Source organism: Neobacillus niacini (assembly GCF_023715785.1).
GTDB lineage: Bacteria > Bacillota > Bacilli > Bacillales > Cytobacillaceae > Neobacillus > Neobacillus niacini_E.
This window is the reverse complement of record NZ_JAMBOX010000026.1, coordinates 1-41,369: the sequence shown is the minus strand read 5'-3', so window position 1 is coordinate 41,369 and position 41,369 is coordinate 1. Positions and strand designations below refer to the sequence as shown.

At 45.0% G+C, this 41,369-nt stretch carries 36 protein-coding genes, 8 tRNA genes and 1 rRNA gene; 3 read left to right on the top strand and 42 right to left on the bottom strand.

Annotation, left to right across the window (positions count from 1 at the left end):
* Nucleotides 1-252: 252 nt before the first annotated feature.
* Complete coding sequence (locus M3234_RS27075; RefSeq protein WP_262307643.1) at nucleotides 253-1,341, bottom strand: CotH kinase family protein; 1,089 nt, start codon at nucleotides 1,339-1,341, stop codon at nucleotides 253-255.
* Nucleotides 1,342-1,540: 199 nt separating this feature from the next.
* Here M3234_RS27075 and M3234_RS27070 point away from each other — a divergent pair, with 199 nt between their 5' ends.
* Entirely contained in the window at nucleotides 1,541-1,864 is a 324-nt protein-coding gene (locus tag M3234_RS27070) for a CotG/ExsB N-terminal domain-containing protein (RefSeq protein WP_262307642.1), read from the top strand.
* A gap of 92 nt (nucleotides 1,865-1,956) precedes the next feature.
* Here the strand turns inward: M3234_RS27070 and M3234_RS27065 are convergent, their stop codons facing one another.
* From M3234_RS27065 to eutL, 16 genes are all read right to left on the bottom strand, one after another.
* Entirely contained in the window at nucleotides 1,957-3,492 is a 1,536-nt protein-coding gene (locus M3234_RS27065; RefSeq protein WP_262307641.1) for an amino acid permease, read from the bottom strand.
* 23 nt (nucleotides 3,493-3,515) lie between these two features.
* The gene (locus M3234_RS27060) at nucleotides 3,516-3,653 is read right to left on the bottom strand and encodes a hypothetical protein (protein ID WP_262307640.1); all 138 of its coding nucleotides are present in this window, start codon (nucleotides 3,651-3,653) and stop codon (nucleotides 3,516-3,518) included.
* 48 nt (nucleotides 3,654-3,701) lie between these two features.
* Nucleotides 3,702-4,523 carry an ethanolamine ammonia-lyase subunit EutC gene (gene eutC, locus M3234_RS27055; protein WP_262307646.1) on the bottom strand — a complete coding sequence of 274 codons (822 nt, stop codon included), beginning with the start codon at nucleotides 4,521-4,523 and terminating at the stop codon, nucleotides 3,702-3,704.
* A 63-nt stretch (nucleotides 4,524-4,586) separates the two neighbouring features.
* A complete protein-coding gene (locus tag M3234_RS27050; RefSeq protein ID WP_262307639.1) occupies nucleotides 4,587-5,948 on the bottom strand; it encodes an ethanolamine ammonia-lyase subunit EutB in 1,362 nt (453 codons plus the stop codon).
* 16 nt (nucleotides 5,949-5,964) lie between these two features.
* Nucleotides 5,965-7,395 carry an ethanolamine ammonia-lyase reactivating factor EutA gene (locus M3234_RS27045; protein ID WP_262307638.1) on the bottom strand — a complete coding sequence of 477 codons (1,431 nt, stop codon included), beginning with the start codon at nucleotides 7,393-7,395 and terminating at the stop codon, nucleotides 5,965-5,967.
* A 57-nt stretch (nucleotides 7,396-7,452) separates the two neighbouring features.
* On the bottom strand, nucleotides 7,453-8,031 hold the full coding sequence (locus M3234_RS27040; RefSeq protein ID WP_464515108.1) for an ANTAR domain-containing response regulator: 579 nt from the start codon (nucleotides 8,029-8,031) through the stop codon (nucleotides 7,453-7,455).
* On the bottom strand, nucleotides 8,021-9,457 hold the full coding sequence (locus tag M3234_RS27035) for a sensor histidine kinase (RefSeq protein WP_262307637.1): 1,437 nt from the start codon (nucleotides 9,455-9,457) through the stop codon (nucleotides 8,021-8,023). Before M3234_RS27035 ends, M3234_RS27040 begins: the two co-directional genes overlap by 11 nt.
* Before the next feature lie 108 nt (nucleotides 9,458-9,565).
* Entirely contained in the window at nucleotides 9,566-10,009 is a 444-nt protein-coding gene (locus M3234_RS27030; RefSeq protein ID WP_262307636.1) for a EutP/PduV family microcompartment system protein, read from the bottom strand.
* Complete coding sequence (gene eutS, locus M3234_RS27025; RefSeq protein ID WP_262307635.1) at nucleotides 10,006-10,347, bottom strand: BMC domain-containing protein; 342 nt, start codon at nucleotides 10,345-10,347, stop codon at nucleotides 10,006-10,008. The genes M3234_RS27030 and eutS overlap by 4 nt, the downstream gene beginning before the upstream one ends.
* Before the next feature lie 21 nt (nucleotides 10,348-10,368).
* Nucleotides 10,369-10,650, bottom strand: coding sequence for a EutN/CcmL family microcompartment protein (locus tag M3234_RS27020; protein WP_262307634.1), 282 nt, complete (start codon nucleotides 10,648-10,650; stop codon nucleotides 10,369-10,371).
* Nucleotides 10,647-11,429: a hypothetical protein gene (locus tag M3234_RS27015; RefSeq protein ID WP_262307633.1), complete on the bottom strand. Its 783-nt coding sequence runs from the start codon at nucleotides 11,427-11,429 to the stop codon at nucleotides 10,647-10,649. The genes M3234_RS27020 and M3234_RS27015 overlap by 4 nt, the downstream gene beginning before the upstream one ends.
* On the bottom strand, nucleotides 11,422-12,207 hold the full coding sequence (pduL, locus tag M3234_RS27010) for a phosphate propanoyltransferase (protein ID WP_262307632.1): 786 nt from the start codon (nucleotides 12,205-12,207) through the stop codon (nucleotides 11,422-11,424). Before pduL ends, M3234_RS27015 begins: the two co-directional genes overlap by 8 nt.
* Nucleotides 12,208-12,215: 8 nt before the next feature.
* A complete protein-coding gene (locus M3234_RS27005; protein ID WP_066321758.1) occupies nucleotides 12,216-12,503 on the bottom strand; it encodes a BMC domain-containing protein in 288 nt (95 codons plus the stop codon).
* A 17-nt stretch (nucleotides 12,504-12,520) separates the two neighbouring features.
* Complete coding sequence (locus tag M3234_RS27000; protein ID WP_262307631.1) at nucleotides 12,521-14,011, bottom strand: acetaldehyde dehydrogenase (acetylating); 1,491 nt, start codon at nucleotides 14,009-14,011, stop codon at nucleotides 12,521-12,523.
* On the bottom strand, nucleotides 14,001-14,450 hold the full coding sequence (locus tag M3234_RS26995; RefSeq protein WP_262307630.1) for a BMC domain-containing protein: 450 nt from the start codon (nucleotides 14,448-14,450) through the stop codon (nucleotides 14,001-14,003). The genes M3234_RS27000 and M3234_RS26995 overlap by 11 nt, the downstream gene beginning before the upstream one ends.
* 16 nt (nucleotides 14,451-14,466) lie before the next feature.
* On the bottom strand, nucleotides 14,467-15,123 hold the full coding sequence (gene eutL / locus M3234_RS26990; protein ID WP_262307629.1) for an ethanolamine utilization microcompartment protein EutL: 657 nt from the start codon (nucleotides 15,121-15,123) through the stop codon (nucleotides 14,467-14,469).
* Between the two features lie 205 nt (nucleotides 15,124-15,328).
* Here eutL and M3234_RS26985 point away from each other — a divergent pair, with 205 nt between their 5' ends.
* Nucleotides 15,329-15,760, top strand: coding sequence for an acyl-CoA thioesterase (locus M3234_RS26985; protein WP_262307628.1), 432 nt, complete (start codon nucleotides 15,329-15,331; stop codon nucleotides 15,758-15,760).
* Between the two features lie 360 nt (nucleotides 15,761-16,120).
* Here M3234_RS26985 and M3234_RS26980 read toward each other — a convergent pair whose 3' ends face one another.
* The 3 genes from M3234_RS26980 to M3234_RS26970 all read right to left on the bottom strand — a co-directional run bounded on the left by M3234_RS26980 (nucleotide 16,121) and on the right by M3234_RS26970 (nucleotide 23,375).
* The gene (locus tag M3234_RS26980; protein WP_262307627.1) at nucleotides 16,121-19,327 is read right to left on the bottom strand and encodes a UvrD-helicase domain-containing protein; all 3,207 of its coding nucleotides are present in this window, start codon (nucleotides 19,325-19,327) and stop codon (nucleotides 16,121-16,123) included.
* Nucleotides 19,320-22,268, bottom strand: coding sequence for a PD-(D/E)XK nuclease family protein (locus M3234_RS26975; protein WP_262307626.1), 2,949 nt, complete (start codon nucleotides 22,266-22,268; stop codon nucleotides 19,320-19,322). The genes M3234_RS26980 and M3234_RS26975 overlap by 8 nt, the downstream gene beginning before the upstream one ends.
* Before the next feature lie 114 nt (nucleotides 22,269-22,382).
* Nucleotides 22,383-23,375 carry a helix-turn-helix transcriptional regulator gene (locus tag M3234_RS26970; protein ID WP_262307625.1) on the bottom strand — a complete coding sequence of 331 codons (993 nt, stop codon included), beginning with the start codon at nucleotides 23,373-23,375 and terminating at the stop codon, nucleotides 22,383-22,385.
* 143 nt (nucleotides 23,376-23,518) lie between these two features.
* On the opposite strand from M3234_RS26970, the gene M3234_RS26965 reads away from it, so the two are divergent.
* On the top strand, nucleotides 23,519-24,250 hold the full coding sequence (locus tag M3234_RS26965) for a hypothetical protein (RefSeq protein ID WP_262307624.1): 732 nt from the start codon (nucleotides 23,519-23,521) through the stop codon (nucleotides 24,248-24,250).
* 42 nt (nucleotides 24,251-24,292) lie between these two features.
* Here the strand turns inward: M3234_RS26965 and M3234_RS26960 are convergent, their stop codons facing one another.
* The 22 genes from M3234_RS26960 to M3234_RS26860 all read right to left on the bottom strand — a co-directional run.
* Entirely contained in the window at nucleotides 24,293-25,021 is a 729-nt protein-coding gene (locus tag M3234_RS26960; protein WP_262307623.1) for a CBS domain-containing protein, read from the bottom strand.
* 80 nt (nucleotides 25,022-25,101) lie between these two features.
* Nucleotides 25,102-25,944: a deoxyribonuclease IV gene (locus tag M3234_RS26955; protein WP_262307622.1), complete on the bottom strand. Its 843-nt coding sequence runs from the start codon at nucleotides 25,942-25,944 to the stop codon at nucleotides 25,102-25,104.
* 67 nt (nucleotides 25,945-26,011) lie between these two features.
* Entirely contained in the window at nucleotides 26,012-27,436 is a 1,425-nt protein-coding gene (gene dacB / locus M3234_RS26950) for a D-alanyl-D-alanine carboxypeptidase/D-alanyl-D-alanine endopeptidase (protein ID WP_262307644.1), read from the bottom strand.
* A gap of 121 nt (nucleotides 27,437-27,557) precedes the next feature.
* Nucleotides 27,558-28,823, bottom strand: coding sequence for a glycosyl hydrolase family 18 protein (locus M3234_RS26945; protein WP_262307621.1), 1,266 nt, complete (start codon nucleotides 28,821-28,823; stop codon nucleotides 27,558-27,560).
* Between the two features lie 138 nt (nucleotides 28,824-28,961).
* Complete coding sequence (locus M3234_RS26940; protein ID WP_262307620.1) at nucleotides 28,962-30,440, bottom strand: SulP family inorganic anion transporter; 1,479 nt, start codon at nucleotides 30,438-30,440, stop codon at nucleotides 28,962-28,964.
* Nucleotides 30,441-30,703: 263 nt separating this feature from the next.
* Nucleotides 30,704-33,283 carry a DEAD/DEAH box helicase gene (locus M3234_RS26935; protein ID WP_262307619.1) on the bottom strand — a complete coding sequence of 860 codons (2,580 nt, stop codon included), beginning with the start codon at nucleotides 33,281-33,283 and terminating at the stop codon, nucleotides 30,704-30,706.
* A 201-nt stretch (nucleotides 33,284-33,484) separates the two neighbouring features.
* Entirely contained in the window at nucleotides 33,485-33,568 is an 84-nt protein-coding gene (locus M3234_RS29790; RefSeq protein WP_396953998.1) for a putative holin-like toxin, read from the bottom strand.
* A gap of 107 nt (nucleotides 33,569-33,675) precedes the next feature.
* Nucleotides 33,676-33,867 carry a YbxH family protein gene (locus M3234_RS26930; protein ID WP_066321787.1) on the bottom strand — a complete coding sequence of 64 codons (192 nt, stop codon included), beginning with the start codon at nucleotides 33,865-33,867 and terminating at the stop codon, nucleotides 33,676-33,678.
* 210 nt (nucleotides 33,868-34,077) lie between these two features.
* Entirely contained in the window at nucleotides 34,078-36,747 is a 2,670-nt protein-coding gene (ppdK, locus tag M3234_RS26925; RefSeq protein ID WP_262307618.1) for a pyruvate, phosphate dikinase, read from the bottom strand.
* 4 nt (nucleotides 36,748-36,751) lie between these two features.
* Nucleotides 36,752-37,567 carry a pyruvate, water dikinase regulatory protein gene (locus M3234_RS26920; RefSeq protein WP_262307617.1) on the bottom strand — a complete coding sequence of 272 codons (816 nt, stop codon included), beginning with the start codon at nucleotides 37,565-37,567 and terminating at the stop codon, nucleotides 36,752-36,754.
* 17 nt (nucleotides 37,568-37,584) lie between these two features.
* Nucleotides 37,585-38,253 carry a helix-turn-helix transcriptional regulator gene (locus M3234_RS26915; RefSeq protein ID WP_285858814.1) on the bottom strand — a complete coding sequence of 223 codons (669 nt, stop codon included), beginning with the start codon at nucleotides 38,251-38,253 and terminating at the stop codon, nucleotides 37,585-37,587.
* Between the two features lie 152 nt (nucleotides 38,254-38,405).
* Nucleotides 38,406-39,215: a bifunctional DNA-formamidopyrimidine glycosylase/DNA-(apurinic or apyrimidinic site) lyase gene (gene mutM, locus M3234_RS26910; protein WP_262307615.1), complete on the bottom strand. Its 810-nt coding sequence runs from the start codon at nucleotides 39,213-39,215 to the stop codon at nucleotides 38,406-38,408.
* A 73-nt stretch (nucleotides 39,216-39,288) separates the two neighbouring features.
* On the bottom strand, nucleotides 39,289-40,044 hold the full coding sequence (locus M3234_RS26905) for an NUDIX domain-containing protein (RefSeq protein ID WP_262307614.1): 756 nt from the start codon (nucleotides 40,042-40,044) through the stop codon (nucleotides 39,289-39,291).
* A gap of 131 nt (nucleotides 40,045-40,175) precedes the next feature.
* Nucleotides 40,176-40,246 (bottom strand) — tRNA-Trp (locus M3234_RS26900).
* 3 nt (nucleotides 40,247-40,249) lie between these two features.
* A tRNA-Tyr gene (locus tag M3234_RS26895) sits at nucleotides 40,250-40,334 on the bottom strand.
* 17 nt (nucleotides 40,335-40,351) lie between these two features.
* Nucleotides 40,352-40,444: transfer RNA gene (locus tag M3234_RS26890), tRNA-Ser, on the bottom strand.
* Between the two features lie 18 nt (nucleotides 40,445-40,462).
* A tRNA-Met gene (locus tag M3234_RS26885) sits at nucleotides 40,463-40,539 on the bottom strand.
* A gap of 90 nt (nucleotides 40,540-40,629) precedes the next feature.
* Nucleotides 40,630-40,703 (bottom strand) — tRNA-Pro (locus M3234_RS26880).
* A 9-nt stretch (nucleotides 40,704-40,712) separates the two neighbouring features.
* Nucleotides 40,713-40,801, bottom strand: a tRNA-Leu gene (locus M3234_RS26875).
* Between the two features lie 7 nt (nucleotides 40,802-40,808).
* A tRNA-Gly gene (locus M3234_RS26870) sits at nucleotides 40,809-40,880 on the bottom strand.
* A 10-nt stretch (nucleotides 40,881-40,890) separates the two neighbouring features.
* Nucleotides 40,891-40,977 (bottom strand) — tRNA-Leu (locus tag M3234_RS26865).
* Between the two features lie 265 nt (nucleotides 40,978-41,242).
* Nucleotides 41,243-41,369: ribosomal RNA gene (locus M3234_RS26860) — 23S ribosomal RNA — on the bottom strand; the annotation flags it as partial.

Genomic DNA, 41,369 nt, shown 5'->3' with positions numbered 1-41,369 from the left:
ATATGGAGTCCTCCTTGGTTATCAAATTAGGGGTCAATTCTGCAGATTTGACACCCCGCATCATACCAAGAGGGCTTTTTTTGTTCAAGTCCCCGAAAATCCTTCTAACAGGAATGCTCCCTTTTTACCTTTCTGCACACATAACGATGGAAGGTGGTGGTTTGTGACCAAAACACAATAAAAAAGGTGAAAATACAGCAAAGGGTGTCAGGCACCATGTGAAATTTTCACAAGGTGCCTGACACCCTTACTCTAATCCAATTTATACAGCCTGCTCTTTAGGTAGTTTCTTCTTTGGTTGATGTAGTTTGTGATGATTTTGAGTTCTTGGTCGAATTGGTCGATGGTTTGGTTTTTGTAGGGGTCCTTCATGATAAAGGGGCGGATGGCTTGGAGCAGTGCTTCGGCCCGCGGTGTTATATATTCTACGGTAAATTGCTGGTTCATGATGTCAACCAACAGCTTTTGGTACTGCTTGCGAAACACGTCTACGTCGAGAATTCTTGCCGTTAAGGTATTGAACCCTGTTATGGGCACATAATCAGCCACCATCATTTTCCCGTTCACGTCCCTGCCCCAGGTGGCATCATAATCCCACGGAATCATTTCGAATAGTCCGCTGTGCCCATTCCGGTATAACGCATAATTATGAACAAAGCCATCGTAATTCGAGGTGAAAATGATCCCGGCCATCCAGCGCAAGTATTTCTCCACGTCTATATATTTAGGGATATCCCGTCCAAATTCTTGTCTAGGAATCGTATTTATGTTATAAATCAGTCTCTCCAGGTAAACATCATCAGAGGCTGCACCAAACTTTTTTTCATAGCCCTGTTTCAATGATTTTTTCGTTCCCTTATCGAGGTCGCTCATCAGGGAAAAATTCGCATCGCCATCGATTGCATAATAAATGCTGCCTTTCGGGAGTCCTCTTCTGGTTAAGAACCCCTCATCGACTGACTCGATTTCCAAATATACTCCTTCCACTCCACCATTCAATGTCAAAAAGACGTGGCGCGATTTTGGCGCCAATGAGCCAATGTCAGCAAAAAAATCAAAGGAAAGCTTATTGCGGATCATCGATGGATCTTTAAACTCGGCATTTAAATGAATCTCTCGTGACCCGCGATATGTTTTTGGTTTATAAAAATAAAACTGATATGACTTTTTGGGAAACTTGCGGATATGGGACCCACGGTAGGCGAGGTCCACCTCCAGTTTTTTCCCATCAATCGTTAACTTGGCCGGCAGCGGTTCATCAATCCAGATATCCCGCCTTAATTCCTTGAGGTCGATAGGATTAATGAAGACCTTATAATGCGGTAGTTTGACATTGTCCATCTTTAACACCTCCCTCCCCTTATTTTTATGTTGAAAAAGGGGCAACGTCACGTTTTCCATGCATTTTTTCACCTCTTAGGCTTTTGTCCGATACAAAAGCAGGAAGATATACGTAAATTGGTAAAAGAGGAGTGGGTTTCTAACCGAATGAAACATGACGCTTCGTACTCCCTTTTCTATTTTAAAAGGAGGTGCAAAAATGGCAGAGAGAGAATTTTCACCCGAAGATATTCAACGTGGTGCAGATGAAGCAAGACTCAGTGGGTTCGGCGATTTTATGTTCATGGACCCCGGAAGGCATCGCGGCACATCAAGGCAGCGCCGGACTTCAAGTTCCATGACAACAAGGCGCCGAACTTCCAGCAGCCACCGCCACACTTCAAGAAAAAGAACATCCCGTCATCACCTTAGCGGTTTAAGCTGCAGCCCTTGGCGGAATACGGCCAACGGCAGACATCAGGCTAAAGGCTGTTGGAAGGGCGGGAATATGTGGGTATATAGAAAACGGAAAAGAAGATGCTAATGTGTTTGGGAAAGGAGAATGAGCCCTTTCCCATTTTTTACTTTTTCACAAAAAACAAAGTGCCCGTTTAAGCTTGACGGGCACTTCATCTTTTAATGGTTTTCGTGTTCGAATTCATCCTCTAATCTTCTAATCTCCTCCAGCGATTTTTCAAGGGCAGCCTGCGGGCCTTTGAAGTGTTTCTTGTAATAGGCAAGGTCCATGATTATCAAAATAATAAACATTCCGGCAAGGGCATAGGCCGCCATTTGGTTTGGCGGAATAATCATCATGATGGAGATGAAAATGATCCAAATAATGCTGAGGACATTGATTGGTTTGCTCCATTTCCCAAGGCTCCACGGACCATAATGCTTAGGCTTAAAGATTCCCTTGGCCTCGGCCTCCAGTTTCAAGTAAATCGGAATGCCATAGGCGATATATAGCCCAACCACACTAATCGCAGTTAAGAAGGCAATGGTGGAATAGCCGGCATCAGGATTAAGCAACTTCGTTACGTAATCAATCAGGGCCAATATGAACGACAGCACAACCGACAGCCAAATCGCTTTTGCTGGTGTCCGGTATTTGCGGCTGATTTCGGCCCAATGGCGGCTTAACGGCATGCCGTTATCCCTTGAAAAAGCATACATCATCCTTGAAAAAGAGGTAATCGACGACAGGCCGCAGAAGAACATGGCAAAGGTAACCAGCCATAACACAATCGACCCGAAGGTGCCGCCCAATGCTTGACTGATGACAAAGATAAAGGCATTATCCGAGTTAACTGCACCGGCCGCATCCGTGATCGATAGCGTGACAAAGGAGAGCATAATGAACCCAAAAACAAACGAAAAGGCAACTGAATTAAAAATCCCCCATGGTGCGCGAACGCGTGGGTGAACCGTTTCTTCAATTGTATGGGCAGAAGCATCATAGCCCGTGAAGGTCCACTGGGCCTGCAATAATCCAATCAGGAAGGCAAGAATATAGGGCTTGTCGGAAAAAGTCTGCCCAACCTGGAATAAATACTCGATTGGCTGCAGGCCGTTTTTTGTAAAAAAGGCCAAGCTGACCACCAGGATGGCAACAACCACCATATGATACCAGGCGGAGAAATCATTTAATCTGGCAACGATTTTAATACCCACGTGATTGAGGATTCCGTGCAATAGGAGAATGACGCCAAAAACGACTAGAGTAGTGGTTTCAGTAGAGGTATAACCAAAAACGGCTGCTAGGAGCGGATCAGCGAATAAGGCGCAAGAGTAATCAATTCCGGCAACAATACCAATTTGTCCAATTAAATTAATCCAGGCTGTATACCAGCCAATCCGGATGCCCTTAAGGGTCGCAGCCCAGTGGTATAGGGCCCCTGCGGTTGGAATCGCCGATGCGAGTTCGGCAAGCGAGGCGGCTACTAGCATGACGAAAAAGGCGACGATTGTCCAGCCAAACCCCATCATTCCCGGTCCGCCGTACGTTAACCCGTGCCCATAAAGGGAAACGGCACCGGTTAATATCGAAATAATCGAGAATGAAATCGCAAAGTTTGAAAAACCGCCCATGTCACGCAAGAGTTCTTGGGCATAGCCATACCTGTTCAGCTGTTTCCTATCTTCCAACATTTGTTGGTCTTTATTTTTCATTCGGTTTTCCCCTTCCTTCCTGGTTATTTGTCATTTTGGCCGACAAAAATTTCATGCTCTTCTTCTTTAAAGGCTCTTACATTCTTATTGGCATTGATGCCAATTGCCGTACCTGTCAACAGCGTGATAATCACTAAGGCAAAGCCGATCACAACCTCCATCCGCGCCCCCTCCTTTCTTAGAATCACTCTTTTGACCAAGGCTGCTCACTATAATTCCAATTTGACACCACTCAGTTTTTGTTCCAGCATTTTTCGTAGCACTGTGCCGATATGGGCCCCTGCTTCGATTGGTGGTGTGCCTAGCGGGTGGATATTAGAAATCACATTGCGGTCAGACTCGACAATTCCCTTCCGCGGCCGATAGCACATGTAGGCACTCAGCGAACTGGCGGAAACAAGCCCAGGCCGTTCCCCGATCAGCAGCACGAGCACCTCCGGCTCGAGAATCTCGCCGATATGATCCATACACGCAACCCGGCCCCCCTTGACAAAAAAAGGCGTTCCCGGGGTGAGATTGTTGATTTTCAGTGAATCTAGCAAAGCCGGGTACACATCCTTCAAATTGGTTTCCACGGCACTAGCACTTAGCCCGTCGGAAACCACGATTTGCACCTGTGGCCGGTGCATGCATTTTTCTTTAATGGTTTGGACGGCAGCGTCTGTCAATACCCGGCCCTTGTCGGGACGCTTTAAATAAACCTCCTTGTTTTCATAGCACGTCTCCACAGTAAATAAATCAAATTCCTGCAGCGTTTTTTCCAAGACCTCACCGCCTACCGCATCAATTGCTGCCGCATGGTCAAACTGAAGTTTCAGCATCGTTTTGGTCAACGGGCGGGTCCCGGCTCGCCACACCCCAATCCGTGCCGGAGTCGATGATGTTAACTCGGAAGTCCCCTCTTGATAGACGGGTTTCGGTATTGAAGTCTGCCAGTCCTCTTCTGTAAAAAACAATCCTGTTGTCTCTGTAACAGGTTCTGGCGTAACCGTTTCCGGAGCCGCCGGAAATTGTTTTTGCAGCTGTTCCATTACTTTTTGGACAATAAATTCAATTTGTTTATCCTGCAACTCTGAGCCTGCCTCCCTTCTGTTTTAGATAAATAAGGTCGGGTCCCCCGCCCGCACTGTCAATTTGCCGTCTTCCATAATCCCCATTTTCTCCAGCCATTTCTCAAACAATGTCGCCGGTCTTAAGCCAAGGACACTTCTCACCGTTGCAATATCATGGAAGCTTGTCGATTGATAATTGAGCATACAGTCGTCAGCCATCGGCACGCCAATTAGGAAGTTGACCCCGGCAGAGCCAAGCAGAACGGCGAGGTTTTCCATATCATTTTGATCAGCTTTCATATGGTTCGTGTAGCAAACATCCACTCCCATCGGAATGCCCTGGAGCTTCCCCATGAAATGATCCTCGAGCCCCGCCCTGATGACCTGTTTGCTGTTGTAGAGGTACTCAGGACCAATAAAGCCGACAACCGTGTTGACAATAAACGGGTTATATTTTTTCGCAAGACCGTAGCATCTTGCCTCTAGCGTCACCTGGTCAATCCCATGGTGTGCATCGGATGACAGCTCCGACCCCTGTCCGGTTTCAAAATACCACAGGTTCGGACCGGTACCAGTTCCTTCTTTTTGAATCAGCTCATTTGCCTCGTCTAGCAGGGCAACGCTAATGCCAAAAGCATTATTTCCTGCCTCAGTCCCGGCTAGGCTTTGAAACAGCATATCCGACGGAGCACCATTTTTAATTGCCCGCATTTGCGTCGTAACATGGGCTAGAACACAATTCTGCGTCGGAATTTGAAAGCGGTCGATTTCCTCCCGTGTCATTTGCAGAATCTGTTTCACGCTCTCGGCAGTATCAATCACCGGATTGACACCAATGACCGCATCTCCAATCCCATAGCTCAACGCTTCATAAAGCGAAGCCCTAATTCCTTGAATGCTGTCGGTGGGATGATTGGGCTGGGCCCTACCGGCAAGCGTCCCTTTATGGCCGATTGGATAATTGCACTGGGTGACGACCTCAATTTTTGAAGCTGCCTGAATCAAATCGAGATTGGACATGATTTTTGCGGCCGCAGCGACCATCTCGCTTGTCAGCCCTTTGCGGATTCTCATGATTTCCTGGTTGGTTGTGTTTGTGTCAAGCAGGCTTTCACGCAGGTCACTGATAGTCCAATTTGCAATAGATTGATAGATTTTTTCATTGATGGATTCCTCAATGATCCGTGATACCTCATCCTCTTCAGGCGGGAGCACCGGGTTGTTGCGGATATCGCTCAAGGTTAACTGTGACAGGAGATGCCTGGCGGCGAGCCGTTCCTGGGCATCATTTGCCGAAATGCCCGCAAGCTGATCTCCGGAGCGCTCCTCATTTGCCTTTGCGAGGATTTCTTTTAATCCGGAAAACTGATAGGTTTTATGAAGCAGTGTAATTTGGGTTTTCACTTTTTTCACCTCCTGCCTATGAAAACGCCAATGTTTTAACCACTACAGGGACCATTGTGTCATGAAGCGGTTCGCCGATATCGATGTAATCACCATGGTCAATGACAATTTGATCAATACAGATAACATCAATCGCGGACACTGAATATAGACGCAATAGCTGTCCTAAGGCTTTTGCCATATCATTTTCACAAATGACAACAAGGACTGAAGCACTAGGAAAAAGCCGTGTGTAAAGAGTACCGAATATGCATGCCAGTTCCTTGAGCTGTTGATAAGGCATATAAGGCAGCCCGCCCAAACTGATGGCAAATGGCAAGCTATCATGATCCGCATAAAGCTCTTTTCCTTTCAAGAACTCTAATTCCAATTGTTTCTCTTGCCCTGATTGGGAAACTTGCACCTTCACTACCGGAATATTTCGCAATGGCAATTGATCTGGCTGGATGGATATCGTGGCCCCACTAATTTTTGTCGACTGCATTCCGGCCCCGATTACGGTCGCTCTTGTGGTTTGGGCAGCAGCAGCAACATGGAATGGGTAACGCTTTAACGCCTCCATCAGCTCTGAAGCAAGCAATGGGCCAATATCATTGTAAATAGCCACCTCTGGAAGTCTCGCTGGTGGAAGCTCATGTGTCAGTCTGCCGACACCTCCCGAAATCACCACCTCATGTATTTCCGGAAGGGTTTCACATGATGAACTATGGACCAAGCACTGGAGGGCGGCAATCGATGTTTTTCCTGCCAAACAGCCAAGCATATCGTGGCATAGCTGTTTGCTAACCTCTCTGAATTGTTCCAACGACAGGCTCATTCCATTTTTGAGGCTTATACCTTTATAATCAAGCCAGGGCCTTAACGATGGCGATACCGCCAGTATTTCACCCTCGGAACTTATTTCGACCAGCCTGCCGCCAACATGAAAGGTAATCGTTTCAAGCACCTTGCCCTGTTGAAAAAGCACAACGTTCGCCGTACCGCCGCCAATATCGACATTCGCCACGACACCCCTTTGCGTTTTCGAACGCTCGTACGCTCCCGAGCCCCGGCCAGCCAAGACACCCTCAAGGCTGGCCCCCGCAATAGCGACAACAAAATCTCCGGATCGCTCCGCCAAATAATGAAGAATCGCATCGGCATTCTTTTTAATCGCCGTTTCGCCTGTGATGATGACAGCACCAGATTTGATGTCAGGTAAAGATACACCCATTCTGTTGTATTCTCGTTGGAGCCAATTTATCAACGACTGAAGATGGATTTCATCTTCGCTTTTAAGCGGAGTAGAAATGATGTCACTCTCATACGTCACTTGCCGATCAATAATCTCGAAATGCGGCAGGGCAAAATGACTCGATACCCGCCCCAACGTCAATTCACTCATGATTAATTTCGTTGTGCTCGTGCCGATATCGATGCCGACACTCTTGATTACCTCCCTGGTCAATGTTCTTCACTCCTGGAAAAATAGAATCCTAGAGAAGCAGAAATTCTGCAAATCTTGTTAAAGGAACACATCTTCACTCATTAAAATTAATTCTGCAACCAGCCCTAGCGATATTCTGTTTTTCATGCTGTATTCCCTCATCTTACGGTAAGCGGCCTCCTCTGACAGCATCAGGGCGTTCATCAGTTTCCCTTTTGCTTTTTCAACCAGGCGGCGCTCCGTTAATTTTTGCTTTAGGGTCTGTAAATCTCTCGACAGACATTCAAATTGCTTTTTTTGGCTGAGCGCGATCTCAATTGCTGGGATTAAATCAGCCTCCGTCACAGGCTTGACAAGATAGGCGGTAACGCCGGATTCCTTAGCGTCTTCAATCAACTCGCGTTGACTATAGGCTGTCAGCAGCAGGATGGCAGCATTTGATTTTTGACGGATAATTTTGGCCGCTTTGATTCCGTTCAGTATCGGCATTTTTACATCCATAATAATTAAATCCGGTTCCAGTGCCAGGCTGTGTTTGACAGCCTCCTCGCCATTCTTGCATTCCTTGATAACTTGATAGCCTTCTTCTCCAAGCATTTCACGGATGTCCATCCGGGTAATCGGGTCATCGTCGACAATCATGATTCTAAAGGTCACCCTGATCACCCTCCCCGTCAGGTATGGGAAATAATAGCTTAATGGTGGTTCCTTTACCGGTATTGGCGAAACGGATGCTGCCATTTAAATCTTCCTGAACAAGCGTGCGGCAAATTTCCAAGCCGAGGTTGCCGCCGTTTACGCAATCCGGACTAAAGCCGACGCCATTGTCGGAAACAGTAATCTGCATCACGTTTCCAAATTTCTTAAGCAAAATGCGAATGAAGCCTTCTGAAACATGAAGAAAAGCATGGTTCATGGCGTTCTGGACTAACTCATTAATGACCAATGCAAGAGAACTGGCATTCCGAGAATTCAAAAATAGCGAATCTCCTTCTACCTCTACGGTGACTAAATGATCATTTAGCCGCATCGAAGTCACAATTCCTTTTGTCAAATATTCAAAGATTTCCTTGCAGTCGACTTCGTCTAAACCGTCCTGCGATAAAATCTCATGGATGATCGAAATGCTCATGATCCGGTTGATGCTCTCGCGAAAAACTTTTTCCACCTCATCGGAATTGGACCGTCTCATCTGCAGCCTTAACAAACTGGCAATCGTCTGGAGATTGTTTTTTACGCGATGATGAATTTCTTTAATGACCGCTGATTTAATCATGATCTCGCGTTCTTTTTCTTTCATTTCAGTCAGGTCCCTCATAAGCAGAATTCCCCCAACAATGTGCTTTCCGCGATGGATGCCGACAGCTTTTATTTTTATAAATAGATTCCCACTTTGAAAGTCCTCGGATAATACACCGCCGTGCTCTTTGATCTGGTCAATCGCAAAGCTGCCGGAGAAAAGGTTATTTACATTTGCTTCCAATACTTTGATAGTGTGGCCAAATTCAAGTAAAATTTGGTAGGCCAGGTCATTGGCAAAGGTAATGATTCCGTGGGCGTTAAAAATCAACAGCCCCTCATGGATAAGCGATGGAATTTTGCTTTCGGTCATTGCCTGCTGAAACAGTGTTTCTCCTAACTGCTCAGTGGTTTCCATCAACACTTCGACATGTTTTTCTTGCTCCACCATGTCAGTAATATCCCGTTCCATGATGAGGGCGGCAATCGTTTCGTTACGGCTGTTTTTAATCGGAGTTACATTTTGCTGGATATTCACATTTTCTTGAGAAACCCCCCTGGCCCCGATGACTGACTCCCCAGTCTGCAGGCAGTATAGCACCCCAGGCTCGTTCTCCTTCAGGGCAATTTCACCCGTTACCGGCAGCCGGTACAACGATACTCCATTTTGCGGATGTGCCTCAGCTACGACCATCGCCGCATCCATATCCGGCAATAAACAATCAATAAACACATCAGCCTGTGATACATCTGCCCAAAGCTGCAGCTGTCCAGAAACAGTCTCAATCAACCTTCTATCCTCCAAAGTCAACCCCGTTAACCCCATCACCATCTCAGTATTCAACTTCGCCCACCCCCGTGGTCAAGCTTTTTTACATACGTATTCGAGGAATTCGCCTAATATTCATTATCGGGATGGGCTGCCTATAGGAATAAACGCAGGACGATTATCTTAAGATAAATACGGCAAAATGACACTTCTTAGCTCTGTAATTCCTTCCCCAGTGAGGGAGGATACCCGGCAGATGGTGTGTTGCGGGAGGACTTGCCGCAGAAGTTTTTCTGCTAGCGCCAAATCGGCGGCAGGGTGGTCAATTTTAGTAATCACGCCAATTGGGATCAGCGGAAATCCTTGGGCAAAGTTCGGCGGCAGAGACTGCCGGTTTCTGGTTGCATCTTGAATCACCAATAGGACACGGGCTTCCAATGCTGTTGCAAGCAATGACCGATAAAAAATCGGGTTTTCACTGTATTCCCCGGGCGTATCGATAATCCAGTCCATATAATTAAGTGCTTGTGTTTTCACAGCAGGCGATGGGTCCTCCAGCAGCCTCTTCGTTAATGTGGATTTACCGGAACCGACGGGGCCAATCAGCAGCACTTTTCCTTTTTTCATGACCTGGTGATCTCTGCAGGTTCAAATTTCAGCTGCCTGCTGAGGAATTGATTGATCGCTTGAATCGCCATTTCCACATTGGAAACCGTCCCGCAAATCACCAGCGACCCGGTGAATCGGTCCAAATAGCCAATCTCAATATCAGCCGCTTTCGTTGCAATATCAGCGGCAATAATTGCCGTTTCCGTTGGCGTTAATGTCAATATTCCGATTGCCCCCGCCTGCCCGATGCCAAGCTTCGTATATAATGCCTCATCGGGATTGGCTATGATATGGGCCAATGTCAGCTGCTTGCCCGGTACATATTCTTGAATTACGCGCTGCTTCTTCTCCGTCACGTTTTTCACACCTTTAAAAAGCTATTCTTCGGCATCGTCCACTCCTACCTCAAGGGAATCGACAATCCCTACCACCACCGCATCAATCGGGGCGGACTTAGGAAAGATCGTCCGCGCCGGACTTCCCCGTGACACAATCACTCGCTCGCCACGTCCGGCCCCGATTCTGTCGGCGGCAATAATTGGCGCCCCGGCTGAATCTCCCCTCCAGGTGATCGGCTCAATAATTAACAGCTTCAGCTGGTTCATGCCTTCTTCCTTCTGCGTGGCCCAAATACTGCCGATGACCTTACCAAGTATCAACAGTCCTCCTCCTTGCCTAGAACCCTTATTTCAATCCCCTTTTCCCTAATGTACTCCTTTGCCAGCGGCGTAATAACGACCCCCTCCCTGACTAACAATCCCTTTGAGTTTAGGAGATTCCTTGCCAGCCAATCCGCCGTAACTACCTTTTCTTGAAAGATATATGGGTCTTCGTGCCCCTCGCCGCCTTCACCAATTAATAGATTCATGATTTCCTTATGAAGGCAGGCCTGTTTGGAAAAACAAATCCCCATATCAGCGATTTCACGCTTGTAAGACTCGAACTTTTTCCGATATGAAAGTGGCAGCTCTAACGTTCTAAGCGTTTGGCGGTCAGCACGTTTTAGCCCCGGAGAGTCCTCCCCAATAATGATGGGTTTTTGCAGCACCAGCGCCGAAAATATAATCTCAGCCTTCACCGATCCCTTTAAACCTTGACAGACCCTTGCGGCATTATCCAAATCAATCTCCGGAATCACAATGGCATCGTAATCCAGAGGCAACTCCAGCGGGGCCTTGGCGTATTCATCAGCAGCAATGATTTGTTTCGCACCAGTTGACTGAATTTGCTGGATCCCCAGCCATGCCGATGTCTCCCCATCCAGAAATAACAGATCGTGGTCAATTTTCTTGTTTGTTAGAATTAAAAGCTGGTCGCGGTATGGCTCATGTGCCGTGCTGTCACAAAAGATAAACAGGACCTTTTTTCGCGGGGATTCCACTTGCAATAATTCGCGGATAATCCGCTCGACTAACAGCTGCAGTTTCCCTTTATCCATCCGGCAACACCCCTAGATATGGCGAATAGAAGCGGCGATTTTTCCCGAGTACCACGACTCTGTCACCAGTTGATAAGCCGGCAGCGTTGGCTTCATCCTGGTCGACATGAAAATCCAAGATATATGAATCTTTAACCCTTACGATCACGTCTTGAAAAATCACCCTCCTTTCTTCTGAACCAAGCATCAATGAATCACCATGTTTGACATCAAACCTCTGCGCGTCCGCTCCCGACATATGAACATGATTTTTAGCTACGATTAATCCTTCCTGCAGTGTTACCGCCCCCTCAGGTCCCACCAATGTTATTCCTGGGGTTCCATCAATAGAGCCTGACAGCCGTACCTGAGGGTGAATCCCAAGCGTAAACCCATCGGTTCGGGAAATTTCCACCTGGGTTAGCCCGCGAAATGGCCCCAATATCCGGACATTGCGTATAACGCCCGATGGCCCTACGATCGTGACCGTTTCCCGGGCAGCAAATTGGCCGGGCTGCGACAGCGGCCTCAGTTCCGTTACCCCCTCTGTTTCACCGAAGAGGACATGAAAATGCTTTTCCGTCAAATGAACATGGCGATTGGAAACTCCGACAGGGATCGTTAATCTCAGGTGTGGTGCCGATTCTGAACTTCCAGGCTGTACAATCGAAATTTTCCGGTCCATTAAAAAATCTTTCGCCGAAGGGGTGAGCTTATCTCCTTCCTGAAGCAGGAACTCCTTTGATAGTTTTTGTTGTGCCATTATATTGCGCAGGAATTTTTCCGTAATCAGCGCCATCTAAGAAACTACCCTTCCAATTTCGGAAGAATCAGCTCGATGTCGGAATGCGGCCGGGGAATCACATGGACGGAAATCAGTTCCCCGACGTTAGACGCAGCGGCGGCCCCAGCATCCGTTGCCGCCTTCACCGCACCGACATCACCGCGGACCATTACCGTAACCAGCCCGCCGCCGACTTGGACCTTGCCGACCAGCCGGACATCAGCCGCTTTCACCATTGCATCGGCCGCCTCGACCGCACCCACTAAGCCCTTCGTTTCAATCATGCCTAATGCAGACGTTTCTCTTCCCATCCCCAAAACCTCCTAGATTACTTGTTTAGTTGACTAATGACTTTTAAGATGATTTTCGTAATTTCCGCTTCGTTGATTTCCAAATTTAGATTCGCTGACGCTTCCACTGTTTCCTCCGGCGTGCCACTGCTGATAGCCTTTCTTTCGTCCTCATTGGCCATTTCGCGGACCCCGAAGGCCACCCGCTTTATATTCAGCAAGTGCCTTGGCCCGATGTTGTCCGTTGTGATATTGTTGCCGTATGTCCCGCACCCCAATGTCATCGAGGGTAGGATCCCGGTTGTGGCACCGATTCCGCCAAAGGTCGTACCCGAATTCACGACAATTCGTCCCGCCGGTTTTTTCAAGGCAAACTCCCGAATCACCTCATCGTCCTGCGCATGGATTCCCACCGTGTGCCCGAGTCCACCTGCCTCCAGCAGTTTTAAACACAGGTCAGAGCCCTCGCGCCGATCCTTTACCGTATAAAGCGCTAATATCGGCGAAAGCTTTTCAATCGAAAAAGGGATATTTTTTCCGACTTCCACCTCTTCCCCCACAAGAATTCTTGTATTTTCCGAGATTGTTATTCCAGACAACTTCCCCAGCGTTTGCGGCGGTTTCCCGACAATCTCCACATTCAACGACCGATTATTCAAAATAACCTTGGCTACTCTTTCCTTTTCCTGTGCAGTTAACAGCTGCGCCCCATTTTTCTTTAATTCTTGTAAAAACAACCTTTTAACGCCCTCTTCCACCACCACCGCCTGCTCCGACGCGCATATGGTTCCATAATCAAACGATTTGCTTTGAACGATCTGTCTTGCAGCCTGGGCCACATCAGCACTTTTGTGAACAAAAACCGGGACATTTCCCGGTCCAACTCCATAGGCGGGCTTGCCGGAGCTATAAGCGGCCTTTACCATCCCCGGGCCCCCGGTCGCCAGGAGCATGTCTGTGAGTTTGTGAGTCATCAGTTCCTGCGTTGCGGCAAGTGTTGGATGCTCCAAGCACTGAATAATGTCATTAGGTGCGCCTGCAGCCACCGCAGCCTCCTGAACGACCCTGACTGCCTCAAGGCAGCAGTTTAATGCAGAGGGATGAGGGCTAAATACAATCGCGTTCCTTGCTTTAACAGCAATCAATGCTTTAAATATCACCGTTGACGTCGGATTGGTAGAGGGCAAGATTCCGGCAACCACTCCTACAGGTTCGGCGATTTCCCAAACCTTTCTGTCGACATCCTCTGCGATGACTCCGACCGTCTTTACGTCCTTTATGGCTTCATAAACCTGTCTTGCAGCGAATAGGTTTTTCGTGATTTTATCCTTTACATTTCCAAATCCTGTTTCTTCAACTGCCATACGTGCAAGCCTCTCCGCCTCACTTACAGCTGCATCACAGATGTTTTTTACAATCCGGTCAATATTCTCCTGTGAAAATTCTGCCAATGTTTTTTGTGCTGCCGAGGCGTTCCGCAGTTTATCGCGAACCTCCTGAATCGATAGCAAATCCTGATCAAGCTTCATATCCATCACCCGCAACCTTTACCATCGCTTCAATTAATTCTGCTTTCTTCAATTTGTAGAACTCCCTCCCTTTCACCGGGAAGTCTTTCATCCCTTTCGCCAGTTTTTGGAGCTCGGCCACAGTCAATTTTTGAAAAATATCCCGTTTATCCTGTTTTGGCACCCGAAAAAACTCCAAAAGGTTAAATACAGATTCTGCAGGCTTGGCAATCACTTTCGAGGAGCGATAACCTCCAAGCTGTTTAGCGATTCTCACCCCGCTGTCAACGGCAGCCTGCACACTTGCAACATCCCCAATCATGTAACCGGTTACAATCCCAGCATCAGCTTTTTCATACTTGACCACTTTGACATTAGCAGCCTTCACGGCCTCATCCAAGGCGGGAATTAATGAAGTCAATCCAATCGTTTCAATCATTCCGAGGGCATAGGTCTTCATCTATTTGCCTTCCCTTCTAAAACAAACTATGGGGAGAAAGCGCAATTTTTTTAATCGTTTCAGCAAAAGCTTCAGCTGCAGCCTTGCAGGACGATTGGCTTCCAGTTAACAAGCCGCCGCCAAAGTTGGTTTCTGTCGGCGGGCCGTAAAACACGCAAAGTCTTACATTTGCCGCCTTCAACGCCGCGTCCAAGCCGACCATGGCCTCCAGCGGCGGCGCAATCAGGTAGGCAAGCGGCTCCCCCGGATTGATTCCTGCCATTTTTGACAAAAACGTTCCAGTCCGTGAAACAGTGTGAGCATAGTAAGCATGCTCTCCTGCCTCATCGACCGCGTAGAATGCCGGCCCTTCGTTGATCATCCGGACCGCAACCTCAAGACCGCTTTTTACCTCGGATGGCGTCACTCCCCCTAAAATCCCCAAGAATTCCCCCGATAACGGACCCGAAGCGTGGGCCGCACCCGCATAAAACGACTTGGCATAGATCACTTCAACGGCGGCCATTTTTGTGGCCTCGTCAAGTGCTGTATAGCCAACATCATCACTCGTGCTTGTCACCAATGCGAGACTTTTAATATGGTCTGGTATGTGAAGGGAATCTCTTAAACCTTCGTCAACATTGGGAATGATTTGACTTGCCAAGGCAATAGCAGGAAGTCTTATTAAAACCATCTGTTCACCTCCCAAAAGACAAAAAGGTGCCCCGATACAGTCTGAAACTGCATCAAAGGCACCTTTGCCCACTTCTATTCACTTTTTATAGGTTACTAACATCCTATTTCTTTCATTTTAATTTATGCAGAAAAATCAGAAATTTAGAGGATTTCCCTTAGATGTGCAGAAGATAATTTAAGAGAATAAAAAAAGGTGGTTTACTATGATTAAAGATTTTCGCTTTTCTCATCGGCTAAAGGTCCGATACTCTGAAATTGACGGACAAAAAATTGTGTTTAACGCGCATTATTTGACCTACATAGATGTAGCGGTTACCGAATATTTTCTGGAGGGCCTGAAACTGGATTTTGAAGCCGAAGATTTTGATTTTGTTTTGGCAAAATCAACTTTGGAGTATAAAAATTCGGCGCGATTGAATGACTGGTTAACAATTTGGTGCAAGATGTCCAAAATCGGCAAATCTAGTATGACGATGAATTGTATTATGACGAGGGAAGGCGAGGAGGACCCGATTTTGTTGGCGGAAATTATCTATGTCAGCTATGATGCAGAAACAAAAATGTCCCGGCCAGTGCCGGAATTTGTCCGCGCACGGATTGAAGCCTTTGAAAGCGGGCAGCTTTCGGCCAGATAATAAGTGAAAAATAAAAATCGGGCACAGGCCCGATCAGGCTGTCGAGAAACTTTCGACAGCCTTTATTTTATATAACTACTTTAACAATTCACCGCGTTAATTTATTATAATGATATTAATCCAAAACTATTCGATATGTCTGTTGATTTGCGCTCCAGGCACTTTGCTTTCCGCGGGCGTGCCTGGGAGCCTCCTCGGCGCAAGCGCCTGGAACGGAAATCAACAGGCCCCCTAGCAGGGGCAATTTTAATAAAATCAGCCATTCAATTTCCATTAAAATAAAAAATTGCCGAGAAATATACCCTTTCTCGACAATCTGATCGGGCACAGGCCCGATTTTTATTTGCGAGTTTTCACTTTTTATCTGCTGGATAAAACCAAGCGATTCGACGCAAGGAAATAAAGCCCTTGTTGGTTGACAGCATCACCCGTCAGTTCTTCCCACGCCTGCCGGTAAAATTTAAGCTGACTGTGGTAAAAATCCTGCAGTTTTTGATAATCTTCTATTTGTTTAGCCCGGTCCGTTTTATAGTCAATGATGGTCCAAGCCCCATTCTTTTTATAAATAAGGTCGATGACGCCTTTGACAAAGATCGGATGCTTATCTTCAGGATTCACAGTAATGAGTGAGTAGAGCTTGTGGCCATGTTCCACTTTTAGTGTGAATGGAACCTCCGTCATCACTTCTTCCGCCGTCTGTAGGTCGTCCCAAAGCGGTGAAGCTTTAAGATTCCCTAGGTATATCAGAACTTCCGCTTCTTTTTCCTCGGGCAGCCCGAATTTATTTATGGCAATTTTGATATAGTTCGCTACATTATGCCCCTGAACGGCTTTTTCAAATACATCATGAATCAGGGTTCCCCAGTCCTTCCCGCCGCCTGCCTCGCGTTCTATCACAAGCTCCGAGTAATCCTTGTCCTTTGTCGGGGTCCAATGGTCATACGTTTTGGTTTTGCTTTGCTCAAGCCAGGCCAGTTTGCTGACGGTTTTCACCTGAAACTCGTTTAAGGTAACCTCAACTCCATCAGGTTTTATCCCCCATATATCGAGTTCGGGAACCTCCAGCTCTTTAATGTTTTCCATCGCTAATAGAGTATTCCAAGGATTCTTCTTGTTGCTTCCATGACAACTGATAATCAAAGCCTTCTCGGCGCGGGTGGCGGCTACATAAATGATTCGGAGTTCTTCCTGAGTTAAATAGGTTAATTCTTCAGTCTTATAGGTCTCCCATTCCTGCGGAATCGCAATCTCGCGCGATTGGTAGCCGTTGTCCACGGAAAAAGTAAAGTAGCCTTTGGATGATACGTCTTCCCGCTTGATATGCTTCGAAAGAAAAGATTCCGGGCTGACCGATTTAGCCGGGTGGGCCAGGAACACAATCGGCGCCTCAAGTCCCTTCGCCTTGTGAATGTTCATAATGCGTACCGCATCGGCCTCTTCTTCCATATTCGCGACAACCTTTTTTTCAAAAATAAGTTCCGTCAGGGCTTCGAAAATAGCTTTATAAGACGTATGTCCTTGACCTTCCCGCTTCCGCAATGCTTCGATGATCTGCAGCAGGCTTTTGTATGTTCGCTTGCTCCGGCCATTTTTTAACAATAGCGGATAAAAGCCGACTTCTTCGATTATTTTTTCAATCGCGGCAGTCGGTGACAGATTTCGAATCAGCCTCTGATAGGATTGCAATTTGCCAAGCGCCAAAGTAAACTTTGACTTTACTTCTGGAGACAATTCTTCCGGTATCTCCGCATAAAGGGAAAACCGGCCCTTGGCCTGTTCCCATTGGTACAACTCATTATCGCTGATGCCAAAGAAGATTCCGCGTATCACCGCAACAAAGCTCACTTCATCGGTTGGGTCAAGGAAGGATTTTAACAGAATCCATAAATCCTGAAACTCCCTCGTTTCGCCAAGGATGACCTCGCCGCTAATGCTAACCAGAATTCCTGCCGCTTCGATCATTTGTGTGTAGGTGGCGACACCATCATTATAGCGGGTCAACACCATGAAATCCTTGGCCTTATGCCCCTGATCCATAAGGTTGCGAATGGTTATAGCAATATTTTCGGCATCCCTTAAAATGACCTCTTCTTTCTTTTTGACATCAGCTGGTACAGACAACACCTTAATCCCTGATAATCCTCGCCCCTTATCCTCATGGAAAGAAATTAACGGCCGATATGCGGCTTGATAGACCGTTTCTACCTCAGGCAGATGCTTTTTAAAAACCGGGTTTAATTCCTGGGTCACACAATCAAGGGTCCGGAAATTCATCGTCAGCTGCAACACTTCCCCGTCATGTTCCTCCATTAATTGTTTGACACGGTTATACGTGTCGATATCAGCACGGCGGAAGCGATAAATCGCCTGTTTCGGGTCACCGACGACAAATAAGGATCCCGGTTTGGGTTTACAGTGGGTCCAGTTTTTCTCAGTGATGTCTTTCCCAGTCAGGAAAAACATAATTTCGGCCTGGATGGGGTCCGTATCCTGGTATTCATCGACCAGCAGGAAGCGGTACTTGTCTTGAAAGTAACCCCGAACCTCGGCATTTTCTTTTAACAGGTTGGATGTATGCATCATTAGATCCTGAAAGTTCAGTAACGATCGTTCCTTTTTTAGCCCCTCATAGGCTTGGACCGCCTCCTTGAGGAAGGCAAGTATCTTCGGATGGCAATATTCCTTCCACGCTTGAATCAACGGCTTGATTTTCACCTCAACTGCCGAAACGATTTTTTCTTCGTAAAACTTGGCATCTTCCTTGGAAGTCCAGCGATTGTAGGTCGGTTTCAGATTCTTGTCAAATATCGTAAAAATACTGATGATATTCTTATCCTTTGAGGCATCTATAAATCGATCTTTTTGAACCGCCGTGACAATTGCCTTTTGCAGGGAATCATAACCCCTATCAGGCTCTTCGTCCGGCACAACTTTTCTTGCCTCTTTGATTAAATTCATAAAGGTTTGATAGTCTGCCTGCAATTCAGGTTTGGCAACCGGTTCGGTGACCCATTCCACATCGGAAAATTCCTTCAGTTCTTTTAGCCATGGCAACATCTGATCAATGGAAATCCCTAAATTCTCTATCTCGTCGGGTTGGCTAGAATTCGAGTCCATAAGGTTTTGTAAATGAAGCTGCCACGCTTCTTCCAAAACGTTGTAATCATCCGCTTCTTCCAGCTCTTTAAACGTTAAATCCAAGTTTGCTTCAATCGGACGTTCGCGCAATAGCTTGGCGCAAAAGGAATGAACGGTACCCAAAAAGCAGCGTTCGATATTTTGCAGGGCCACACCCAAACGAAATTTGGCATCAAGGTCGGTCTCCCTTTTCCATGCTTCCTCCAATTTCGCCTGAAAACGGACCTTCAATTCATCAGCCGCTTTCCTCGTAAAGGTAATCGCGACAATCTGCTGAATTTCGGCGGTTCCCGTATAAATAAGATTGACCATCCGGTTTACCAGACTGGTTGTTTTCCCGGAACCGGCACCGGCCTCAACCAAAAAGTTCGTGCCAAGCTCGTGTTTAATTTTATCCCGGGCCGTTTGGTCGATTATCACCTTAGTCATAAGCCCTCACCCCCTTTAACCTCTGATTCGACTGCTTCATTTTCAGCGTCTCATTGTCATAAAAATGACGGCGGCAGACAAGTTTTAATTCACAAAACTTGCAATCATTTTCGTCATCCGTCATTTCAAAATGGCCATGTTTGATGATGTCAATCAACTGTTCCAAAATCATAAGTCCGTTTGTTCTAAGCACAGCATCCTGCTTCCGGACAAACCGCTCGGCCATCCCTTTCACTGTCGGGAAATAGTAGGAGCTTTCTTCCACGGCACCCTCTCCCAAGCGGAGGTGCTGCTCAATCGCCAAGGCATACACCAGATGCTGCAGCTGACGGCCTCCTTTGAAGGCCCCGTTTTTCGAGTAAGCGTAGGAACTTCCGGTTTTATAGTCGATAATGTGGTATTTGCCATCTGACGATTGGTCGACACGGTCAATGATTCCCGAAAGCTTAAATTCTCCGGAAGGAAGTGTAATCATCGCAGGCTCCTTCTCCCCGATGCCAAAGGCATACTCAAACTGTAGCGCATGATAGTTTTCGCTATGTCGCTCCTCTTCCTTCAAAAAGATCCTGCAGCATTCCAAAATATCATTGAGTTCCCTTAAGTAGACCCGCTCATTTGGCGGCGGAAGCACCTCTTTTTGCTGCTGTGTTAAATCGGCGGCCATCGCCAAAAGCTTGTCCAAATGAATTGCAACGACAGGCTTGGCATTTTCCGCTTTCAATTGCTTGTAAAATGTTTCAAAAATGCTATGCAGCAGGCTCCCCCGTGTTGCCGGATCCAGCCATTTATTCGCATCAAACTCCATATCCTCGATTGGCTTAATTCTTAGTACTTCCTTTAAAAAGTAAGAATACGGACACTTTGCCAACGTTTCCAGTTTGCCGGCGCTCAATGTTCTGGACTGATTCAGGCGCGGGTCATACTCCGCTGCATCAATTTGCACCAGTCCTTCATATTCTGAAAAATCGTTGCGATGACGCGCCATAACCGCCGACAATCCATTTTTGACATTTTCAAAGTAGGTCAGAACCCCTTCCGAAATTTCTATCGGGACATCGCTCGTTAATTTTCCATTCCAATAGTCCTTGTCATCAAAAATATCATCGGCAATAATCTTCGTCGGTAAGGATTTTAATGACTTGAAATCAGCATCAGAGTTTTCAGTCATCATCCGGTAGCACTGCAGTACGACAAACGCCGGATTGACCACGCGGTTATCATTCATATCAAAATCGCAGTAGCTCACGGTAACCTTACCGGTGGACTGAGCCAATACCTGCAGCAACAAATAGAGATTCTCCTGCCCCTTGTCGCTTAACAATGGCAGGCTGCTATTCAATTTAACCCGTTCGGCATCCAGCAGCAGCGGATCCTCGCTGACGTTTCCAGGAAACTTTTTGTTATCAAGCCCGACAATATATACATGCTGACGGCTATTATAAATTCCGCTTTTATAAAAGGAAACATGAAGGTGGCCCGGTTTAGGCCGTGATTGATTTACCCGGATAGACAGCAGTAAATCTGTAAGCTTTTCAACTGCTTCATAGCTTGATAACGTTTTATCCGCAAAGGGAAGAATTTTTTCAATTTCCTCCAAAATGGCCATTTTGGCGATTTCATCAAGGGAGGAACTCGTTTTACCATAGTTTTTCAGGATAAATGCAATCCCGGTTAAGCAATGTTTGTAGTTCATTGTTAACGAATATGGCGGCAGCTTTTTAAATAAGCCCGAGAACCACTGTTTTAACCATGAAAGTTCGCTTAGCTTCGTTTCATAGTAAGGATTTTCGGTATTTAAAGCTTCCATTGCGTTATTTAGATGCTTCAAGTAGCGTTCTTGGGACCAGCCAATCTGTAAATCCCGCAGCACCTTGGCAATTCTTGATTTTGAAGGTGCCTCATCATCAAGTTCGAGCAACCCCTCATTTAATAAGTCAATCAACCCTTGAACATTGTAATTGTCCTGAATCCAGGCAAGCACTCCGGAAACCAGCCGGCCAGGACGGCTAAAGGACACGGGAAGACCTTCGCCAAATGTCAACGGAATGTTCATTTTTTGCGATAGCTGGTAGAAAAGTGTGACATAAGAATCAGCGATCGTATAATAGACAACATTTTCATCAAGCGGCGTTGTTTCGTTTTTGATTTTTCCAAGGATCTGCTTTACCTCGAGCTCTTCCGTCTTGGCCGTGAAAATGGTTAAGTCTGCCTCACCGCTTGCTTTTTCCTGTTGATAAAGATAGCTGAGCGGTGTCGGTTCGCCAAATCTTATGGAACATAGGCTTGTCCGTTCAGGAATATTCACACCCAAAACGGGCGCAAGCGGAAGCTTGTGTCTTTTTTCAGGCAGGATTTTTTCTAGAAATTGTTCTTCCAAGGCGGAAAGATTCAAGTTTGACTGCAAAATATACACTTTTGTTTCATCCGTGAGGGCAAAATCAATCGCCTTCCACAATAGCGAAGCCTTATCAATGAACTGATATTCACCCATCATTTCCTCATAGCCTGCCAAAATCTCAGCCAGATCTTCCGCTTTTTCCGGCGTAATGAAGGCATCCTTATTAAGGCAACCGGTTTCATAGCCTGACAGCCGCAATGTTTGAATCGTATTATAAATCGCATGACTAAACGACGGGGTGATTTCCATGCCTGAAAAATAATGCAATCTCCCCTGTTGTTTTAGACTATTAAGCAAAGTGAAGGTTAAATGAACACCCACCGTATTGTCCAAAATATATAACGGCTGGTTCGAATTCAATTCCACAAGATTGTACGCCAGATCAAAAACAGTGTGGTACTTAAGATTGACAGCCTGGTTACCAGCTTTCACAAACGCCTCATTTATTTGTTCGCCAACTGTATGGGAATCTATGATGACCATTTTCTCCTTAATGGGAAATGCTGTACAAATTTGTTTTAATTCTTTTACAAAGGAAAACATACAAACTCTCCTATCCCGGTATTTTGTATGGCCTATTCATGTTTCATTATCTCATAATTCCTTCCAGCAGCCTCACCAATTTCGGTAAAACTAAAGAGGAGACTGGCGCCATGCCTAGCTCTCCTCATACAATTGCTTCATTTTTTGAATCTCTCCTCTCAATTCCTCAACCAAATCCTGCGGCTCCACTACTTTGACATCACTGCCCCAGTTCAGCAGCCAGCGGACTAACCCTTCGCTTCGATTTGCTTTTACCCTTAGCTGTCCATATTCGTCATCTAGTTTTTTCATACTGGCATCTAGACCAAAATAATCAATCATCACATTGACAAGCGAATGCTTAAACTTCAAGGTGACCCATTGTTCGTCGCCAGCGTACATGTTAAAGGATTTATTGATGTAATCCGAAATGTTAATATCAGTCTTTAGGAAAGACTCTTCAGTACATTCCACATTTCGCATCCGGTCCACCCGAAAATGGCGAAACTTCTTTTCCTCGTTCAAGATGCCAATTAAATAGTAGTAATCATTTTTCCAAATCAGCGCATAAGGACTGACCTTATAAAATTCGCCCTCGCGGTTTAACACAAATTCCTTATCGATTTTGAATTTGCCATATTGAAATCGTATTTTCCGGCTTTCACTGATTGCCGTATTGATTTGGTCAATTTCATAGCGCAGCTGCTGATACGTGCTGCGGATGGAACTTTCGTAATGTGTTGGATTTGGGAGTTTCGCAGCCAATGGCTTGCTCGTCAACCCCTTTACTTTTTCAATCAACCGCTCCGCTTCTTTTTTCGTAATAAAACGGGCGGAAAGGATCGCATTAATCAAGAGCCGCAGTTCATATTGTTCGAACCTCTTGTTTTTGTGACTGTAATATTTCTTACCGGCTGCTCTTCTCGTAATAAAAATTTCAAAGTTTTGATTGCTCAAATCATCGATATCCCGCAAAATGGCCCGCTGGTCGACTTCATAGTCTTTGCCGAATTCCATTTTTAGCAATTCTATTATTTGCTCCATTGCCAGTTCATTCGTCTCATCGGTTTCATTAAAGAGGATTTCCCTTAATTTCAGGAGACGCTCTCCCCCGGAACGTTTGCTCATTGGTTTCACCCTATTTTTTTAAAATGTTTTATACTGTTAATTCTATTACTTCCCTGTTTTATCCTTCATTTTTTAAAAAGAACATATATTTCTAAAACTCGGATATAATAACCTCGATTAACCTTGAAGGGATGGGATGTTTGATGTCATTAGAATGGTTTGACAGGGTTTGCAGCGAATTACAGGATCATCTTGAATCCATTTGTGAAGAATATGATCAGGTTGGACACATGAAAATTGAACGGGCTGCCAAGCATCCCAGGATTGAATTCTTTGTTGAGACGGCAGATGTCGATACAGAGGAACTGGACAGGGACTATTTCTGCACCCTGTTCTTTGATCCGCAAAACGAAGAATTTTATGTTGACAGCTTTAATGTTGACACTGGCCACACCGCCAAAATCATCCTTTCCGACATTGAAGAAATTATCGATGAGGTCCACGAAAGCCTTCATGATTATTTCAACGATGAGGACCATTATACCGATGATGGGATTTACCTGCAGTCGGATGATGATTACGAAGACTATGATTGCGACGAAGACGTAGAGGTGGAATTAGTGGAAGTAGACAACGAATATTATGAGGCGGAACAAGTGGATCATGATGATATTTTTGAAGAGATCGATGTAGAATGGTCGACTCCGGAAGTGACTGCCTTTAAGCATGCTGATGAGGTCGAAGTCACCTATCAATTTGGTGTCGTGGAGGAAACAGGCGATGGCGTCCTAAAGCGCGTAAACCGGATTTGGACCACTGATGATGAACTTATTAAGGATGAATCCCATTTTATTTTCAGCAAAGAGGAAGCAAGCACCATCATCGCGATGATTGCCAGCCATATGGATCAATTAAGTGATTTCGATTTTGAATAAGCGGAAAAGGAGCATACCCCATTTGGTATGCTCCACCCCTGCTTAATCCACAGTATAGTCAATCTCGATGAGGTCCCATGGAGTGATGATGCCAAGCGGCCTTTCATCTGCACGGCCATTTTCGGTGATGATGACCGCCTCTAGCTTGGTTTTCTTTTTATGGGCTTTTTCAAAAATATCTTCAACCTCAAAAATATTAATCTCCTTCGAAATAAAGTCGATTGTGTACTGTTTTTCCATGGCCATAATATCTGAAACTTTCACATCGGAAAGATTCACCACATTGTTCTTCATATTTTTTGCCATCCATTTCATGATGGAACTGGCGGTCAGAAGACCTTGACATGTCTTATTCTTGTAAACCGGAAACTTTGAATAACCATAGTCCCTGATAGCTGCCGTGACCTTTAAAATGCTGTCGTTGTAATCGAAGTTGATGACGTTTTTTGAAGCAATCGAAAGTGCATAGTTTGGCTTGCTTAAAATATTGGCAATTTTTTCAATGTGATTAACGACTTTGGCATTGGGCTCGGCAATATAAAAGCCAACCTCCATCTTCTCGTGAACAATCGCATTCCGAAGCCTGGCATATTGCTCCAAGTCCTTCTTGAATGTTTCAATAACCTGGTACTTTTTCGCGCCGACCTTTACAAGCACGACAAATCTCTCATCATTAATTTGAACTATATCCTTCAGGGCATCATGGACCTGGTTATAGGCCACTTCAAACCGCTCCGAAAGTTGTTGCGAATTTTTATTTACCGCTTTCATTTCTATTCTCCCATTTATTTGCTAGTTTCTATATCTATTATATATTGTTTTAATTGGGAAAAAGCAATATTTAATGCCTGTCATCCTTTCTCCCACTTCTTCTTGATCATCTCAATTTCTTCTTGATGGCTAATTCCTTCGTCGTCAGGAGTTTCAAGTATTAGGGGAATTCCTTTTAATATAGGCGATGTCACGAGACCTTTTAAATCCATTTCACTGATTAGTCCATTTTGCCCAAAAATATTAGCATGACGGTCCTTTCTAGACCCCGCCGGATATTTGGAGTTATTTAAATGAATCACCTTTAGATGATTAAAGTAGTCCAATTCCTTCCCTTTTTCAAAAAATAACTCGGTTGTATCGCCAGTCCACAACCCACTTGCAAACGCGTGACAGGTATCTAGGCAGAACCCGATTTTCTCAGGGTACTCGCATAAATTACGAATTTGCACCAGTTCCTCTAACGTGGTTCCAAGGGCCCCCTTTATCCCCGCATTATTCTCAATAAGTAATAAACAGCCGCCCTCCCATTGACTCAGGACACTGTTTAGGATTTGCAGCATTAAGTTGTAGCTGGCTAGAGGGTCGGTTTTGCTGATTTGGCTGCCGAAATGAACGACAACTCCAATCGATCCACAGGCGTCGGCGATTTCCAAATCATTTAGCAGGGAGGCAATCGTCAATTCTTCTTTTTCCTTGGCCGGGGTAATGCTTGTCGAATATGGCGTATGGGCGACGGACTGAAGCCCATGCTCCAGACAAAATTCTTTGCAACTTTCTGCATCGCCCCGGTCAAATTCCTTTACGGAAAGGCTTCGCGGGTTTTTCGGAAAATATTGAAATGCGGATGCACTGTTTGCAACCGCCCGTTTTGCTGCGCCCAAATAACCGTTCCTGATGCTAACATGACTTCCAATAATCATTGTATTCCACCGCCCTGTTGAATTATCTTTAGATTTTGCGGCAGCGGAAAAACTATTCAATAATTACCTATTGATTGGCGATAATCGACACAATTTGGTCTTCCATCTTTTTGCCTTTATCCTCATCAAGCAGATTATTTAAAACAATCGAGAAGATTAATGGCTCCCCGCTTTTTGTTGTGATATATCCCGATAACGAGCTGACAGTTGTGAGGGTCCCAGTTTTTGCTTTGACCTTGCCTTTTACATCCGCCGTTTTCATCCGATATCTTAATGAGCCTCCTGTCATTTTTTCAGGTGCCCCGCTGACCGGAAGGGAATTTAAATAGGCATGAAACCACTTTTCTTTCTGCACAGCAGATAATAGCTGAGAAATCTCGTTAGCTGGAATCGCGGTTACATGGGAAATGCCGGAACCATCACGCAGGACCAAGGTTTTTGTATTAATGCCGAACCTGGCCATTTCCCCTTGAAGCACTTCCAATCCCTTTTCCCAACTACCTTCCCCTTTCATCACCTTGCCCATTTCCTTCACCAGCACCTCGCCATGGACATTGTTGCTTAGCTTCATAAACGGCACGACCAATTTGGCCAATGGCATGGAATGGTGCACGTTTAAGACAGTCGTATTTTCAGGCACCATTCCGCGTTTCATTTTTCCTGATACTTTGATTCCATGCTCTTCCAGTGACTGTTTAAAAAGTGCCAAGGCATACATCGTCGGCTCCCAGACGCCGACCCATTCTTTCCTCACCTTTGAATTCACTGGAAAATTTCCCTCAATCACGATTGTGTTCTTTGCGTGCATCCGATCAATGGTAAGGTCTTTTTTCGTTTTTTCCCCGCCTGTAACGCCGCGATTAATGATTTTTATGTAGCCTGTTTTCGGTGTAATTTCCACCTGAACTTTATCGCCCTCTTTTTCCCCGGGCTTGACTGCAACCTCGACTGCCCCGGCATCGTAGTCAGGAGTTGGGGCGGCAGTTAAAGCGGATATTTGCGCACCATAATAGGTCATTTCATCGCTCCACGGCAAGTCAAGGGAATAGCGAACATCGTCATACCAAGTGTCATCGCCAATTAAGTTTCCCTTTACTTTCTTGATACCAAGCATCTCAAGTTCAGCCGCCATTTTTTCATAATCCGATTTTAATAAGGTAGGATCGCCTTTTCCTTTCAAATAGAGATTTCCTTGCAATGTTTTCTTTTTTACGGGACCGTCAGCGTGAACTTCCGTTGTAAAGGTATAATTCTCTCCTAAAACATTTAGGGCCGCGGCAGCCGTCAATAATTTCATATTGGAGGCTGGCCGCAGCCGAATATCACCATTATGCTGATAAATGATCTGGCCATCTGCTGCAGAGCGGACGCTGATGCCGGCAATGGATCCTTGCAAATCGGGAGAATGTTGCAAAAAGTGATTAAGTTGATTGGCCATGACCGATCGATCTGCCGCCATGACTCCGCTTGGCTTTATGTAAGTAATCGCCATAAATATGGCTAAAACAGAAATGAAAACTCTTAAAATCAAACCATTATCCCTACCTTTCTTTGTTAGAGAGTTTGTCCAAAACCAAAGTTTAGAAAATGTACAGTAAAAAACGGGACATGCTTTATCTTTTCAACACTAAAATATTGTCCCTTAAATAGAGCCAGTTTTGCGGTGCTGGGAGGATAATTTGCCAGAAGGTTATCCCCGATAAACCATATATGTCAATCAAATGATATTTTTCAAGATAGCTCCTAATATCCTCAAACCAGACAACATGCTGGGCCACTCCCTCCAAGTAACTATACCAAGGTGATTGGGAGGTCATATCAAATTGAATCGGGGTACCTGTGCTTATTGCATGATTTTGTGCAGCAAGTACGGACATTGCTTGGCTGGCATTGGTCCCAACAACCTTATCATAACCATATAATGCCATGGCAATTTGCAGTTTTTGGGCCGGAATTTGCGTAACAGCGTATTGAATCACCTTTTCCATCCATGTTATCGGAGCCACCGGATCCGGAGGTCCTCCCGGATAGCCGTAATCAATGGTCATGACTGCGACTATATCGGCCGCTCTCCCGATTGCCGCATAATCATAAGCACCAACGATTCGATTGGTGGGCATATCCTCTGATTTTGCATGGACATTTACATGTAAAATAAGGTTCCCCAATTCCCTTTTTAAATCAGTCAAAAATACATTAAAATCAGTCCGATTTGGTGTCGGGACAAACTCAAAATCAATGCTTACACCGGCAAAGCCTCTTTGTCGTGTCAGGTTGGCAATGCTTGCAATCAAGTTTTGCCGGTATACGCGATTTCCCAGCACACTCCCGGCAAGCTCCGGGCTAAAGCCTTCCTTCGTAAAATTACGAATCATCAATAATGGGGCGATATTTAATTGCTTACTGCGGGCAACCAGCGCTGTGTCGTCTATTTGGTTGTAGGCATAGCCTTCATCGGTGAACGAGTAAGCCACAATCGCCAAAAAAGTCAGTTGGCCGGCAATAGATTCTAATATCGCGGGAAGTGCGCCACCCGGCGAAGGAACAATAAATCCAAGAGTGTTTATTTGTAATTTAAGCGATGTCGGAATGTGTATGATTTGTCCTACGTTGAGGCGTTCTGGGTCAATGCCGGGGTTTGCTGTGAGAAGGTTTGAGGTTGTGGTTTGGAACTGCTGGGCAATTCGCCTTAGTTGATCCCCTGCTTTAACCCGATATAGCCGGATTTGTTGCGTGGTATCAGGTAGATAAAGCGCAAGACCTGGCACAAGGGTGTTGGAAGCCAGCCCATTATTATTGATAATCGTTCCAATGGGAACTCCGGTTTGATTCGAAATTTCCCACAAACTTTCCCCGGCAATCACCACATGAATAGCCATAAAAACCCCCCCTTTTTACCATCATATGGGGTTCTTCTTTTAATATACTTGAGCCGAAAAAATCATTTTCTAATTACTTCAAATAAAAAAAGCACACGCGTTTCTAAGAAATCGCATGTGCTGCTGTATGAGAGTTTATTAATGGCCTGCGGCTTTATCTAGACCGCCTTGTGCTTTGTGTACTGCCAACTTTTCAAGCAGTTTATTGCTTTCCGTATTTAAGCCTATCAGATTCACTGTTACGCCGTTTTGATCATATTTAAAGACCACTTTATCAATTGCCCCTACAGCGGAATCGTCCCAAAGGTGGGCATTGGACAGATCCAAATCAATTTCTTTTACATCTTCTTTATAATCAAAGCTATTGACGAAATCTGTGACAGAAGCAAAGAAAAGCTGACCTGTTACATGGTAAATCTTCTTATGGGATCCTTTTGAAGGAAGACTGGTAACTTTTACTTTAGATATCTTTGATGCAAAAAATAGCGCACTCAAGATGATTCCAACTAAAACCCCTTTAGATAGGTCATGCGTTTGTAAAACTGTTAGTACAGTCGCAATCATAACGATGGTGTCTGCAACTGGAACCTTGTTCAAGGTTTTTAGAGAGTTCCAATCAAATGTACCAATCGAAACCATGACCATGACACCGACGAGGGCAGCCATTGGGATCTGAACAAGCAATCCTTTTAAAGATACAATGAGCGTTAATAAGAACACACCAGCTACAAGAGTAGATAAACGGCCTCTTCCGCCAGATTTGACATTAATGACCGATTGTCCAATCATCGCACACCCAGCCATGCCGCCAAAGAAACCAGAAACAATATTGGCCATCCCTTGACCGCGTGCTTCTTTATTTTTATCACTTTCCGTATCTGTCATATCATCAACGATCTGGGCCGTTAACAAGGATTCAACTAATCCGACGATTGCAATGGATAATGAATAAGGGAAAATAATTTGCAGCGTTTCAAGGTTTACTGGAATATCAGGGATTAAAAATATCGGCAATTTCGATGTCAATTCACCCATATCACCTACAGTGCGGACATCGCTACCCGTCATGACTGCAATGATCGTCATCACAATAATTGCCACCAGTGGCGAAGGCAGTACCTTAGTAAAGCGAGGCATCACATATATAATCGCCAGTGCCCCCGCAACCATGGCAAACATTGGCCAGGATTCCCCGGCAAAATGAGGCAGCTGCGCCGCAAAAATCAGGATAGCCAACGAGTTAACAAAACCAGTCATCACGGAACGCGGAACAAATTTCATTAAGCTACCAAGCTTTAAAGCTCCCATAATAATTTGAAGTATTCCTGTTAAAATCGTGGCAGCTAATAAATACTGCAAACCATGGTCTCTTACCAATGTCGTCATTAACAGGGCCGTGGCACCGGTTGCTGCGGAGATCATCCCTGGTCTGCCGCCAACAAACGCAATCGTAACAGCAATACAAAATGACGCGTACAAGCCAACCATCGGGTCAACACCAGCAATGATTGAAAAAGCAATCGCTTCAGGAATTAACGCTAAGGCAACTACGATGCCCGCTAAAATATCTCCACGAATATTGCCAAACCATTCATCTTTTATTTTCGATAAGTTCAAATGAACATCTCTCCTTTTTATCTCTATTTATTGACTTTCAACTCTTATGAAAGTCGGGTCCGATGACAACAAGACCAAATTATACAGGAATGTGACAAATTTGTGAAATGGCATGAAAGCGGACACAATCAGTCCTTTCTCCGTTTCACTCCATTTTTCTTCGCCAATCATCCTTAACCAAAAAGTTCTTTTCATAAAAAAAACAGAATGATATTCGAATCATTCTGTTCTACCTCAAGAATAAAGGCCCTAACCCATGACCTTTAAAAATGATATTCCTCTTCCCAATATTTCTTGAACCGGGTGCGGTAGCAGGCATCGCAAGTTGGAAACGAGTGGTCCCATGGCAGCTTCTTACCGCAGTTCTTGCATTTTTTCACAAATTTCTTAATATCGGTTTTCAGCCGTTCCTGGACCTTATCACTGATCTCCTCGCGCAGACGCTCCCAATACATGGCCTCCGTCCGCTGCCCTAGCCGGTATAAAAACAACAGATGAAGGCCAATTGCTTTATAGGTTAATTCCAGTTCCTCCAGGCTTCGTTCCTTGATTAAAGGTTCCGGAAGTTCCTGTCCCTGAATAATCGCATACATCGTTTCCTCCCATTGCTGGGTCAACGCCTGTTCATTTTTAGAAAATGGCAGGTGCAGAAACCCGTATAAATCCATCAATGAAAGCCGAGCTTCGATTTCGGTGCCGGCAATTTTTTTATAAAGCGACCGTTCCTCGAATAGAGATGCCTTCTTCGTGCCTTTCGGGCTTTCAAATTTCTCCCACAGTTCGAAGAAAGTTCCCAAGTCACGGTAATAACGCTGAAACCGTTCAAAAACCGAATTGGTCGGGGCAATCGCAAACGTCTGAACAGGCCGATCTTCCTGCTCAAGCAAGTTCTTCATCTTCTTAATATCATTCGTAAACGCTACCTTGCCGACATCATAAATTCCCTTCCGTCCAGCACGGCCGGCGATTTGCTTGACCTCCTGGGAGGTAAGCAGCCTCCTTCTCGTCCCATCAAATTTTTCATTTTCCAAAAAAACAATACGGCGAATTGGCAGATTTAAGCCCATGCCGATTGCGTCGGTTGCGACGATGACCTTTGTTTTGCCTTCGTTAAACTGCTGGATTTGTTTCTTTCTTGTTTCCGGCGGCATGCTTCCATATATCATGCTGGCGGAATGGCTGTCATTTTGCAGCCGTGAGGCCATCTCCAGCACGCGCCTTCGGGAAAAACAAATCAGAGCATCTCCCTTTTTTACATTTTTGATATCAAATTTCTTCGATTCCACCTCAAGCGGGGTATCACGGCTATACTCGTTGATCTCTATATCGGCATTGCCCAACAGCTCAAGCAGCATCTCTTTCGAATTCCGGCTCCCTATAATATGGACCTCTGCGGCATTGGCTTTGGTAATCGCCTTATACCAGGAAAAGCCTCGGTCCTTGTCGGTGATCATTTGCGCCTCATCAATGACAACCACTTGGTAATACTCTTTTTCATGAAACAACTCGACGGTACAGGAAATATGATTGGCGCCAACAACCAACTTTTCCTCTTCCCCCGTCTTTAATGAACATGGCGTGCCCTCGGCATTCAATTTATCGTATACCTCAAGAGCAAGCAGCCTTAACGGCGCCAAATAAAGACCACTGTCAGCCTGCTTCATTTTTTCCAGCGCATGATGGGTTTTTCCCGTATTGGTTTCACCAATATGAAGCACATACGAAATCTGGCGTTTAAAAGATGGATCATATTCCTGACCAAAAATATCCTGCATAATCCTTTCTTCTTCAGCCTTTTTCCGTTCTAGCTCAGCCAGTTCCTCGGCCCTTTTTCTTTCCCTTTCCTGCAAATCACGTTCAAAAATGTCACGATGAACAGTCTCATCGAATGGAATATCGACCAAATTCAGAAGATCCGAAACGTATTCCTCCTGAATATCTTCAATAAAATAACCTACAGCATCATACAAAAGTTCACTGATACAACCCTTTACAAAGGACGAAGACAGTTTTTCATCGAAGGTTTCTATAAATTCAGTATGCAAGTCTTCCGGCAGTTGGCTTACTATTCTTTCTGGAATGAACTCCGATATATAATCAAAAATCAGGCTTTCATAGACATAATAATAGGTTTCATATTCGTATAAATGCCGTCCCAAATTAGGGATTTGATGAATGTCCCCTGTCAGTTCCTCCAAAAAATCCACCAACGTCACATATGAGGAAGGATTAAACATACCTTCTTCAATCAGCTTTTCCTCCAATGCCGCTGGATCCTGTGCTTGATATTTAACTTGGTTCTCCAAGTCTCCCGCTAATTGCTTGGCGACGAATTGACGTACATATAAATAAAAAAGCTCATATTGATCTTCTATAATGCCTGCTGCCGCCTCCTCAATTTCAGTACTAATCGCAGCACGCTGTTTTTCTATTTGCTTTTGCTGCTCCCTTAAAACAAAATTCTCCTTCGCCTGCCGAAACCGTTCTGCCCATTTTTCACCCTGTCCTTCAAAGGACTCCTGTATCCAAGCCATCACATCAAATGGCTGATACAGTCTCATTTCATCACGAAATAGCTTGTTGATCAACTTCCGGTCGACACCGTGAACCTCGTAGTCCCGCTCACTCAAAAATTGCTTTTTTTCATTCCGTGGAACATCGTTGGTGGATTTATTCAGCCACACATTGATCCATATCTGCTCAATATAATGGCTGCGGTCGTTTATGTATTGTTCAAATGTCGGCAAGGTTTCTTTATATTCAAAATACCGATCTATATCCTCGTAGATTTTCATTTTGGTTTGTTCGATGGCCTGAGGGTAGATGGCAGTCAGCTTACTCATTTTTTTCCCTCCAATACAATGACATTTTCATTTCTTTTTAACGAAATCTTATGTATAATGATTTTAGAAATTCGCATATAGTAAAAAAGACCGAGCATGACGACGTAATCCCGCTCGGCCATGCAATAGCTGGTTCCCTGTCAGGAGATCGGCAATAGAGGGCAGTAATCCACCACTTATGCTTGCCGGCTCAAGGGTGGATTATTTTTTTTGGTGAAACGACAGTACGGTGATAATCAGACTGGCAAACGACAGTGCGAACATCAATGCTTGAAATACTGTCAAACAGCATCACCCCCTTTCCTTGAAGAGGTGTTGCCGCCACCCTTGAGAAGTCCTATTCTATTGCAATGTAAATTATACCATTGATTCCATAATCGAACAAGTGTTCCTTAAATATTATGCAATTCACAATACTTATCGACCAAATCCTCGATTTGGTCCATTTCTGGAAACTTCCCGGCAAACTGAAACTTGATTTCTTCAATAAATTCATCCCGATTGTAAACATGAATGGCTCCGTTTTGCCCGATCACACTAAATTCCGGTACAAATCGGAATCCACTTCGTTCAATTGCTCCCATTATTTACAGCCCCTTTTTTGGCTAATAGGAAAGTATAAAATTTTCTCCAAATTTTACACTTTCCTATGTCGCATAAATTCAACTACGCCTCTGTCATCGTCCTAACGGACTCGCCAATCGGCGAGTTTTCATTTATTTTTAGTATTTGCAAAAACATTCACACAATACAAAAAAGAACGGCACCATAGTGGTACCGCTCCTATCTCCAACCTACGCAGTAGTATAAACCTCTTCCTTATTCCATTCATGGCGGATTGTAGCCTGGGCTGCAGCCAAACGGGCTAGCGGCACACGGTATGGCGAGCAGCTGACATAATCCAGACCGGTACGGTAACAGAAATCAATCGAGCTCTTTTCACCGCCATGTTCACCGCAAATTCCTGTCTTTAATGCAGGCTTTGCCGATCGTCCAAGCTTGACACCTGTTTCCACCAATTTGCCGACACCTTCCTGATCAAGCACGGCAAATGGGTTTTCCGGCAACACTTTGTTTTCAATGTAGGCTTGCAGGAATTTTCCTTCGGCATCGTCGCGGCTGTAGCCGAATGTTGTTTGGGTCAGGTCATTCGTTCCAAATGAGAAGAAATCGGCCTCCTCGGCAATTTGGTCGGCAGTCAAAGCAGCACGCGGGATTTCAATCATCGTTCCAATTGTGCAATCGAATTTTCTGCCTGTTTCTTCCTGTACGAGTACGGCCGCTTCCATTACCAACTGGCGCATTTGCTTCAACTCGTTGACGTGGCCGACAAGTGGAATCATGATTTCAGGCTGCACTTCTACACCTTTCTCGGCAAGCTTTGCGGCCGCATAGAAAATAGCTTTTGCCTGCATTTCATAAATCTCCGGATAAATCATCCCTAAACGGCAGCCGCGGTGGCCAAGCATCGGGTTGAACTCATCCAATTGACGAACCTTCTTCAGCAATAACTCCTTTTGCTTTAAATCTTCCGATCCAGGATTCAAGATTTGAAGCTTAGTTACTTCAACTAAAAGCTCTTCCTTATTCGGCAAGAACTCGTGAAGCGGTGGATCGAGCAAGCGAATCGTTACCGGCAGCCCTTGCATTGCCTCAAAGATTCCTTCAAAATCGCCTTGTTGCATTGGCAGAAGCTGTTCGAGCGCTTCCATTCTCTCACTATAGCTTTCTGCTAGTATCATTTTTTGCACAATTGGAATTCGCTTCAAGTCCATGAACATGTGCTCGGTACGGCACAAGCCGATGCCTCCTGCACCGAATTCAAATGATTTCTTCGCGTCCTCCGGATTATCGGCATTAGCACGAACGCCAATTTTCCGCTCTTGGTCTGCCCAAACCAAAAGCTGCTGGAATTCATCAGATAGCTCTGGATCAATCATCGGGATTTCACCAATCATGATTTCGCCTGTGGAACCATCAATGGTAATAATATCACCATATTTAACGACAATATCGCCAACCATAAATTGTTTTGCCTTCATATCGATTTTCATCGCTTCACATCCGCAAATGCAAGCTTTTCCCATACCGCGTGCAACAACCGCAGCATGGCTGGTCATGCCGCCACGACTAGTTAAAATCGCTTGGGCTGCCACCATTCCGTGAATATCATCCGGAGTCGTTTCAGGAGAGACAAGGATGACTTTTTTGCCTTCATTGCCTAACTGCTCGGCCTCGTCAGCTTCAAATACAACTTGACCGGTAGCTGCACCTGGTGATGCCGGAAGACCTTTGGCAATCACTCTTTTTTCGGCTTTTTCATCAATCCGGCGATGAAGCAGCTGATTTAATTGGTCTGGGTCAACCCGCATCAGTGCGGTCTTTTTATCAATAATTCCTTCCTTTACCATCTCAACAGCGATCCGAATTGCAGCTTGCGCGGTGCGTTTGCCGTTACGGGTTTGCAGGATAAACAGCTTGCCGCGCTCGACTGTAAACTCGATATCTTGCATTTCCTTGTAGTGCTGTTCAAGACGCTTGCAGGTTTCGGAAAATTGCTGGAATACTCCGGGCATTTCTTCCTTAAGAGTAGCGATTGGCTGCGGTGTACGAATTCCTGCCACCACGTCTTCCCCTTGAGCATTGATTAAATATTCACCATAAAGGATATGTTCGCCCGTTGACGGATTTCTTGTGAATGCCACACCAGTACCGGAATCATCGCCCATATTGCCAAATACCATGCTTTGTACGTTAACCGCCGTTCCCAAATGGTCAGGAATTTTGTTCAAGCGGCGGTAGACAATGGCACGCTGGTTATTCCATGAATTGAATACGGCATTGATTGCCAAAAATAGCTGCTCTATCGGATCCTGCGGGAAGTCCTTTCTGGTATGCTTTTTCACGATTTCCTTGTAACCGGCAATAACCTCTTGCCAGTCTTCAGCCGTCATTTCCGGGTCGGAGGAATAGCCCTTATGCTCGCGGGTTTCTTCCAAAAATTGCTCGAAATAAAAAGTGTCGATTTCCAAAACCACATTGCTGAACATTTGAATGAACCTGCGGTAGGAGTCGTAGGCAAATCGGGCGTTATTTGTTAATTTTGCCAAACCGACTACCGTTTCATCATTCATGCCAAGGTTTAGGATTGTATCCATCATGCCGGGCATCGAAAAAACGGAACCGGAACGGACTGATACTAGTAATGGATTTGCTGGGTCCCCAAGTTTCTTGCCCATTTTTTCTTCTAACCGGCCAAGTGCTTCTAAAGTCTGCTTTTCTACTAAAGTTGGAATTGTTTTATCAGATTCATAGTAAGCATTACAAGCCTGTGTGGTAATGGTAAATCCATAAGGAACCGGCAGCCCGATTCTCGTCATTTCAGCAAGATTTGCCCCCTTGCCGCCAAGCAGGTCTTTCATGTTGCCATTACCTTCATGAAATAAATAAACAAACTTATCCATATTATTAAAAGCTCCTCTCTTTTTTAAGCACATCAAGAATTAAGCCCGCTGTTTCTTCGACAGCCTTATTGGATACATCTATAACCGGGCAGCCAACCCGCTTCATAATTTTTTCAGCATGGTCGAGTTCATCCAATATTCTTTGGAAGCTGGCATAATTAGCTTGCGAAGCCAATCCCAAAGCCTTTAAACGTTCTTTGCGAATTTCATTTAATTTATCCGGAGAAATGATTAGGCCGATACAATTTTTCCTCGGTATTTTAAACAGTTCATCCGGAGGCGGGACTTCCGGAACCAATGGAACGTTGGCTACTTTAAAACGCTTATGTGCCAAATACATCGAAAGCGGTGTCTTCGAAGTCCGGGATACCCCGATAAGGACAATATCTGCCTTTGTAATTCCGCGTGGATCGCGTCCGTCATCGTATTTAACGGCAAATTCAATCGCTTCAATTTTCCGGAAATACTCTTCATCCAACTTTCTCATCAATCCCGGACGACGATGGGGCTCTTTGTTAAACCTCGTAGTGAAAGCATTCATCAATGGACTGAGTAAATCGACTGCAAGTATATCTTCTTCCCCCGCGCGTCGATCAAGATACTCTTTTAATGTAGGGATGACAATTGTATAAGCTATAATTGATTTTTCCCGTTTGGCTAAAATGATGACGTCCTCAATATCCTCAATATCATCCACATAGGAATTTCGACGAATATCCACTTGCCCGCCATTAAATTGTGTGGCTACTGCTTTTACAACAAACTCGGCAGTCTCGCCGACCGAGTCAGAAACCACATAGACAACTTCTTTCTGTACCAAAATCGCAGCAACTCCCCTTAGTTTGAATTTTCATCCATAAATTCTACATATGCCCTTGTTATCGTTGTTTTTGTGATTCGCCCCAACAACAAATATGTACTGCCTCGGTCTCCTGCTTCTGTGACTACAGGTAAGGAATCAACATGATAATTAATCATTTTTTTGGCTGCTTCAAGTAACGTTTCATCCGGATGAATCGTGATAATATTCGGCATGCGTGTCATAATCACACTTACCGGCAGTTCTTGGAGATTTTTGTTTCCAAGGGCGGCCCTCAGCAAATCCTTTCGGGAAATCACCCCAGCCAAACACCCTTCAGAATCGACCGCATACAGTGTCCCTACATCCTCAAGGAATAATTGGACAATGGCATTATACACAGATGTTGACTTTTCTACGACAATGGGGTGTGCCTTAAAATCGGACACTTTTTGCTGAATAAACTTTTTAGCCTTCTGTTTGACTGCCAATTTATCATTAAAAAAATAACCAACTCGCGGCCTGGCATCTAGATTGCCTGACATCGTCAAAATGGCAAGATCCGGCCTTAATGCTGCCCGCGTTACCGAAAGCTTTTCAGCAATTTCTTTCCCTGTAATAGGGCCATTTTGTTTCACAATCTGGAGGATTTCATCCTGACGCTTGCTAAGTTTAATTAGTGACACCCCCTTAAAAACAATAAACATGTTACATATAGTTAAATGTGTTATACTTATTTGTATATAGTATATTACATATATCCAAAAACGGAAACATAAATTTTGACAAAATAGTAAACTATTAATTCTGAAAATTCTTTCTGCAAAAAAATCCCGCCTTATAGACGAGATCATCTTTATTACTTCTGGCAATTGGGACAATAATAGGTTTTCCTTGAGGAAATGGTCTCCATTACAATCGCTGACCCGCAGCGCTGACAGCTTTCCCCCTGACGATCGTAAACCTTGCGCACTCCGTAAAAGCCCCCGGTTTTGATATCTCCTTCAAAAATGGGGTTTTCTATATACCCTCCGTTCTTAATGGCTTCTGTAAGGACCTGCTTCATTGCTTGAAACAATTGGACCCGTCCGGATTCACTTATGTCATCAATCTCTTTGGCTGGCAGGATTCCGGCATGAAAACATATTTCCGCTGAGTAACAGTTACCGATTCCGGCAATAAACTCTTGATCAATCAGAGTTGTTTTAAACCTGCCGTGCTTTGTAGCGATTCTTTTTAAAAATTCTTCTGCGGAAAATGTGGCGTTTAGCGGCTCCGGCCCTAAATGGGCAAGTTTTTCTTCAGCCTCCACCTCCCTATAGAGATGGAGATAGCCGAGCCGCAATCCGATAAAATACAAATGCTCCTTGCCAAAGGATAGCCGGACTTGAATGGTTCGCTTCGGTTTATCAGCCTCCGTACCATAAAACATCCAGCCGCCCAACATTAAATGCAATAGCAATACTTGACCGTTTTGAAGCTGGAACAATAAATGCTTGCCTCGTCTGTTGATGTTCCTTACAGTTTGATGCAGGACAGTTTTTCGAAAAAGTTCGGGATTTACATTTACCGACTTTTCCCTGTTAATTTGGATAGCAGTAATCGGACGGCCAGCAATCTTTTGATTCAACAGCAATTTATAATTTTCCATTTCCGGAAGCTCTGGCATGGTAACTCCCCCCAAAAACATTTTTGTTAGTTTTACCTAGTCGGGAGTTTTAATTAAATTTTGTGGGTTTACTTTAATTTCCTTCCAATCTTTCGATCAGTTCATAGGGACGGATTTTAAATGCTTCATATGGTGCAAATTTTCCGTTCATTGCATCCAATACTCTTGGAATAAACTTCCCCCTTTTGATATAGTGTGACACATTTGCGTGATTAAGGTTAACAAATTGAACCTCTTTCGTTTCGTTGGATGTGGTTAGTTTTCCGCCTCTTGCTTCTCCCAGAAAAACAATAGAAATGGTGTTTCCATTTGAATAAATACCGGTTATACCAAATAACTTCACCTCAATGCCTGTCTCTTCCAATATCTCCCTGCACAATGCCCTGTCCAATGTTTCGCCGTCATCTACACCCCCGCCAGGAAGTTCCCATGTATCTGCCCTCCAATAAGTTTTTACCAATAATGTTTCACCATTTTCATTTGTTATATAGCCGCTGACCGATACGTTATGTTTGGCAGGCATAAATGCTCCTAACGAATTCAATGTATCGGTTCTTTTAACTAAAAAATCTTTAGCTGCTTTTTGAAACTGTTTTTTCATTTGTGCATACATTTTGTCCCGTGTAAGACGTTGTTCTATTTTTTCATATTCTTCATAGCTGGAATACTCCCAAATAATCATGAATTCATCCCCTTGTTCGGTTACCCAGCTTCCTATCAGTCTTGCTCCGCTTTTTATATGCACGGGAAAATAATATTCTTTAAAAAGCTCACTATATTTGCTTTCGTTGTCAGGATGGAGTCGATATGTCTCTCTTAAATAAAACATGGTCATCCTCATTTCATTTGACAAATTACAAGCACACTTACTCCATTTTACGAAGGCTAATGCGATTAGTTCCTTAAAAAACAAAATAAAAACACCTTCCTCATGAAAGAGAAAGGCGTTTTCGAATACGACAGGGGCAGTAGGAATCGAACCCACACTGAAGGTTTTGGAGACCTTAGTTCTACCTTTAAACTATGCCCCTAAATGGTGGAGGGGGACGGATTCGAACCGCCGAACCCTGAGGGAGCGGATTTACAGTCCGCCGCGTTTAGCCACTTCGCTACCCCTCCAAATTTAGGCAAAAAACTGGCGGAGGAAGAGGGATTCGAACCCCCGCGCGGTTTAACCCGCCTGTCGGTTTTCAAGACCGATCCCTTCAGCCAGACTTGGGTATTCCTCCAAAAGATTGATATAAGTATGGTAGCGGCGGAGGGGATCGAACCCCCGACCTTACGGGTATGAACCGTACGCTCTAGCCAGCTGAGCTACACCGCCAAATAAAAAACTTCAGTACTGGTGGATTGAACCGCTGACCTCTTGCATGCGAAGCAAGCGCTCTCCCAGTTGGGCTAGGACCCCGAATTATCGGGAAAACAGGATTTGAACCTGCGACCCCTACGTCCCGAACGTAGTGCTCTATCAAGCTGAGCTATTTCCCGTTTGAGAAATGGTGCCGAGGACCGGAATCGAACCGGTACGGTAGTCACCTACCGCAGGATTTTAAGTCCTGTGCGTCTGCCAGTTCCGCCACCCCGGCAAATGAAAGCGGAAGACGGGATTCGAACCCGCGACCCCCACCTTGGCAAGGTGGTGTTCTACCACTGAACTACTTCCGCATTATAAAATTGGTGCGGGTGAAGGGACTTGAACCCATACGGTATTGCTACCACTAGAACCTGAATCTAGCGCGTCTGCCGATTCCGCCACACCCGCATTTAGAGTCAAATAAAAAGCTTAACCCATCTCATATTTGAGAATCTAAGCTTTCAATTTGTCATTTATTGAGGTTTCATTCCCTCAAAACTAGATAATGCAGAAGAAGTATTGTAAAAACGAGTTCACCAGTAAATGACTTGTCTAGCTTCGGCTCCTAACTTCTCGGCCGTTTCGGTCCGTCCCTACAAATCCAAAACCGGGATTTGCAGTGCCGGCCCTCCAACGTCTCTCGAAGTTTGGACAGTCGCCTCCGCTTTTCTAATTGGTTAAGTCCTCGATCGATTAGTATCAGTCAGCTCCACATGTCGCCACGCTTCCACCTCTGACCTATCAACCTGATCATCTTTCAGGGATCTTACTAGCTTGACGCTATGGGAAATCTCATCTTG

Bases quoted from the DNA above. Each gene is read 5' to 3' on its own strand.
- M3234_RS26995 (WP_262307630.1), bottom strand. From the start codon at position 14,450: ATGAAGACCTATGCCCTCGGAATGATTGAAACGATTGGATTGACTTCA.
- M3234_RS26915 (WP_285858814.1), bottom strand. From the start codon at position 38,253: ATGTTTATTGTTTTTAAGGGGGTGTCACTAATTAAACTTAGCAAGCGT.
- eutC (WP_262307646.1), bottom strand. From the start codon at position 4,523: ATGGAACAGCTGCAAAAACAATTTCCGGCGGCTCCGGAAACGGTTACG.
- M3234_RS26960 (WP_262307623.1), bottom strand. From the start codon at position 25,021: ATGAAAGCGGTAAATAAAAATTCGCAACAACTTTCGGAGCGGTTTGAA.
- mutM (WP_262307615.1), bottom strand. From the start codon at position 39,215: ATGCCAGAGCTTCCGGAAATGGAAAATTATAAATTGCTGTTGAATCAA.
- M3234_RS27070 (WP_262307642.1), top strand. From the start codon at position 1,541: ATGGCAGAGAGAGAATTTTCACCCGAAGATATTCAACGTGGTGCAGAT.
- M3234_RS26955 (WP_262307622.1), bottom strand. From the start codon at position 25,944: ATGATTATTGGAAGTCATGTTAGCATCAGGAACGGTTATTTGGGCGCA.
- dacB (WP_262307644.1), bottom strand. From the start codon at position 27,436: ATGGCGATTACTTACATAAAGCCAAGCGGAGTCATGGCGGCAGATCGA.
- M3234_RS27065 (WP_262307641.1), bottom strand. From the start codon at position 3,492: ATGAAAAATAAAGACCAACAAATGTTGGAAGATAGGAAACAGCTGAAC.
- M3234_RS26930 (WP_066321787.1), bottom strand. From the start codon at position 33,867: ATGGGAGCAATTGAACGAAGTGGATTCCGATTTGTACCGGAATTTAGT.
- M3234_RS26980 (WP_262307627.1), bottom strand. From the start codon at position 19,327: ATGACTAAGGTGATAATCGACCAAACGGCCCGGGATAAAATTAAACAC.
- pduL (WP_262307632.1), bottom strand. From the start codon at position 12,207: ATGGCGCTGATTACGGAAAAATTCCTGCGCAATATAATGGCACAACAA.
- M3234_RS26935 (WP_262307619.1), bottom strand. From the start codon at position 33,283: ATGAGTAAGCTGACTGCCATCTACCCTCAGGCCATCGAACAAACCAAA.
- M3234_RS26965 (WP_262307624.1), top strand. From the start codon at position 23,519: ATGTCATTAGAATGGTTTGACAGGGTTTGCAGCGAATTACAGGATCAT.
- M3234_RS26905 (WP_262307614.1), bottom strand. From the start codon at position 40,044: ATGTTTTATTTAAGAGAGACATATCGACTCCATCCTGACAACGAAAGC.
- M3234_RS27060 (WP_262307640.1), bottom strand. From the start codon at position 3,653: ATGGAGGTTGTGATCGGCTTTGCCTTAGTGATTATCACGCTGTTGACA.
- ppdK (WP_262307618.1), bottom strand. From the start codon at position 36,747: ATGGATAAGTTTGTTTATTTATTTCATGAAGGTAATGGCAACATGAAA.
- M3234_RS27075 (WP_262307643.1), bottom strand. From the start codon at position 1,341: ATGGACAATGTCAAACTACCGCATTATAAGGTCTTCATTAATCCTATC.
- M3234_RS27005 (WP_066321758.1), bottom strand. From the start codon at position 12,503: ATGGGAAGAGAAACGTCTGCATTAGGCATGATTGAAACGAAGGGCTTA.
- M3234_RS26975 (WP_262307626.1), bottom strand. From the start codon at position 22,268: ATGTTTTCCTTTGTAAAAGAATTAAAACAAATTTGTACAGCATTTCCC.
- M3234_RS27015 (WP_262307633.1), bottom strand. From the start codon at position 11,429: ATGGATAAAGGGAAACTGCAGCTGTTAGTCGAGCGGATTATCCGCGAA.
- M3234_RS27030 (WP_262307636.1), bottom strand. From the start codon at position 10,009: ATGAAAAAAGGAAAAGTGCTGCTGATTGGCCCCGTCGGTTCCGGTAAA.
- M3234_RS26985 (WP_262307628.1), top strand. From the start codon at position 15,329: ATGATTAAAGATTTTCGCTTTTCTCATCGGCTAAAGGTCCGATACTCT.
- M3234_RS26945 (WP_262307621.1), bottom strand. From the start codon at position 28,823: ATGGCTATTCATGTGGTGATTGCCGGGGAAAGTTTGTGGGAAATTTCG.
- M3234_RS27000 (WP_262307631.1), bottom strand. From the start codon at position 14,011: ATGAAGCTTGATCAGGATTTGCTATCGATTCAGGAGGTTCGCGATAAA.
- eutL (WP_262307629.1), bottom strand. From the start codon at position 15,123: ATGGTTTTAATAAGACTTCCTGCTATTGCCTTGGCAAGTCAAATCATT.
- M3234_RS26970 (WP_262307625.1), bottom strand. From the start codon at position 23,375: ATGAGCAAACGTTCCGGGGGAGAGCGTCTCCTGAAATTAAGGGAAATC.